This is a genomic window from Frankia sp. AgPm24, assembly GCF_023243055.1.
Classification (GTDB): domain Bacteria; phylum Actinomycetota; class Actinomycetes; order Frankiales; family Frankiaceae; genus Frankia; species Frankia umida.
Genome location: NZ_JALKFW010000206.1, coordinates 57,672 through 115,342 on the forward strand (window position 1 = coordinate 57,672; position 57,671 = coordinate 115,342).

A 57,671-nucleotide genomic window follows, 5' to 3' on the forward strand; every position below is an offset into this window, starting at 1 on the left:
ATACCGCGGACGCGCCGATCCTCCCAGGCCACCCCCGGCCCGGCCCGACGATCATCCGCCGGCGAACCACGGCCATGGTTCACGACGCCCCGGTGCGAGGCCGCGGATGTGCGGGATGTGCGGGATGTGCGGGGGTCGCCGTGGGGGCGAGGGTCAGAACAGGGTGGGGATGGAGGGTTCCAGGCCGCGCAGGTCGTCATAGTCAACGACGGCGCAGCCCAGGCCGCGGTCGGCGGCGAGCAGACGGGCCTGGGGGGTGATGGACTGGGCCGCGAGGATGCCCCGCACCGGGCGCGGCAGCGCCGGATCATCACGCAGCCGGGCCAGGTAGCGGGTGAGCTGCTCGACCCCGTCGATCTCACCCTTGCGCTTGATCTCGACGGCGACCGTGGAGCCGTCGAGATCGCGGCAGAGCAGGTCCACGGGACCGATGCCGGTCTCGTACTCCCGGCGGACCAGGGTGAGCCCGGGTGCGATCGCGTCCGGACGGTCGGCCAGCAGGACCTGCAGATGCGCCTCGACGCCATCCTTGCGCAGGCCGGGGTCGATCCCCAGCTCATGGCTGGAGTCGTGGAGCACGTCCTCGATGGTGATGATGAGCTGTTCGGACGCCTTGTTGGTCACCCGCCACACGCCGGGCTCCTCGGCGATGACACAGGGCGGGCTCATCCAGTTCAGCGGTTTGTACGCTCGGCCATCCGCGTGGATGGACACCGAACCGTCCGCCTTGACCAGCACGAGCCGTACCGCGCTTGGCAGATGGGCGGTGAGCCGCCCGACGTAGTCGACGCTGCACCGAGCGATCACCAACCGCATGCGGTCACGGTACCGCGCCCGATCCGGCCCCCCTGCCCGACCCCCGACCGCCAGCAGTCGTCCGGCGCCCGCCGAACGCCCACGACAGACGAGCGGCAGGACCGTCAGGAAGATCCCCCGGCGGACGGGTTCGCGGCGCCGCGGTGGTGTTGGAGGACCAGGTCATCGAGCAACGCCCGGCGCCCGGCGTAGCGCTGGCCCAGGGACTGGGCCTTCTCGGCGCCCAGCCGCGCCAGCCGGACGGGGTCGGAGTTGTCCTGCATGTCGGCGTGTTTGACGACGACGGCCAGCGGGTCGGCGGCGACCCGGGCCAGGTAGTCGCGCATGGACTCGTCCGGACGATGCGAGAGCGCGTCCACCGCGGCGACGACCGGGGTCGGATATCCGGCCGTGGTCAGGTACTCCAGCGTGATCTCGCTGTCCTCGACGACGTCATGCAGGATCGCGGCGAACTGGGCGGCCAGGGGGTCGACCCCGGCCGGTCCGGCGGTGCGGGACACCGTCTCCATGACCCGACGGGGATGGCCGATGTACTCGTCACCGGCCTTGTCCCGTTGCCCGGCGTGCATCCGGGTCGCCAGCGCCACCGCGTCCTCGAGCGAGGGCACCGCCGGAGCAGCCGCGGCGGGGCTGGCAGGGGTGGCAGAGCTGGCAGGGGTGGCAGGGGTGGCAGGGGTGGCGGAGGTGGCAGGGGTGCCGTCAGGAGGACTCGAGCCCATGAGCTGACCGTACGACCTCCAGGATGTTCAGGATGATGGCGTCCAGCTCGAAGTCACGGGGAGTGAAGACGCCGGCCACGCCGAGTCGGGTCAGGCGTTGTGCGTCGGCCGGCGGGATGATGCCCCCGACGATCACCGGCAGGTCGCCGGCACCGGCGGCCCGCAGCCCACCGATTACCTCCGTCGCCAGGTCCAGATGGGCACCGGAGAGGATGGACAGGCCCACCACGTGGACGTCCTCCTCGATCGCCGCGGCCACGATCTGCGCCGGCGTCAACCGGATGCCCTGGTAGATCACTTCGAATCCGGCGTCACGGGCCCGCACCGCGATCTGTTCGGCACCGTTGGAGTGCCCGTCCAGACCGGGCTTGCCGATCAGCAGCCGGACCGGCCGCCCCAGCTCGGCCCGGGTGCGCACGACCAGCTCACGCACCTCGTCCGCCCGCGAACGTCCCCCAGCGCCCACCTCACCCCCGCTGGACGGGACACCTGCCGTGGACGAGCCGCCGGCCGTGGACGAGGCGCCCGGGGCGGTGGTGCGGGTGGCGCCGGCGACGCCGGTCGGGGCGCGGTACTCGCCGAAGATCTCACGAAGAGTGTCGGTCCACTCGCCAGTGGTCACCCCGGCGCGGACGCAGGCCAGGGTGGCGGGCATCAGGTTCGCGGTGGTCGCGGCGGCGGCGCGCAGCTCGAGCAGGGCCGCGCGGACAGCGGCCGCGTCCCGTCCGGCCCGCCAGGCGGCGACGGCACGCTGCGCCGCCTTCTCGGCCTCGGGGTCGACCGGCTGGATCGCCGCGTCCAGCTCGGCGAGCAGTGGGTTCGGCTCGGTCTCGGTGAACCTGTTCACGCCGACGACGACCTGGGTACCGTCCTCGATCCGGGCCCGGCGGTCGGCCTGGGCGGACACCATCGCAGACTTCAGGTAGCCGCTTTCCACGGCGGCCACCGCGCCACCCATCGCCTGCACCCGGTCGATCTCCGCGCGGGCGCTGGCGACCAGCTCGTCCACCCGGGCCGCCACGACGACCGAGCCCTCGAAGAGATCCTCGTGCTCGAGCAGATCGGTCTCGTGCGCGAGGATCTGCTGGATGCGCAGCGACCACTGCTGGTCCCACGGCCGGGGCAGGCCCAGCGCCTCGTTCCAGGCCGGTAGCTGCAACGCGCGGCAGCGAGCGTTCTTCGACAGTGTCACCCCGAGGGTCTCCAGCACGATCCGGATGATGTTGTTCTCCGGCTGTGCCTCGGTCAGGCCGAGCGAGTTGACCTGCACGCCGTAGCGGAACCGGCGGGCGGCCGGGTCGGTCACCCCGTAGCGGGTGCGCAGCAGCTCGTCCCAGAGGGCGACGAACGCGCGCATCTTGCACAGTTCCTCGACGAACCGCTCGCCGGCGTTGACGAAGAAGGACACCCGCCGGCAGACCTCGCTCATCCGCTCCGGCGTGCCGATGCCCGCGGCGGCCACCGCGTCCAGCACGGCGATCGCCGAGCAGATCGAGAAGGCGAGCTCCTGCACCGGGGTGGCGCCGGCTTCCTGGAGGTGGTAGCTGCAGATGTTGATCGGGTTCCAGCGCGGCAGTTCCGCGACCGCGTAGGCGATGACGTCGGTGACCAGGCGCAGGGACGGCCCGGGTGGGAAGACATACGTCCCGCGGGAGAGGTACTCCTTGATGATGTCGTTCTGGGTGGTGCCGGCGAGCTGCGCCGGGTCGGCGCCCTGCTCCTGCGCGACGACCTGGTAGAGCGCCAGCAGCCACATCGCCGTGGCATTGATCGTCATGGACGTGTTCATCCGCGCCAGCGGGATCTCGTCGAACAGCTGGCGCAGGTCACCCAGATGCGCGATCGGCACGCCCACCCGGCCGACCTCACCGCGGGCCAGCGGATGGTCCGGGTCATAGCCTGTCTGGGTGGGTAGGTCGAAGGCGACCGACAGGCCGGTCTGCCCCTTGGCCAGGTTGCGCCGGTAGAGCGCGTTGCTGCGCGCCGCGCTCGAATGCCCCGCGTAGGTCCGAAAGATCCAGGGCCGGTCCCGAGCCGCTGCCGCCGGCTCCACTGGTGTCATCGCCGCGGCCTCATTTCCGAGCGGGCCGCGCCGGCGGCCGGGGACGGACGTGTTCCCGCCCCGGCCGAGCGGACGGCGGGCGAGGGCATGAGACTACGACCACACGCCCCGCCGGCGCTCACCGAACGTCCATACCCCGCTACCCGCTCAGGCGCCGATGCAGGGCTGCAGCGAACCCTTCCAGACGTCCACCAGGGCCTTGGGGATGCTGTCGCAGGCTCCGGCGCCGTGGCTCACGATCGTCCAGGGCCCGGACCCGATCCGGCGCCACACGTGCGGATCGGCCGGCGGGCTGGCGGCACCGGCGACGTTGATCCGGCCGATCGCCCAGTACTGGTCCTGCGCGGCGTCCACACCCTCGACCGCACCGAAGTACATGCCCTCCACCACCGTCACCTGCGCGGCGGTGACAGTGGTGGAGGGATCGGTCTCCTTGATCTCGGCCGCCACGGTGAACTGCAGGGCCAGGCGGAGCGCCGCCGGGTTCGGTTCGGAGTTGAGCACCATCTGGTGTGCCGCGCCCGGGCTGCGCGTGGCCGCCCAGGACGGCGTCCCCTGCACCGGGCTGAGTTCGGCCGCGGGCGTCTGACCGGTCGCGGTGTCGCCGGCGGAGTGGTCACGATCGGCGGTGGCGAACCCGATCCCCAGGCCGAGCACGATCGCGACGACGAACGCCACGATCACCACGACGGGTCGCAGCTCACGCGCCCCGAGCAGCCCCACGGGCCGCGCGCCGCGTTCGCTGGCGATATCCACCTGCGCGGGCACCTCCACGTCCTGCACGCCTCCGTCCAACCTCCACCGTGCCGTGACCGGCGAGCCGCCACCCGTAGGCCGAACCCGATCAGCACGTACCCGGCAAGCATGCCCCATCCGACGGGCGCGCGGCAGGCAGGCACACCCTGGATGACACACCGCTTTCCTTTGGGTTCGATCCGCTTACCAGACGATCGGATCGCACCATCGCCATCATCCTCCGCAGCCAGCGAAACACCGCACGATTCGCCGACCCGGCCGCGAGGCTGCGGCCACGTGCGTCCAGACGCGGTCCACCGACCACCAGATGTGGCCAGCCCGCGGGGACGGATCGGCCCGCATCGGTCGGGAACCCGCCGACCGATGCGAACGTCTGGGACGATGGACGGCGGGCCAGGCGAGCCACGCCAGGCCGGACGGGCCGCCTCGGAGCAGCGGGGCGTCGGGAGGTGTCGGGCGGCCGTGAACACGGCGGAGTTCCTCATCGGGCCGACGGTGCTGGTGGTGGTACTGGGGCTGCTGCTCATCGCGGCGCGGTGGGCGAGCACTCCGCTGCGGGCCCTGCCCCGCGGTATCCCGCTCGGTCACGACTTCGGGCTGCTCGTGCCCGTCGCCATCGTCGACACCCCGGCCGAGGTGACCCTCGCCCAGGCGGTCCTGTGCACCCAGGGCATCCGCTCCACGTGGGCGATGGCGATGACCCCGCTGCACATCGACGCGTCCGGCAACATCCTGTCCCGCCCGCGCCACCGCCGCCACGTGCTCGTCTTCGGCGTGGACGCCGCCCGCGCCACCCGCACCCTGCGCCCGCCCCGCGGCGGTCAGCTCCCCTACGCCTGACCCCGGGGCGCCGGCCCTCCCACCCGAGCGGCGGACGAGTGGATGGCCGGTGGCACCTTCAGGCGACCGCGCGGTCCCGGACGCGGGTGATGTCGGCGCCCAACGCCCGCAGATCCTCGACGAAATGGGCGTAGCCGCGGTCGATGTGGTGCACCTCGGTCACCTCGGTGACCCCGTCGGCGACCAGACCCGCGAGCACCAGGGCCGCCCCCGCCCGCACGTCCGAGGCCATCACCCGCGTACCGGTCAGCCGAGCGGCCTGGCGCACGACGACATGATGGCCGTCGGTACGCAGATCGGCGCCCAGGGTGTGCAGCTCCCGGCAGAACACGAACCGACTGTCGAACACGTTCTCGGTGATCAGCGACGTGCCGGAGCTGATCGCCTCCAGTGCGATCACCTGCGGCAGCAGATCCGTCGGGAACCCCGGGTACGGCAGGGTCACCACATCGATCGAACGCGGCCGCTGCGACCCTGTCACCCGAAACCCGTCCCCGCGCACGTCGACCTGCGCTCCGGCCTCGACCAGCTTCTCCAACACGATCGCGAGATGCTCCACCCGACCGCCACGGATCAGCACGTCCCCGCCGGTCATCAGCGCGCCGACCGCGTACGTCCCGGCGACGATCCGATCCGCCACCGTCTCGTGCTCCACGGCGGAGAGCCCGTCCACTCCGTCCACCACGAGCGTGGACGACCCCGCCCCACCGATCTGCGCCCCCATCGCCGTCAGCATCGCGCACAGGTCGGCGATCTCCGGCTCGCGCGCGGCGTTGTCGATGACGGTCGTGCCCTTCGCCAGCACCGCCGCCATCACCAGGTTCTCGGTGGCGCCGACGCTGGGAAAGTCCAGCCAGATCGACGCCCCCTGCAACCGCCCGTCGGTGCGCGCGACGAGCACCCCGTCCTCCACGTCCACCACCGCACCGAGCTGGGTCAGCCCGTTGACGTGGATGTCCAGCGCCCGCGACCCGATCGCGTCCCCGCCGGGCAGCGCCACCCGCGCCTCACCGCGGCGCGCCACCAACGGCCCGAGCACCGCCACGGACGCCCGGATGCGCCGCACCAGATCACCATCGGCGGCTCCCCCGGCGTCCTCGGGCATGTCGATGCACAACCGCCCGCCCGCCGCGCCGCCCCCCGAGGGTGTCTCCCACTCCCGGTGCCGGCTCACGGTGGCACCCAGCCCCGTGAGCACGTCCGCCATCACCGTCACGTCAAGGATGTCGGGGACGGCTGTCAGGACCGTCCGGCCGGGAGCCAACAGACTCGCGGCCATCAACTTCAGCACCGAGTTCTTCGCACCCGGAACGGCGACCTCACCGATCAACCGGGTGCCGCCAGTCACCACGAAGCGTTCCACGGATCTCGATGCTAGGTCCTGGCCGGAAGATCTTCACCGGCCCCCACCACTTTGACCACAAGCACACCTAGTAATCGCCTTGTCTCCCAGCGCCCTCCGCCAGGCTCGCAGCGCCCTCCGCAAGGACCGACACCCCGTCGTGCACCCGCACGAACGCCTCATCCCGGCCCGCCAGAGCGTCCGCCACCCGCACCGCGAACACCCCCTCGAACCGTGTCTGCACCTCGCCGATCGAAAGCCAGCCGACCTCCGACGCCTCCTCCGTGCTGGCGGCGACCGTCTCGCTCTCGGCCGCGCAAAGAAACACCATCGCCACCACCGCCCGCGGCAGATTCAGATACACACCGGTGAGCCGTAGGGGTCGGACGAGCAGACCGGTCTCCTCCGCGATCTCCCGCCGCACCCCGTCGTGGATCGACTCGTCCCGCTCGAGCACGCCACCCGGAATCTGCCATTCCCCGGTATCCCGCCGCCTGATCCCAAGAACTTCCCCGTTCGCACGGAGCACCACGCCCGCTACGCTCACCGAATGCATGCACGGAACGTACTCTTTGTCTCACAGAAGTCGACGTGACCGACACGCTGCCCGAACGGCTGGCACGACTTCCAGCCGAGACCCATCCCTCGTTCGGGACCGCGGCCCGCGCACTGCTGTCCGAGCCAGCGGCGGGCGATGACGCGTTGACCGCCACAGTCGACAACTCCGACCTTCCGGAGCAGACCCGGTTCAACGCCTTCTACTGCCTACAGGTGCGAGCCTGGCGGCGCCGGGATCATCGACGCCACCGAGCAAACACCGACCGCTACCAGTCCGCCTTCGGCGAGCACCCGATGTTCTACTTTCTCCAGGCCGAGTACTACGCCACGCTCGACGACGAGCCCGCCAACCTGGACGCCGCCCTCACCTTCGCGGTGGAGGCCGTCACGCGTCTGCCGGGAGTGCCCGGCGTCCTTCACCTTGCCGCACAGATCATTGCGGACCGCCACGAACGCGAGCCGGAACAGGATCGACGCCCGCTCCTTGACGCCGAGCGCTATATCCGTCAGGCGATCGCGCTCAGCGAGGGTGGCTACCCTCGCTATCACGCCACCCATGCGCGCATCGCGACATTACGCGGCTCCTTCGCCGCCGCCCGCGTGAGCATCGCTCGGGCCATTGAGGACGAGGACAGCGCAGGCGCCGAATACCCCCTGCGCATGGGCGATTATCAGATCATTCGCGCCCGCATCCAGTACGCCCAGGAGGCTGAGCGCCTCGCTGAACGGCAGGAGGCTGCCGTACGGGAACTCCGTCAGGTTCGCGGTCAGGTCCTTGAAATCATGGGCCTGCTGGCCGCCGTGATCGCCTTCATCACAACGGCGGCCACCATCGCAGCCGGGCAGCCCGCGAGGCCGGCCGCCGGGCTGCTGACCCTTGCCGGCGGGGTGACGCTGCTGGTCTTCTGGGGATTCCATGTGCTGATCAGCGGATCATCCGGCCATGCGTCGACGAGCCAACGCCTCGCCCCAGCGGTCATCGGTCTGATACTCCTGCTGGCGGGGTTCGTCATGACTGCATGGGGGCCGGCGGATGCGGGTGGTGCAGTGCGTCAGCAGGTCGGACAAGACGCACAATGAGGATGTGGCCGGTGCCCGGCGGGCCGCCGTCTGGGTGATCGACGGTGCGAGCCAGCTGGGCGATCACGCCCTGGTGGAGGGCCGTTCCCCAGCGGCCTGGCTCGCCGCGACAGCCAGCGCCTATCTGGCCCGGATGCCCTGGGCGGAGTCCGGGCGGCCCATACGTGACGTCGTACGTGAGCTCATCCTGTATGTCCGCGAAGCCGGTCGACGCGCGGGGCTGGCCGATGCCGCCGGCTTTCCCAGCGCGACCCTCAGCCTCGTGCGCCTGGTGCACGACCACCTCGAACTCTGCCTGCTCGGAGACAGTCCTGTTCTCGTGCGGCCACCGGGCAGCCCGGCGGCCGCCTTCGTCGACCCGCAGTTCGACGGCGCGGAGGAACGGCTGCTCGACGCGGTCCGCGCGGAGCTTGATCGTGGTGTCGCACCCGCGACCGTCTATGCCCGAGCCCAGGCCACCAACCGGGAACGCCGAATCCAGCGCAACACCCCGGCGGGACTCTGGGTACTGGCGGACATCCCCGAGGCCGCCGAGCACGCGTTCGTCACCACGGTGCCGATCACATCCGGGATGGAGCTGGTGGTGATGTCCGACGGCTTCGCCCGGGCACTGCATCCCTTCGGTCTGGTCACCAGTACCGACGCATTGCTGGACGAGATCGCCGCCGGACGGGCGGAGGCTCTGCTCGACCGACTCCGAACGGCGGAACGAGCCGACTCCGCCCGAGTGGCCTTCCCGCGATTCAGCATCAGCGACGACGCGACCATGCTGCACGCCCGGCTGTCCCGGACGGACTGACGGCCCCGCGCGTCGGGCCGGCCCGCTTCCTAGACTGGGGGCATGGCGGTACACCTGACCCGGATCTACACCCGTACCGGTGACGACGGGACGACGGCGCTCGGTGACATGTCCCGGGTGGCGAAGACGGATCCGCGGCTGGCCGCCTACGCCGACGTCGACGAGGCGAACGCGGCGATAGGCGTGGCACTGGCCCTCGGCGGGCTGGCGGACGAGGTGCGCACCGTGCTCGGGCAGGTCCAGAACGACCTGTTCGACGTCGGCGCCGACCTGTGCACCCCGGTCGTGGCGGACCCGCCGTATCCGCCGCTGCGGATCACCGAGGGCTATGTCGACCGGCTGGAGGAGGCCTGCGACCGGTTCAACGCCGATCTGCCGAAGCTCGCCTCGTTCATCCTCCCCGGTGGGACGCCGGGTGCCGCTCTGCTGCACACCGCCCGCACGGTCGCCCGGCGGGCCGAGCGGTCGGTCTGGGCGCTGCTCGAGGCCGACCCGGAGCACACCGGTCCCCTGCCGGCCCGTTACCTCAACCGGCTCTCGGACCTTCTGTTCATCCTCGCCCGCATCGCGAACCCCGGCGGCGACATCCTCTGGCGACCCGCGGCCCACGCCTGATCCCCGGGTGGACGTGCGACGGGCGCGTCCCCGTCGTGCGAGGAACGCGCCCGTGAGATACCCGACCGGCTGACGTGAGCCAGCCGGTCGGAACCGCCGGCCGCCCAGCTGACCGGGAGAACCCGGGTGACCGGGACGGCCAGCCGATCCAGGCGGTGGTCAGCTGTTCGGTGTGGTGGTCAGCTGCTCAGAGTGGCGGTTTCGGCCAGGATGCTGACGCCGGAGTGGGTGACGGAGATGAAGCCACCGTCGACCGCCGCGGAGATCTCCTGACCGCCGGTCTTCACCCGGACGGTGCCACCGGGGGCCAGGACCCCCAGCAGCGGCACGTGGCCGGGCAGTACACCGAGGTCACCGTCGGTGGTGCGGGCGATCACCATGTCGGCGTCGCCGGACCACACCTCCTGCTCGGGCGAGACGATCGCGACCCGGATGGGCATCAGAGGTTCTCGGCGTTCTTCTCGGCTTCCTCGATACCACCGCACATGAAGAACGCCTGCTCGGGCAGGTGGTCGAAGTCGCCCTGGGTGAGCCGCTTGAACGAGTCGATCGTCTCGTCCAGCGGGACGAACTTGCCGGGGATGTTGGTGAACTGCTCCGCGACGAAGAACGGCTGCGACAGGAACCGCTGGATACGACGGGCCCGGTTGACGAGGATCTTGTCCTCTTCGGAGAGCTCGTCGATGCCGAGGATGGCGATGATGTCCTGGAGGTCCTTGTAACGCTGCAGGATGCGCTGGACCTCGCGGGCGGTGTCGTAGTGCTCCTGCCCGATGTAGCGCGGGTCGAGGATGCGGGAGTTGGAGTCCAGCGGGCTGACCGCGGGGTAGATACCGAGGTCGGAGATCGACCGGTCGAGCACCGTCTGGGCGTCGAGGTGGGTGAACGTCGTCGCCGGCGCCGGGTCGGTCAGGTCGTCCGCGGGGACGTAGATCGCCTGCAGCGAGGTGATCGAGTGACCGCGGGTGGAGGTGATCCGCTCCTGCAGGACGCCCATCTCGTCGGCCAGGGTGGGCTGGTAGCCCACGGCCGACGGCATCCGGCCGAGCAGGGTCGACACCTCGGAACCGGCCTGGGTGAACCGGAAGATGTTGTCGATGAACAGCAGCACGTCCTGCTTCTGGACATCGCGGAAGTACTCGGCCATGGTGAGGGCGCCCAGCGCCACCCGCAGCCGGGTGCCGGGCGGCTCGTCCATCTGGCCGAACACCAGGGCGGTGTCCTCGATGACGCCGGCCTCGGTCATCTCCAGGAACAGGTCGTTGCCCTCGCGGGTGCGCTCGCCGACGCCGGCGAACACCGACACGCCACCGAACTCCTTGGCGACCCGGCGGATCATCTCCTGGATGATGACGGTCTTGCCGACGCCCGCACCGCCGAACAGGCCGATCTTGCCACCGCGCACGTACGGGGCGAGCAGGTCGATGACCTTGATACCGGTGGTGAACATCTCGGTCTTCGACTCGAGCTGGTCGAACGCCGGGGCCGAGCGGTGGATCGGCCAGCGGGTCTCCGCGTCGACCTTGTCGACGTCGAGCGGGGTGCCGAGCACGTTGAACACGTGCCCCTTGGTGGCATCGCCGACCGGAACGGAGATCGGGGCTCCGGTGTCGCGCACGGGTGCTCCGCGCACGAGGCCGTCGGTCTGCTGCATCGAGATGGCCCGCACGGTGTTGTCACCGATGTGCTGGGCGACCTCGAGGGTCAGCGTCAGGGTCTGGCCGCCGATTGTGCGGTCGACCTCGAGTGCCTGATAGATCTCGGGGAGCTCGTCTGGTGCGAACTCCACGTCGACGACCGGTCCGATGACTCGGGCGACCCGGCCGACTCCCGGGGCCCGGCCCTCCGCCGCAGCCGGCGAGCTGGTGGTGACGGTCATGGCGTCCTCAGTTTCCCATCGTTGCCCGTCGCCGCAGCCTCGGGCTAGCCGTTCTCTGGCACCTGGGGCACTGCGCCGGCGCGGCGGGCTCGTCCCAGCCCGCTACACCGGCGCCGTACCGTCTTACAACGTTGCGATCGTTCCGTTAGTGCCGGTTGCCGGCCCGAGGGTGATCAGCCGGCCGAGGCAAGGGCGTTCGCCCCACCGACGATCTCGGAGATCTCCTGGGTGATGGCGTCCTGCCGGGCCCGGTTGGCCAGGCGGCTGTAGATCCGGGCGAGGTCCTCGGCGTTGTCCGTGGCCGACTTCATCGCCCGCTGCCGCGCGGCGGACTCCGACGCGGCCGATTCCAGCAGCGCCGCGTAGAGCCGGCTTTCGACATACCGGGGCAGCAGCGCGTCGAGCACCGCCTCGGCCGACGGCTCGAACTCGTACTGGGGCAGCGGCGTGCCGGAGGACGCGGCGGGGGCCGCCCCGTCCGACTCGCCGATCGCCTTCGGCAGCAGCCGGTTCGCGACGGCCGTCTGGGTCAGCGCCGAGACGTACTCGGTGTGCACCAGGTGGATCTCGTCGACCCCGCCGTCCTCGCCGCCGGCGACGAACGACGAGATCAGCGCGTCGGCGACCGACTTGGCGTCGGCGTAGGACGGCTGCTCGGAGAACCCGGTGTACTCGCCGTTGATCGTGCGGCCGCGGAAGCGGTAGTACCCGACTCCCTTACGGCCGACGACGTGCAGCTCGATGTCCTTGCCCTCGGCGCGCAGCGTCTCGGTGAGCTCACCCGCCCGCTTGAGCGCGTTCGAGCTGTACCCGCCGGCCAGACCACGGTCGCTGGTGATCACGACGACCGCGACCCGGGTGGGGTTCTCCCGGCCGGTGGTCAGCGGGTGGCTGGTCGTCGACTGCGACGCCACCGCCTCGATCACCCGGGTGATCTCCTCGGCGTACGGGCGGGCCGCCGCGACCCGGGCTCGCGCCTTGGCGATCCGGGAGGCGGCGATCAGCTCCATCGCCTTGGTGATCTTCTTCGTCGACTGCACCGAGCGGATGCGCCGCCGGTACTCACGAAGCTGCCCCGCCACGGATCAGCCCTCGTTCCGGGCCAGCGGCTGCCCGTCGGCCAGCGTGAACTGGTTCTTGAAGGTGGCGATGGCCGTCTCGAGCGAGGAGACCGTGTCGTCCCCGAGCTTGCCGGTGGCGATGATCGAGTCGAAGATCGTGCCGTGCGAGCGGCCGACGTAGTCGAGGAACTCCCGCTCGAACCGGCGGATCTCGCCCACCGGCACGTCGTCGAGCTTGCCGGTGGTGCCGGCCCAGAGTGACACGACCTGCCGCTCGCTGGAGTACGGCTGGTTCTGCGGCTGCTTGAGCAGCTCGACCAGCCGCGCGCCCCGGGCCAGCTGGTCGCGGGAGGCCTTGTCCAGGTCGGAACCGAAGGCGGAGAACGCCTCCAGCTCACGGTACTGGGCGAGGTCCAGGCGCAGCCGGCCGGCGACGGACTTCATCGCCTTGGTCTGCGCGGACCCGCCGACCCGCGACACCGAGGTGCCGACGTTGATGGCCGGACGGACACCCTGGTTGAACAGGTCCGACTCCAGGAAGACCTGGCCGTCGGTGATCGAGATGACGTTCGTCGGGATGTAGGCCGAGATGTCGCTGGCCTTCGTCTCGATGATCGGCAGCCCGGTCAGCGATCCGCCGCCCAGCTCGTCGGACAGCTTCGCGCAGCGCTCCAGCAGACGGGAGTGCAGGTAGAACACGTCGCCGGGGTAGGCCTCACGGCCCGGCGGGCGGCGCAGCAGCAGCGAGATCGCCCGGTACGCCTCGGCCTGCTTGGACAGGTCGTCGAACACGATCAGCGCGTGCTGGCCGTTGTACATCCAGTGCTGGGCGATCGCCGAACCCGAGTAGGGGGCGATGTACTTGAAGCCGGCCGGCTCGTCCGCGGGGGCGGCGACGATGGTGGTGTAGGCCAGCGCGCCGGCCTCCTCCAGGGTGTTCACCACCTCGCGGATGGTCGACTTCTTCTGGCCGATGGCCACGTAGACGCACTTGACCTGGCGCTTCGGGTCGCCGGATTCCCAGTTGTCACGCTGGTTGATGATCGCGTCGATGGCCACCGTGGTCTTGCCGGTCTGCCGGTCACCGATGATCAGCTGGCGCTGGCCGCGGCCGATGGCGGTCATGGCGTCGATCGCCTTGATGCCGGTCTGCAGCGGCTCCTTGACCGGCTGGCGCTGGACGACCGTCGGCGCCTGCAGCTCGAGGGCACGGGTGCCCTCGGTCTGGATCTCGCCGAGGCCGTCGATCGGCCGCCCGAGCGGGTCGACCACGCGGCCGAGGAAGCCGTCGCCGACCGGGACCGCGAGGATCTCGCCGGTGCGGCGGACCTCCTGGCCCTCCTGGATGTGCTCGGCGTCGCCGAGGATGACGCTACCGATCTCGCCGACCTCGAGGTTCAGCGCGAGACCGAGCACGCCGCCTTCGAACTCGAGCAGCTCGTTGGTCATCGTGTGCGGCAGACCCTCGACCCGGGCGATTCCGTCGCCGGTGACGACGACCCGGCCGACCTCCTCCCGACCGGCGGAGGTGGCCTGGAAGGAGTCGACGTACTCCCGTAGGGCGTCGCGGATCTCCTCCGGCCGGATGGAGAGCTCAGTCATCGCTTACGTCCTTCGTCGTGCATCGCTGGCGGGGTTCGTCGCTGGCAGGGTTCGTCGCAGGCAGGTTCATGATCGCCATGGCGACTACCGGAGCATCGCCCGGCGCGCGGCGACCAGACGGCGCAACACGCTGCCGTCGACCACCTCGTCACCGACCTGTACCACGACCCCGCCGAGCAGCGTGGGATCGAGGTCTACCTGGAGTTGGATCTGGCGACCGAAGTACCGGCTGACGGCGGCGCCCAGGCGGGTGACCACCTCGTCGGACAGCGGCACCGCCGAACGGACGACCGCGACGACCCGGTCCCGGCGGGCCGCGGCGATCCGGCTGAAGTCAGCCAGGCGCCGTTCGACATCGCCGTGCACCCGGTCGGCCGCGGCCTGCTCGGCGAGCTTGAGGGTCACCGGATGGGCCCGCCCGGACAGCAGGCGGGCCAGCAGCCCGTTCTTGAGCTCCGTGGGCGCGGCCGGGTCGGTGAGGGCGAGCGCGAGCTGCGAGTTCTGACCGAGAATCCGACCGAACCGGAACAGCTCGTCCTCGACCTCCTCCAACGCCCCGTCCCGCTCGGCCTCGACCAGCAGCGCCTCGACGCTCAGCTCGAGCAGCGCGAAGCGCAGATCGGTCTGCCGCGACCAGCGGGCGCTGACCGCGGCCTGCACGATGGTCAGGCTCGCGGGGGCGAGCTGACCAGCGAACAGCCGGGCGGCCAGGTCGGTGCGGGCAGCGACCGGCGCGCCGGGGTCGGTGAACGCCCGGCGCACGGTCGGTTCACGGCCAAGCAGCGCGGCGACGGAACGCAGGTCCGCGGCGACCCGCGCGGCATCGGCGGCGCTGGCCCCGGTGACGCCGACCGGAGTCGCCATCACCTGGTCGAGGGTGGCCCGGGCGGCGGCGAGGCCATGCCTACTGGCTCCCTCCACCGTCAGCCCCCCGGCCCGACCGGCGCGGCGGTGCTACCCGCGGCCGAGTTGTCCAGCGCGGCGATGAAGTCGTCGATCAGCCGGCTCTGGGTGGTCGTGCTCTCCACCTGGTAGCCCACGATCTTCGACGCCAGTTCGACGGCGAGGTCCCCGACTTCCCGACGAACCTGGGCGACGATCTGTGCCCGGTCGGCCGCGAGCTGGGCATCGGCTCGCGCCCGCAGTTCGATGATCTCCCGCTGGGCCTCGTCCCGGAGACCCGCGGTGATCTGCAGACCTTCGCTGCGCGCTTCGTCCCGGATGCGCGCTGCTTCGGCCCTGGCCTCGGCGAGCTGGGCGCGGTACTCCTCCAGCAGCGCCTGTGCCTCACGCTGTGCCGCCTCGGCGCGGGCCAGCCCACCCTCGATGCGGTCGGTGCGCTCCTGATAGACCTTCGAGACCTGCGGGCGGATCTTCCAGAAGAAGAAGGCCACCAGCAGCCCGAACGCCAGCGTGCCGATGATCAGTTCACTCAGCGGCGGGATCAGGACGTTCTCGTCATGGCCACCACTCTCGGTGGCGGCAGACACAAGGGCAACTGTCAAAGACATGATCGCTCCCCCGGTTTACGGGAAGACGAAGGGAACGACGAAGCCGATGAGCGCGAGGGCCTCGGCCAGCGCGAATCCGATCAGCATGTACCGGAAGGCCACCTGCTCCGCCTCGGGCTGGCGCGCGATCGCCTGGACGCCGAGACCGAAGATGAGGCCGATGCCGATACCCGGGCCGATGGCGGCCAGACCATAGGCGACTGCGCCGAGGCTGCCGGTGACGGCATCCTTCGAGGCCAGGACGTTGGTGACTTCGAGCACGGACACGGTGCTTTCCTATTCAGTCAGGCACCGGGCTCGCCGGTGCAGGTAGAGAGAGAGGAGGGAAATCAGGCGTGTGCCGCCGCGGGCACGCCCACCGGGGCGTGCTCGGCGAGATCCTCGGACGGAGCGACCTCGTGCTCTCCGTGCGCCATCGCGCCACCGATGTAGGCGGCGGTGAGGATGGTGATGATGTAGGCCTGGAGAGCGTCGATGACAAGCTCGAACGCCGTGAGGACAATCGCCACGAGCAGCGACGCGACACCGAAGACAAAGGGAGGCTTGGGCAGCAGGTAGTCCGCGCCCAGGGAGAAGACCAGCAGCAGGAGGTGCCCCGCGAACATGTTCGCGAACAACCGGATGGCCAGCGTGAACGGCCGCACGATCAGGGTCGACAGGACCTCGATCGGAGCCAGCAGTACCCGGATGAACAGTGGCGCCGTCGGCGCCGGGTCGACCATCTCCTTGAAGTACGCACCCGCACCGTTGGCCTTGATGCCGGCGTAGTTGAACATCACGTAGGTGATGACCGCCAGGACCATCGGCACCGCGACCCGTGACGTCGCCGGGAACTGGGCCCCCGGGATCACCGCGAGCGAGTTCGCGACCAGCACGAAGCTGAACAGGACCAGCAGGTAGGGCGTGTACCGCGCGCCCTTCTCGCCGATCACACCGCGGGCGATCTGGGTGTCGACGAAGTCGTAGGCGGACTCGCACAGGTTCTGCAGACCGCGGGGTATGATCCTAGCTTGACGGAAACCCAGCCAGAAGATCACACCGACGAACAGCGCGGCGAAGATCGTGAGACCGGTCGCCTTGTTGAGGTACAGATGTACGGAACCGACCTCGATGTCAAACCAGTGCGGGGTCTGAAAGACCTCCTTCGTGGGTCCTTCGAAGCCCTCATCAGCGAGGACCGGCACGACTGACACCTCCATGATCGATTAGGTAAGGCACCCACGGCTCAGCGAGCTTGCCGTGCCGGCGGCAGATTGCCCCCACCCTACCGGGTTCGCACGACACGCCCACACCGAAGAACGACTCGTAGTCAACCGGCGATAGCGCGTCGAAGGACGCCCCGGCGCACCCGAACCCTGATGGGTGTCGACCGCCCGACGTCCTGTTGACCGCGATACTATCCACACCCACGCGCCGCAGGCACGAACTCGCTTCGAGGTTCATCCTGACTCATGCGCGCGTTGTCCGTGAGTTTCGCTCCGTTGATGACGATTCCACATTGCGTGACCACCTTATGACGTCGTGTTCGGGCGACTGCCCGAACACAGGTCGCTGGTCGACCTGGTGGCGGGGCGGACGCACGGTGCTGCCGGCTCACCCTCATCCTCACCTTCACCCCTCCCACCTGGTTGTGCCGCTTTGACGGCCCTGGCGGCACGTGCTGGCTGCCCCCACTCTCTCCGATCTCGACCCCGCCGTCGATGACCAGGGAGGTCATGACGAAGCGGGCGTACCGGTTCGCGCTGGTCGTTCGCCACGGAATTTCTCGTGACCGGCCGGACCGCGACAAATCGGACCGGCAGCACCCATCGAACAGCCGACAATGCCCAGCAACCAGGTCCCTCGGGCAGGAACGGCCGGGTCCATTCGGAACACCGCGGTCGGGACCATCGCAACGTTACGACAGGCCACGCGGCCGGCTGGCACCTCATTAGCGAACAAAAGGTGCATTGCACCCTTGACGTTCCGAGTTCCGCAGCCTCATGGTTCCGCAGCGTCAGGAATCCACCTGGTCACGGTCCCACAGCCCGATCACGATCCCACACCGCCCGCGCCGGGCAGCGCCTGGCCGTCGCTGTGTCAGCGCCTGGTCAGGCGGTAGATCACGAGGTACATGGCCGCACCGATGCCGATCGCGAGGCCGATCGGCAGAAACAGACCGTCGAATCCGAGCAGGCGATCAGCGCCGAAGCCGACCGCACCCCAGAAGCCCAGGCCCGCGGCCAACGTCCCGAAGATGTTCCAGGCCTCGCCCGGATGCCGCGTGCTCCCCCGCGGCGCCGCCGGCCCCGGTGGTCGCCGTGGCCCTCGAAGCGACCCACCCCGGCCCGCGGCCCCACCAGCATCACCTGAGGTGACACCGGATCGCGGTCGCGGTGGACTGGCACCTTCGGGCCGTCCGGGACCGTCGCCAGGGTTCTCGCCAACACCGGATCCGCCGGGCCGGGCGGCATCAGCACCGTTTCCGGTCCTGGCGTTCGGATCGAGGTCGGGATCGGGCTCGGGCGTCATCAGGTGGGTGGGCGACGGCTGGTATCCCAGGCACCCGGCCGCTGGGGATCGTAGAACGGCACCCGGGTGTGGGTGGCGACCCAGAGCTCCGCACCCATCCAGACGAACACGCCGACGAAGATCGACCAGGCGAACGCCAGCAGATCAAGCGTGTCGGTGTCCTGAATCGCGAGCAGCAGCCCCCCGAGCAGGCCGATTTTCAGCGCGTAGGTGCCAAGCGCCGCCGGCAGCAGATGGTGCGGGGCGCGGCGGGCGACCGCACCGACGGCAAGTTTCGAGATGCTGAAGAACGCCACCACGATGGCCAGACCCACCACGACGCTTACCACCCCGGTGCCCCCCCGCAGCGCCGCGGCGAGGACGATCGCGGGCACCGCGAGGGCGACGGTGAGCACAAGCCCCAGCCGGATCACCCGGGCGGCCGGCACGATCATGCCTTCGCCGATCTCTGCGTGCTGACCAGCAGGGCGAGCAGCGCCGCGAGCCCCACCCCGACCGTGGCCACGAGGATCGGCAGCGGCGAGGCGGAGAACGACGCCGCGACACCGCCGAATCCCACGAGAGCCGCCCAGAAATACATGAACAGAACCGCCCTCACGTGCGAGTTGCCGATTTCGAGCATCCGGTGATGAAGGTGCATCTTGTCGGCCGCGAACGGCGACCGCCCCGCCCGGGTCCGCCGGATCACCGCAAGCCCCAGGTCCAGGAACGGAACCGCGAGGACGGCCAGCGGGATCGCGAGCGGTATCAGGGACGGATACGACCGGGAGGGCCCAGCGTATCCCCCGTAGGCCACCTGGCCGGTCACGGAGATCATCGAGGCGGCCGAGAGCAGACCGATCAGCATCGAGCCCGAGTCGCCCATGAACAGCCGGGCGGGATTGAAGTTGTGTGGCAGGAAACCGACGCACACCCCCGCGGTGACGGCCGCCAGCAGCGCCGCCGGGGACGCCCGGTAAAATCCGTCGATCACCGCGATCTCGTAGGCGAAATAGAACGTCGCCAGCGACGCGATCGCCGCCACGCCGGCGGCCAGTCCGTCCAGACCGTCGATGAAGTTCATCGCGTTGATGAGCACCACCGTGGCCAGAATCGACAGTGGGACCGCCGTTTCCGGGCCAAGACTCAGCGTGATCTCACTGTCCCGGTTGATCGCGAACGACCACTGGACGCCGAGCAGCACCATGATGCCCGCCACGGTGAACTGGCCGGCGAGTTTGGTCAGCGAATCAAGGTCCCACCGGTCGTCGGCGACCCCGAGCAGGCAGATCAGCGTCCCGGCGACCAGCACGGCCCGGGTCTCGGACCAGTCCTGCGAGACGACGGACAGAAACGGCAGCCGGTCCGCCACCTCCAGGCCCGCGTACAGACCCGCGAGCATCGCGAGGCCACCGAGCCGGGGCGTCGGGGTGGAGTGCACGTCCCGGGCGCGCACCCCGGCGACGGCGCCGATCCGCAGGGCGAACGCCCGAGCCAGCGGCGTGGCCAGGAAGGTCACCGCCGCCGAGACCACGAAGACCAGGAGGTACTCGCGCACCGTTCGAAATCTCCTACTGTTCGTGGATCTACCAGGATCTCACCTGGATCTGACGGACCTTGTGTGCAGGGACGTGGCGTCGGTGGACCCGGGGTGGTCGCTGGACCTGGGGTAGGCGGGATGCTGGGTGACCAGCGCGGACACCGCTGCCCGTATCTCGCCTGCGGCGTCCGGCTCGCGCAGCGCCCGGCCGATCAGCGCGGCGATCTCCTTCATCTCACCGGAGCCCATACCCTGGGTCGTCACCGCTGGCGTGCCGACGCGGATCCCCGAGGAGATCGCGGGTGGCTGCGGGTCGAACGGGATCGCGTTCTTGTTCAACGTGATGCCCGCGGCGTCGCACCGGGTCTCCGCATCCCGCCCGCTGACATCGAGTTCGCGCAGGTCAAGCAGGGCAAGATGGGTGTCGGTGCCGCCGCCGACCGGACGGATGCCCTCCGCCCGCAACGCCTCGGTCAACGTCTGGGCGTTCGCGACGACCTGACGAGCGTACCGCCCGTAGTCCGGTGTCGCGGCCTCACGCAGTGCCACGGCCTTCGCCGCGACGGCGTGCATCAGCGGCCCGCCCTGGCTGAACGGGAACACCGCCTTGTCGATCCGGCCGGCGAGCTCCTCGCGGGCCAGGATCATGCCGCCCCGCGGGCCGCGCAGCACCTTGTGCGTGGTGAAACTGACGACGTCCGCGTAGGGCACCGGGCTCGGGATCGCCCCGCCGGCCACCAGGCCGATGAAGTGGGCCGCGTCGACCATCAGCCAGGCACCGACCTCGTCGGCGATCGACCGGAACGCGGCGAAGTCGATCAGGCGCGGGTACGCCGTCGCCCCACAAATGATCATCTTGGGACGGTGCCGCCGGGCCAGGTCGCGAACCTGGTCGTAGTCGATGAGCTCGGTGTCCTCCCGCACGCCGTAGGCCACGACATCGAACCACTTCCCCGAGAAACTGACCTTGCTGCCGTGGGTGAGGTGCCCGCCATGCGGCAGCGACATCGCCAGCACGGTGTCACCGGGGGTCAGTAGCGCCGCGTACACCGCGAAGTTCGCCGACGCGCCGGAATGCGGCTGCAGGTTCGCGTGCTCCGCGCCGAACAGCTCCTTCGCGCGCGCGATCCCGATCTCCTCGGCCCGGTCCACCACCTGACATCCGCCGTAGTACCGCCGGCCGGGGTAGCCCTCGGCGTACTTGTTCGACAGGGTCGATCCCAGCGCGGCGAGCACCGCCGGTGAGGTGAAGTTCTCGCTCGCGATCAGCTGTAGCCCACCTCGCAGGCGGGCCAGCTCGTCCAGCACCACCCCGGCGATCTCCGGATCGGTGCCGGCCAGCTCATCGAAGTCGGGCCCCCAGAACAACGCGCTCATGACGTGGCTACCTCCCGTATGACCGGCCTGTGCTCCCATGTCCTGCCTGTGCCCTGACGTCCGCCCGTACGTACGTGTACCTCGTCGTACACCCGCGGTCGGGAACCATGGTCCTCCCCACCCGAGGGCACCTCCACCCGCCCCCACCTCGCCGCCTCCACCGCCAGCCGGAGGCCGGAAGCCGGAAACACCACCGGAACACCCCAGCCGAAAGGCCCCCTACCGCGGGCCGAGGCGTTCTCAGGAGGTGGCGGGCTCGCGGATGAGGGGGAGAACCTCGCGCAGAGCGTCGAGGCCGATCGCGCCGGCGCGCAGGACGACGGGGACGTCTCCGGTGCAGTCGACGATGGTGGAGGGGGTGGCGGCGACGCAGCGGCCACCGTCCAGGTAGACCTCGGCGGCGCCGCCAAGCTGGGCGACGGCGTTGTCGGCGGTGGCGGCGGGCGGTTGGCCGCTGATGTTCGCGCTGGAGACGGCCATCGGGCCGGTTCGGCCCAGCAGTTCGATCGCGACGGGGTGCAGCGGCATGCGAATGGCGACGGTGCCGCGGGCATCGCCCAGATCCCAGCGCAGCGATGGGACATGGCGGACCACCACCGTGAGCCCACCTGGCCAGAAGGCCTGGATCAGGTCGCGGACCTGCGGGGTCACCCGGTCGATCAGGCCGTCGAGGGTTCGCCAGGCGCCGATCAGGACGGGCACGGGCATGTCCCGACCGCGGCCTTTGGCTGCGAGCAGGGCGGCCACGGCCGCCGAGTCGAACGCGTCGGCGCCCAGGCCGTACAGGGTGTCGGTGGGCAGCACGACCAGTTCGCCACGGCCGACGGCGGCGACGGCCGCGTCCAGGCCTGCGGCGCGCTCGGCCTCGTCGGAGCAGTCGAAACGCTGCATCACCTGTGCTCTCCCTCCCCCGGCCGGGCCATCCGGCCGGTGACGAACCGGTCCCGACCACCCAGGTCGGGATGGTCGGCCACATCCTGCCAGCGGCCGTCCGCACGCAGCAGTGCCGGCGCGCTCTCGCCATGGCCGTCGGCGTGTTCGATCACCAGCAGCCCGCCGGGGCGCAGCAGCCGCGCGGCCAGCCGCACGACGGCACGCACCACCCGCAGTCCGTCGGGGCCACCCCACAGCGCCGCCGCCGGATCGTGCACACCGACCTCGGGCTCCACGGTCGCACGGTCGGCGTCGGGCAGATACGGCGGGTTGCTCACGACCAGGTCCACCGTCGCGTCCAGCCGGGCCAGCGACGGCGGCGGTTCGTCGGCGACGTCAGCCTCGTGTATCTCGACCGCCAGCCCGGTGGACGCCACGTTGCGGCGCAGCCAGGCCAGCGCCGCCGGTTCACGTTCGACGGCATGCACCCGCGCCCCCGGCACCTCCCCCGCCAGCGCCAGCGCGATCGTCCCGCTCCCCGCGCACAGATCCACGCACACCGGCGCCGCCCCGGCACCGCCACTCCCACCGGCACCGCCACTCCCGGCGGCGCGCAGCGCGTCGATGGCCCAGCCGACGACGGATTCCGTCTCCGGACGGGGGATGAACACCCCGGGGCCGACCAACAGGTCCAGGTAGCGGAATCCGGCGATGCCGGTCAGGTGCTGCAGGGGTTCGCGGGCGGCCCGGCGGCGCACCAGCGCCTCGAAACGGGTGGCGGCGGGGGCTGGCAGGTCGTCCACGAGCAGGAGCTGGGCGCGGCCGATGCCCAGCACGAAGGCGGCGAGCTGCTCGGCGTCGGCCCGCGGGCTCGCCACACCGGCCGCGGCGAGCCGCGTGGTGGCGGCGTCGATCCGTTCGGCGGCCGGTGTCCGGGCCCGCCGCCCGGTGACCGGGGGGATCACGAGGCCTTGGCGGACAGCCGGGCCTCGAGGTCGGCGGCGGCGAGCGCGTCGAGTACCTCGTCGAGTTCGCCGTCGAGCACCTGATCGAGGTTGTGGGCCTTGTAGCCGACCCGATGGTCGCTGATCCGGTTCTCGGCGAAGTTGTAGGTGCGGATGCGCTCGGAGCGGTCGACGGTGCGCACCTGGCTGGCCCGCGCCGCGGACGCCTCGGACTCGGCCTGTTCGCGGGCAGCGCTGAGCAGTCGGGCCCGCAGAATACGCAGCGCCGATTCCTTGTTCTGCAGCTGGCTTTTCTCGTTCTGGCAGGAGACCACCAGACCGGTGGGCAGATGGGTGATGCGCACCGCCGAGTCGGTGGTGTTGACGCTCTGACCACCTGGACCGGACGAGCGGAACACGTCGATACGCAGGTCGTTCTGGTCGATATCGACGTCGACGTCCTCGGCTTCGGGCAGGACGAGCACACCGGCGGCAGAGGTGTGGATGCGCCCGGCGGATTCGGTGACCGGTACCCGTTGGACACGGTGCACCCCGCCCTCGAACCGCAGCCGGCCGTACACCCCGGGGCCGGTGTCCCCGCCGCGGGATTTCACCGCGACGCTCACATCCCGATATCCACCGAGATCGGACGCGTTGGCGTCGAGGATCTCCGTCTTCCACCCGCGGCGCTCGGCGTAGCGCAGGTACATCCGCAGCAGATCACCGGCGAACAGGGCTGATTCCTCCCCGCCGGCACCGGCCTTGACCTCGAGGATCGCGTCCCGGGCATCGTCGGGGTCGACCGGGACGAGATAGGCCCGCACCCGCTCGTTGAGGCCGCCGAGTTCGGCGTCGAGGTCCGTGACCTCGCTGCGGAAGGACGTGTCCTGCACGGCGAGCTCGCGGGCGGTCGCAAGGTCGCCGGACACCCGCTCGAGCTCCCGGGCGAGGTCCACCACCGGGGCGAGCTGGGCGTAGCGACGGCTGAGGGCACGGGCCCGGGCGGGATCGTTGTGCACCGCCGGATCGGCGAGCTGCCCCTCGATCTCGGCGTGCTCCGCGACGAGGCCGGCGAGTGGGGACGTCATGCTTTGGTACCTCTTCGCACGTCGCGGTCCCGACGCACGACATGGCGCCGGGGAAGTGGACAGGGCCGTACCGGCGTACCGATCCGACCGGGACGCAAACGGCGCCCGCCCGGGGAACCGGACGGGCGCCGAGGCGTCACTACTTCGCGCCGCCGACCTTTTCGCCGGGGCGACGCCGGCCGAACCGACGCTCGAACTTCTCGACCCGGCCACCGACGTCGAGAATCTTCTGCTTGCCGGTGTAGAACGGGTGGCACTGCGAGCAGACCTCGGCGTTGACGACGCCGTTCTCCTTGGTGCTGCGGGTGGTGAAGACACTCCCGCAGGTACAGGTCACGGTCGTCTCGTGGTAGGTCGGGTGAATGTCAGCCTTCATGGTCCCTCATCTTCGAATGTGGCCGCCGGGTCGCCATCCTCGGTGTTGGACGGCGTGAACCGGAGCCGGTCTGCTGCCAGTGTGCCAGAGCCGGTCGCGAAGGCCGTCACGATGCCCGCGCGTCCCACCGCTGGCAACGTCGCCCCCACCCCGCGTGTTCCCGCGGGCGACTCTCCCGTCTGCCGGCTCCCCCGCGAGCCGGCGTCCCCACGGGGCGGATCAGTCCTGCGGCGGAGCGGTCTTGGCGATCTGCATCAGGAACTCGTAGTTCGTCCGGGTCTGCTTGATCCGGTCGAGCAGAAGTTCCAGGGCCTGCTGGTTCTCCCGGGTGTGCAGGACACGCCGCAGCTTGTGCATGATCGCGAGCTCGTCGGGAGCCAGGAGGATGTCCTCCTTACGGGTGCTGGAGGCGTCCACGTCCACCGCGGGGAAGATGCGCTTGTCGGCGATCTTGCGGTCGAGCTTGAGCTCCGCGTTACCGGTGCCCTTGAACTCCTCGAAGATGACCGTGTCCATCGTGGAACCGGTCTCGACCAGCGCGGTCGCGATGATGGTGAGCGACCCACCGTCCTCGATGTTGCGGGCGGCGCCGAGGAAACGCTTCGGCGGGTAGAGCGCGGTCGAGTCGACACCACCGGACAGGATGCGGCCGGAGGCGGGGGCGGCCAGGTTGTAGGCGCGGCCCAGCCGGGTGATGGAGTCGAGCAGGACGACGACGTCGTGGCCGAGTTCGACCAGGCGCTTGGCCCGCTCGATGGACAGCTCCGCGACGTTGGTGTGGTCGGCCGGCGGACGGTCGAAGGTCGAGGCGATGACCTCACCCTTGACCGAGCGCTGCATGTCCGTGACCTCTTCTGGCCGCTCGTCCACGAGGACGACCATGAGGTGCACTTCCGGGTTGTTGGTGGCGATCGCGTTGGCGATCGACTGCAGCACCATCGTCTTACCGGCCTTGGGCGGGCTGACGATCAGCGCGCGCTGCCCCTTGCCGATCGGCATGACCAGGTCGATGACCCGGGTGGTCAGCAGGTGCGGCTCGGTCTCCAGACGCAGCCGGTCCTGCGGGTAGAGCGGGGTGAGCTTGGTGAACTCCGGGCGCCCGCGGGCCTCCTCGGGGTCCATCCCGTTGATGGTGTCGAGGCGGACCAGCGCGTTGTACTTGTCGCGACGCTGCTCGCCTTCCTGCGGGGCGCGCACCACACCGGTGATGGCATCGCCGCGGCGCAGACCGTTGCGGCGGACCTGGGCGAGACTGACGTAGACGTCGGTCGGCCCGGTCAGGTAACCACTGGTGCGCACGAAAGCGTAGTTGTCCAGGACGTCGAGAATGCCCGCGACCGGAACGAGGACGTCGTCCTCGCGCACCACCGGCTCGTTCTCCGCCGGCACCGGACCCCCGCGGCCACGGTTGCGGCCACGCTCGCGGAAGCGGCCCCGCCGGCTGCGGCCGGCCAGGTCGTCGTCGCTCTGGCCGCCCTGACCCGAGCGGTCGTTCTGGCTGGAACGGTCATTCTGACCCGAGCGGTCGTTCTGGCTGGAACGGTCGTTCTGACCCGAGCGGTCGTTCTGGCTGGAACGGTCGTTCTGGCTGGAACGGTCGCCACCCTGTGTGCGGTCGGAGCGGCTCCCACGGTCGCCACCCTGCCGGTCCGACCGGTCGCCACGATCGGCACGCTCACCACGGTCAGACCGGTCGGCACGCTCACCACGGTCGGCACGCTCACTGCGGTCAGCACGTTCGCCACGGCGCTCGTTGCCGGAGTCGCCGGATCGGCCGTTGTCCGCGGAGCGATCCCGCCGGTCCTCGCGGGTCCGGGGACCGGCGTCGCTCTGGCGACCGTTGGCGGGCGGGGTCTGCGCCGGGGCGGTGGTCGCCGCGGCGGCTGGCTGCGTGGCGGTGGCCGGGCCACCGGTCACCGCGCCGGTCACCGGTGGCCCGGCGGTCACGGCCGACGCCGGACGGGCCTCCGCGGTGTCCCCACCGGCTTCGGGCAGGGTCGGCTGCTCGGCTGCCGGGCTCGCGGCCGAGCGGGAGGCGCCTCGACGGGTACGCGTACGGGTCGGAGTGGCACTGCTGGCGGCCTCGCCACCGCGACGCGACGACTGGCCGGCCGAAGCGGTGTCACCCGCTGCCGGGGTGGCGGCGCTCGGCGCGTCGGCGACCGGCGCGTCGGTCGCCGCGGGCGCGGCCGAACCACCCGAGCTCTCGTTCTGGAGATTCTGAATTGCGGCGATGAGCTGGCCCTTACGCAGCCGGCCCACGCCCTGGATGCCCATGGACTGCGCCATGGCCTGCAGCTCGGGGAGCAGCATCGCGGACAGGCCGGTGCCCTGACGGCGCCGACGGGTCACGCTCGCCGCGGCGGCCGCGGCGGCAGCCGCGTCCCCGCGGGTGGCCCGCTCGCCGCCGTTGTCGGCGGTGAGGACGGACGCGGTGGTGAGGGTGTCTGCGGACGAGGTGGCGGCCGCCAGCCCGCTCTCGTGAAGCGATGCAGGCGTCGCCGACGCCGCAGACTCACGTGCGCTCGGTGGCAGCACGTTGGTGGTGTCGCTCAAGGTTTTCCTTCCCTGAAGGAACTGGCTCGACAGACGAGCCGGGCGTAGCGTGTGAACCTTCTCCGCCTGCACAAATGCCGGATGAAGGGGATGTACAGCACCGGATGGGCGAAAGACGCGCCCGTCTACGGCGCCAGCGGCCGTCTGCCGCGGGCGAACTCGCCGATCCCGCCCAGGTGTACCGGTGTGGAGCCGAGGCAACGACGACGAGGCCGAAACACCGGAGTCCCGAACCTTGGCCCAACGGACAGGGCCAGAGCGACCCGGACACCAGAGCGACCCAGCGCCAGAACGACACTGCGGGGGCGAGCACGCGCCGCGGTGGCAGCGGGTGCAGTCACCAGACTATCCAGCCGCGGACACCTGGGCAACAACCTTGCGCCCTCAGGACTTCCCGAGAGGACTCCGAACCGTGCCCACCGAGCCATCCGGCGATCCGGACGCTCGTACGAGCACCCCATCACGATATACGATCACCCGTTGCGGTCAACCGTGAGCACCTGCGCCCCACCTCGGTCGACGCTCAGCGGCAGGACGGTGAACTCACCGGTCACAGCACCGGCGGCCACCGTGGCCTGCTCCCCACCGACGGCCAGCGCCAGTACCGACGGCCCCGAACCGGACAGCGTCGCGGCGATTCCCATCGCCCGCAGCCGTCCGACAAGCTCCCCGGTGGCCGCGGTCGCGGGCAGCCGGTACGGCTGGTGCAGGAAGTCCTCGGTGGCCCGCAGCAGGGTCGTCGCCCGCGTGTCGGCCGCCGCGGGCTCGGCCGCCGACATGGCCAGCGCCAACAGCGCGGCCCGGCCCAGTGTGCGGGCCGCGTCGGCGAGGGGCACCCGCTGCGGCAGCGCGCCGCGGGACGCCTCGGTCGACTGCCGCAGCGTCGGGACGAACACCACCGGACGCACCTGCTCGAACGGCTCCACCCGCAGACAGTCCGCGCCGTGCGCGTCCGACCAGGCGACGGTGAACCCCCCGACCAGCGCCGCGGCGACGTTGTCCGGATGCCCCTCAAGCTCGTCCGCCAGCCGCAACATCCACCCAGCACCGCCAGCACCGCTGGCCGGGCCATCGGCTTCGGCCAGGGCCGCGGCGGCGACGATGCCGGCGACGATCGCCGAGGCCGACGAGCCGAGGCCACGGCCGTGCGGGATCCGGTTGACGCACCGCAGCGCGAGCCCCGGCTGCGGCCGACCGAGGACGTCGAAGGCCGCCCGGATCGCCCGCACGACGAGATGGGTCTCGTCCTGGGCGACGGCGTCGGCCCCGGTGACGTCCACGGTCAGACCGCTCGTGGTCAGTGCGACCTCGACCTCGTCGTACAGGCCGAGGGCGAGCCCGAAGGAGTCGAAGCCGGGACCCAGGTTCGCGCTGGTGGCCGGCACCCGCACCCGCACCCGACCGGCGACACCCGAACTCGCCCCACCCACCGTCACGCCCTCGCCCGTCGACGTCCCTGTCGTCGCACCCGCGCCTGTCGTCACACGTGTCGTCGCGCCTGTTGTCACGACAGGGTGAGGCCGAGCGCCTCGGCGGCACCGGCGACCGTCGGCCGAATGGTCTCCGGTCGGGCCGCCCCGCTGATGGCCCAGTCGGGGTCCTTCAGGCCGTTGCCGGTGACCGTGCACACGATCCGCGAGCCGGCCTCGATCCGCCCGTCCGCCCGGGCCATCAGCAGCCCCGCGACGCTGGCCGCGCTGGACGGCTCGACGAACACGCCCTCGCGGTGCGCCAGCATCCGGTAGGCGGCGAGGATCTGCCGGTCGTTGACGGCGTCGATGAGCCCGCCGGAGGTGTCACGAGCCTCGACGGCCTGCTCCCAGGACGCCGGATTGCCGATCCGGATCGCCGTGGCGATGGTCTGCGGGGCGGCCACCACCGCGCCACGCACGATCGGCGCGGCCCCGGCGGCCTGGAAACCGCACATCCGGGGTCGGCCCGAGCCGGTCAGCGCGTCCTGCTCGAGATAACCCCGCCAGTAGGCGGTGATGTTGCCGGCGTTGCCGACCGGCAGGCAGTGCACGTCCGGAGCCTGTCCGAGCGCGGCCACGATCTCGAACGAGGCGGTCTTCTGCCCCTCGATCCGAAACGGGTTGACCGAGTTCACCAGGGTGACCGGCGAGGTGTCGGCGAGCTCACGGGCGACCCGCAGGCAGTCGTCGAAGGAGCCCTCGAGCTGCAGCAGCCGCGCGCCGTGCACCAGCGCCTGGGCCATCTTGCCCAACGCGATCTTGCCACTGGGGACGAGCACCGCGCAGGTGATGCCGGCGCGGGCCGCGTAGGCCGCCGCCGACGCCGAGGTGTTGCCGGTGGACGCGCAGATGACCGCCTGCGAGCCGGCACCGACAGCGCGGCTGATCGCCACCGTCATCCCGCGGTCCTTGAAGGAACCCGTCGGGTTGGCCCCTTCGACCTTGAGATGAACCTCACATCCGGTCAGTTCGGACAGGTACCCGGCCGGCACCAACGGGGTACCGCCCTCCAGCAGGGTGATCACCGGAGTGTCGGCGTCGACCGGCAGCCGGTCGCGATACTCCTCGATGAGCCCCCGCCAGGGCCGGTAGCCCGACTGCCCGCCGGTGGACGGCTGGCCTCCGGTGGACGGCCTGGTACCCGTGGCCGTCCCGACCTGGGGCGCCTGCACTGTGGTGGACGACACATCAACCGTGGACGACGTGGTCACGACTCACCTCCCTCGACCCGCAGCACCCCGGACACCGCCCGCACCTCGGCGAGGCCGCGCAGCTCCTCGACCGTGGCGGACAGCGCCTCGTCCGGCGCCGCGTGCGTCACCAGGACCAGGCTCGCGTCGTCACCGCGGCCCTCCTGACGGACACTTCTGATGGACACATCGTGACGCGCGAAGGCACCGGCGACCGCCGCCAGTACGCCGGTCTTGTCGGTGACGTCGAGGTTCACGTGATACCTCGTCACGGTACGGCCCATCGGCAGCACGGGTAGCGCCGCGTAGGACGACTCACCCGGCCCCTGCCGTCCGGCGATGCGGTTACGGGCGACCGCGACCACATCACCGAGCACCGCGGACGCCGTCGGCGCGCCGCCGGCCCCCTGCCCGTAGAACATCAGCTGGCCGGCGGCCTCCGCCTCGACGAACACGGCGTTGAACGCCTCACGCACCCCGGCCAGCGGGTGGCTGCGCGGAATCATCGCCGGGTGGACCCGGACGCTGATCCCCTCGGACTGCGTCGAGCGCTCCGCGACGGCCAGTGCCTTCACGACGCAGCCGAGTTCCCGGGCGCTGGCGATGTCGGCCGCGGTGACGTCGCCGATGCCCTCGCGGTAGACGTCGTCGATCGTCACCCGGGTGTGGAAGGCCAGCTGGGCCATGATGGCGGCCTTGGCGGCGGCGTCGTACCCGTCGATGTCGGCGGACGGGTCGGCCTCGGCGTAGCCCAGCGCCCCGGCCTCGGCCAGCGCCTCGGCGAACGAGGCGCCCGTCTCGTCCATGCGGGTGAGAACGTAGTTGGTGGTGCCGTTGACGATGCCGAGCACCCGACGGACGCGGTCGCCGGCGAGGCTCTCCCGCAGCGGCCGGATCAGCGGGATCGCTCCGGCGACGGCCGCCTCGTAGTAGAGGTCGGTGCCGGCCGCGGCCGCCGCGTCGTGCAGCGTCGTGCCGTACGAGGCCAGCAGCGCCTTGTTCGCCGTGACCACCGGTTTCCCGGCGTTCAGGGCCGCCAGCAGCCACTGGCGCGCCGGCTCGATCCCGCCGACCACCTCGATGACCAGGTCGACGTCGTCGCGGGCGACGAGCGCCGCCGCGTCGGAGGTGAGCAGCGCCGGGTCGACCTCGGCGTCACGGACCCGTTCGGGCCGACGCACCGCGATGCCGACCAGCCGCAACGGCTCGCCGACCCGGGCGGCCAGGTCGTCGGCGCTGGTGCGCAGCAACCGCACGATCTCGGTGCCGACCACACCGCAGCCCAGCAGCGCCAGGTTCATCGCGCCACCCGCGCCGCGGGCGAGTCGGCCCGCTCGGCCGAGGTGACCGAGACAGCCGGGTCGGGCGGGTCGGCGTCCAGCCGGAGCAGGTCGTCCTCGGTCTCCCGTCGGACGATCACCCGCGCGGTGCCGTCGCGCACGGCGATGACCGGTGGCCGGGGCACATGGTTGTAGTTGCTGGCCATCGAGCGGTGGTAGGCACCGCTGGCCGGCACCGCGACCAGGTCACCGGGGCGCACGTCACCCGGCAGCGGCACGTCGTGCGCGACGACGTCGCCGGACTCGCAGTGCCGCCCGACCAGCGTGACGACCTGCGTGCTGGCCGCGCCGGGCCGGGAGACGAGCCGGGCGGTGTAGCGGGCGTCGTAGAGCGCGGTGCGGATGTTGTCGCTCATACCGCCGTCGACGCTGACATAGGTGCGCAGCCCGGGGAGTTCCTTGACGGTGCCGACCTCGTAGAGCGTCACCGTGGACGAACCGACGAGGGCCCGGCCGGGTTCGACACCCAGCCGCGGCACGGTCAGGCCCAGCGCCGCGCACTCCTTGCCCACCAGCGCGATCAGCCGCTCGGCCACCTCCTCGACGTCGAGCGGGGCGTCCTCGCTGGTGTAGGCGATGCCCAGGCCGCCGCCGAGGTCGAGTTCGGACAGTTCGACGCCGTGCTCGTCGCGGATGCGGGCGAGCAGCCCGACCATGCGGTGTGCGGCCAGGCCGAACCCGGCGGTGTCGAAGATCTGCGAACCGATGTGGGCGTGCAGCCCGACCAGTTCGAGGCCGCTCTCGGCGAGCACCGCGGCGACCGCCCGCGCCGCCGCGCCACCGGCGAGCGAGAACCCGAACTTCTGATCTTCCTGACCCGTCGAAATATAGCTGTGGGTGTGCGCCTCGACGCCAGGGGTGACTCGGACGAGCACCCGCTGGCGGATTCCCGCCGCGGCGGCGACCGCGGCCAGCCGCTCGATCTCGACGAAACTGTCGACGACGATCCGCCCGACCCGGTACTCCACCGCCGCCCGCAGTTCACCCAGCGACTTGTTGTTGCCGTGGAACAGCAGCCGCTCGGCCGGGAAACCGACCGAGCGCGCCACGGCCAGCTCGCCACCGGTGCACACGTCCAGGCGCAGGCCCTCCTCGTCCACCCAGCGCGCGAACGCCCGACACAGGAACGCCTTGCCGGCGTAATAAACATCACAGTCGGCGAAAGCCTGCCGCCAGGCCGTGGCACGGGCCCGGAAATCCGCCTCGTCCAGCACGAACGCCGGCGTGCCGAACTCGGCGGCCAGCGCGTCCACCCGCACACCGCCGACGGACATCACCCCGTCCGCCTCGAGCCGGGCCGTGACCGGCCAGAGGTTCTCCTCCAGCCCGGTCACCGCGCCGGGTTCGCTCTCACTCATCTCGTCTCCGCCTGCCACCCGCATGTCACGCACGCGTCTCACATCCGATCGGGGGCGCTCACGCCGAGCAGCGCGAGGCCGTTGGACAGCACCAGCTGGGTGGCCGCGGCCAGCAGCAGCCGGGCGTCGGTCAACGGGCCGGCCGGCTCGTCCCCCTGAGGGAGTACCCGGCAGACGTCGTAGAACCGGTGGTAGACCCCGGCGAGTTCCTCGAGGTAGCGCGCGACCCGGTGGGGCCCGCGCAGGCTCGCCGCCGACTCGATGACCCGCGGGAACTCGCCCAGCGCCCGCAGCAGGTCCCCCTCCCGCGGATGGGTCAGCAGCGCCACGTCCGCCCCCTCCGGGGACAGCGTGAGACCCAGCGCCTCGGCGCCACGCAGCAGCGAGCTGATCCGGGCGTGCGCGTACTGCACGTAGAACACCGGGTTCTCGCTGGTCTGCCGGGCGATCAGATCGAGGTTGAGTTCGAGGGACGAGTCGTGCGACTGACGTACCAGCGAGTACCGGGCGGCGTCGACCCCGACCGCGTCCACCAGGTCGTGCAGGGTGAGGAAGGTGCCGGCACGCTTGGACATCTTCACCGGCTCGCCGCCACGGGTCAGCGTGACCATCTGGCCGATGATGACCTCGAGGTTGACGTCCGGATCGTCCCCGAAGCAGGCGCTGATCGCCCGCAGCCGGCCGATGTAGCCGTGGTGGTCGGCCCCCAGCAGGTAGATCACCCTGTCGAAGCCGCGCCCCCGCTTGTCGCGGTAGTAGGCGGCGTCGGCGCAGAAGTACGTCCCCTGACCGTCGCTCTTGATCAGGACCCGGTCCTTGTCGTCACCGAAGTCGGTCGTGCGCAGCCAGACGGCGCCGTCCGCGTCGAAGACGTGGCCCTGCGCCCGCAGATCCTCGACGGCCCGCTCCAGACCACCCGCGTCATGCAAGGCCTTCTCGGACGCCCACGTGTCGAAGTGGACGCCGAAGCTCTCCAGCGTCGACCGGATCTCGCCCAGCATCAGCGTGAGCCCACGCTGGGCCGCGACGGCCAGCGCCTCGTCACCCGGCAGTTCGAGCAGGTCGGGCCGCTCGGCGAGAACCGTCGTCGCGATCTCGGCCACATACGCCCCGTGGTAGCCCTCAGCCGGGATCTCCCGCCCCGCGGCCGCCGCCAGCACCGACGCGCCGAACCGGCTGATCTGCACGCCGGCATCGTTGACGTAGTACTCCCCACCGACCGAATACCCGGCCGCGGTCAGGATGCGCACCAGCGCGTCGCCCACCGCCGCCCAGCGAGCCGAGGCGAGCGTGACCGGCCCGGTCGGGTTCGCGCTGACGAACTCCAGGTTGATCCGCACGTCACGCGGCTTCTCCGCATGCCCGTACGACGCGCCCGCCCGCACCACCCGGCGAGCCACCTCGCCCAGCGCCGCCCCGACCAGCGTGATGTTCAGGAACCCCGGGCCGGCGATGTCGACGCGCGCGATGCCCTCCGCCGCCGCCAGCCGAGCCGCCAGCAGCTCGGCGACCGCCCGCGGGGGCCGTCGCGCGGCCTTCGCCAGCTGCAGGGCCACCGGGGAGGCGTAATCCCCGTGCTCGGGGTTCTTCGGTCGCTCCACCGTGACAGTGGTCGGCACCGGCACGTCCAGGTCACCGTCGGCGACCGCGCGGCCAACGGCCGCCACGATGGCATCGGCGAGATCGGCGGGGCTCATGTCGCGATGCTATCGGCGCGCCCCGACAAGACGACCGCCCCGACGCCCACGGTCACCATCGACCCACCCGGCGCCGACTCCGCCCACCCGGGTCAGGAACCCACGCGGGTCAGACCGGCTGGCCCTCCGCGAGCTTCTGCACGACGGTGATCAGCTCATCCGGGTCGAACGGCTTGGTCAGGTAGTAGTCGACCCCGAGCCTCGACCCACGCCTGACATCGGCCTCCTGCGCCCGTGCCGTCAGCATGATCAGTTTGATCCCGGCCGTGGCCGGGTCCTCCCGCAGGGCGGCGGCCACGTCCCAGCCGTCCATCCGGGGCATCATGATGTCCAAAGTGATCACATGTGGGGCCACCTCGCGCACCATCTGCAACGCGTCGACACCGTCGACGGCCGTATGGACCTCGAAACCTTCCAGCTCGAGGTTGACGACCACAAGCTGACGGATCACCGCGTCGTCATCGACAACAAGGACCCTGGGGGCGGCGGCGTACACACTCGGCAGCTTACGACCACCCGGGCGCACGATCCGAGGTTCCCACCTGGTAGCGTTAGCCCCGTCAGCCCCGAGCCCCCGTAGCTCAGGGGATAGAGCACCGCCCTCCGGAGGCGGGGGCGCAGGTTCGAATCCTGCCGGGGGCACGTACAGCGTTTTCGCGGAAAAAGCGCCGCATGGTCGTTGTACGTAGTGCGGGGGTGTGCACAGCCGCTTCCGCCAGATCGGTAGCCGCCAGCTCGGCGACCTTTGTCGAGGTCACTGGCCGAAATTTTGATCATGATGCCTGCCTCCTGCTTTTCGTGGTCGAGGTGGACGGTGAGTCGCGCGATCTCGTAGAGGCGTCGCTATAACGCCTCAGGTGCCTGGTGGAGCTTCACGTGGAGTTCCGGTAGAGCGTCCAGTGGCATGGCGCGCTGTCGGGGCTGGGCCGTCAGGCTTGGTGTCGTCAACCTCGTCCAATTCCTGGATCCCGGCGAGGATGTCCCCGGCCTGCCTCGACGGGATCATCGTCGCGGTCAGGAACCGAAAGAACCCCAGCGCCAGCAGCACCCGCTCCTGCCCCGCCGCGACCGCCACCGGCGGCGCCGGCATCCGACCAGCAACGCCCGGATCCGCGCCTTGAACGGATCGACCACCGAACTCCGCGCCGGCCGCGAATACCTCGGGGGACCATCCGACGCCAACGCCTTACGCATCGTGTTCCACGCGGCCCCAAGCCGCCGGGCGATCTCTCTGGTCGGAACCTACTCGGCCCGAGCAACCTACGAACCTGCGGGACAGCGGGAAGGTGCGGTCCGGGAGGCGCTGGGATCTGCGAGGTCGACGGGTAGCCGGCCGCTGTGGCATGGGCCGCCAGTCTCGCCGGTATCCGCGCGGGGTCGATGGGGGTCAGGGTTGGATCGAAATCCGGGGGCGCGGGTGGACGGTCGGACCTGCCCGCGAATCGGTCGTCGACGGGGGTCGAACCGCCGATGTCCCGCTGACGGGCGCGGACTCCCAGATTGGCGGGAAAACCGTATCTCCTGTCCGGATATTGGTAGCACGCACGGAGCCTCACCCGCATCGTTAGGGATACCTAACCTTCGTAGGTCACCTCACCTTCGTAGGTCACCTTGCCCGGTTGCGGGCCTCGCTAGGAGAACCGCTATGTCCACTGCGTCGATCAGAGCGCGTTCGCGCACTGGCCCCGAAGACGGCGAGAAGATCAGCGTCGGCCTGATCCTGACTCCGTTGCTTCTGGGCGCCCTCGCCTATGGTGTGCTCGGAACAGTGATCGTTCCAGCGTTGCCGCTGTTCCAACGTGAGCTGCACACCAGTGAGAACGGCGCGACATGGCTGCTGACCGCCTATTTCCTTTCGGCAGCCGCGTCGACGGCCGTGCTGGGCCGGCTCGGAGACATGTTCGGCAAACGGCGGATGCTGCTGGTGACGCTGGGAATCCTCATCTGCGGCACACTGGTGTCAGCGATGTCGGACTCGCTGACCGGCCAGATCACAGGCCGGACGCTGCAGGGCGTCGCGGGCGGACTGTTTCCGCTCGCCTTCGGGATCATCCGTGACGAGTTCCCACCCGAGCGGGTCGCGTCCGGGATCGCAGCGGTGTCCGCGACGCTGGGGCTGGGCTCGGTCGGGGTCATTCTGCCCGGCCTGATCGTGCCGCACCTGGACTGGCACTGGCTGTACTGGATCCCCATGATCCTGACCGTCATCGCCTTCGTGGGGACGTGGGTTCTCGTGCGCGAGTCCCCAGTACGGCCAGGCGGTCGGGTGAACTGGCTCAACACGGCGCTGATGATTGTCGGGATCACGGCTGTGGTGCTGGGTGTCAGCGAGGGAGGCACGTGGGGGTTCTCCTCGGTTCGCACGCTGGCCCTGCTGGTGGGCGGCCTGGTGGTCTGCGGTATCTGGGTCGCGGCCGAGGTGTCCAGCGAGAACCCGTTGATCGACATGCGCCTGATGCGGCAGCGGGCTGTGTGGGCGACCAGCCTGGTCTCCTTCGCCCTCGGCGCGGGTATGTATGCGGCGTTCGCCGTCTATCCGGTTCTCGCGCAGCTGCCCAAGGGCACCGGTTATGGCGCTTCCATGCTCCGGTGCGGGCTCTATCTGCTCCCGATGTCAGTGGGGTCGGCCATATCCACCCCGTTCGCCGAGCGGCTGGCCAACCGCATCGGCGCGGCGCGGACGCTGATTACCGGTGCCCTGATCGAGGGGGCCGGGTTCGGCTATATGGCGGTCTGGAGCTCGCACCCGTACGACATGATCATCAGTCTTGGAGTCATGGGTTTCGGGCTGGGTTTCGCCTTCCCGACGCTGATGACGCTGACCGTGCAGTCCGTACCCGCCGAGCAGGTGGGCGAGACGGCCGGCATGAGCACGGTGGTGCGCATGATCGGCGGCGCGATCGCCACCCAGATCGTTGCCACCCTGATCTCCAGGAACCAGGACAACGGCCTTCCCAACCAGACCGGCTTCGACGCCTCCTACATCACACTGGCGGCTTTCATGGTTGTCGCCGCGCTCGCCGCGCTCGCCGTCAGGGTCCGACGGCCCGACTCCCACGGTGCGGGCCGGGTAACGTCGGAGCCCGTCCCCGTCCCCGAACGGTCCGCGTAACAGCTTGTCGCGTCCTGGTCGGGGGCCCTGGACCCCGACCAGGACGCGGGAGGGCGAGGGCGGCGGCGAACCACACGCTCACGGCCTGCCGTGGCCCGGCCGGTCCTGGTGGAGACGGTTGGATGCGATGTCCGAACTTTCCCAGTTCGTGTCCCTGGAGGACGGCGGCAGGGTCCGCTGGACCCTGATCCACCGTGAGGACGTCGCCCCGCATTCACACGTCGAGGGTCAGCTTGTGTACGCGGCGAGCGGGGTGTTGACCACCACCTCCGAGCGGGGGACGTGGGTGGCGCCCGCGAACCGCATCTCCTGGACGCCGCCGCGCTTCGCGCATCACCACCACGCCTACGGCGCCACCGAGATCCGGCTCATCGAGATTCCGCGAAAATGGTGTGGCCCGATGCCCGATCACCCGACGGTTTTCGGCGTGTCCGGGCTGCTGCGCGAGGCGGTCCTGAAACTCACCAGCGGGGACATGGCGCTACCGGCCCAGGATCGGCTTCTTGGCGTGGTCGTCGACGAGTTGGTCGACCTTCCGGAGGAGTCGCTGCATCTGCCCGCACCGCTCGACGATCGACTCCGGGCGGTGATCGCAATGCTGCAGGGCGATCCGGCCGACTCGGCCACGCTGAGCATGCTGGGCCATGCCGTCGGCGCCAGCGAGCGGACCCTCAGCCGCCTGTTCCAGGCGGAGCTGGGCATGAGCTTCTATCAGTGGCGCACGCTGTTGCGGGTGCAGTACGCGCTCGTCCACCTCGTCGACGGCCGCTCCGTCACCGACACGGCGTTGTTGTGTGGCTGGGCGAACCCCACCAGCTTCATCGAAGCCTTCACCACCGTCGTCGGCCAGACCCCGGGACGCTATCTCAGATCAGCGTCCCGGGCTGGCCACGACAGCTCGCGCTGACCCGACGCGCGCCCTGGCCGTCGGCGAGCCCGGCGATAGATCGGACACTGTTGCACAAACGTCCGAACTCGCGCATGATCTCGTCGGGTAACAGGACGCTCGCAGGCAGGGGGCGCAGCCCTTTCCCGATCAGGGGTTGTCTCCGGCCGTATCAGCAGGAGGACCGTGATGACCACCGTCGAGAACTCGCCGCCGCTACACCTGCCCGCACGGGACATTCCCGTCCCGGTGTCGGTCAGTCCCGAGGCACGGGCGGTGCTCGCCATGCCGCGGCCGGAGCCCACGCCGTTCCCGGCGCTTGAGGATGTGGCCGGCTGGAAGGCGCTGATCGCCGCCGGGAACGAGGGCCTCGCCGCGATGGCGGCGAGCTGGCCGGTCGACCCGGCGCTGACGGTCGAGCAGACCGACGTGGACGGCGTCACCGTCTACGTGGCCACGCCGCCCGGCGCTCGCGACGACCATGTCTACCTCGACTTTCACGGCGGCGGCATGACCGTCGGTGGCGGTCCGGTCTGCGGGCCGATGTCCGCGCGCACCGCGACCCGGGTCGCCGCGCGCGTCTGGGCCGTCGACTACCGGATGCCCCCCGACCACCCGTACCCCGCGGCCCTGGACGACGGCCTCACCGCCTACCGGGCGCTGCTCAAGGAGCATCGCCCCGAGCAGATCATCGTCGGCGGCGGTTCCGCCGGCGCCAACCTCGCGGCGGCCGTCCTGCTGCGGGCCCGTGACGAAGGACTGCCGCTGCCAGCCGCCGTCGTCCTCAACACCCCCGAGCTCGACCTCACCGAGTCCGGCGACACCTTCCAGACCAACGCCGGCCTGTGCGCCGTCCTTCCGGGCAGCCTCATGGCCGCCAACCTGCTGTACGCCCGGGGCCACGACCTCGCCGACCCGTACCTCTCCCCGCTGTTCGGCGACTTCAGCAAGGGTTTCCCGCCCACCCTGCTGACCTCCGGCACCCGCGACCTGTTCCTGTCGAACGCCGTCCGCATGCACCGGGCGCTGCGCAACGCGGGCATCACCGCCGAGCTGCACGTCATGGAGGCCGCGGGCCACGGAGGCTTCCTCGGCTACGCGCCCGAGGACGCCGAGATCGACCGCGATGTCCGCCGCTTCCTCGACACCTACTGGGCGGCCTGACCGGTGGACAGGATCGCTGGGGGCGGAGGGGCGTCGAGGTGGAACAGACCGGCCAGCGCCTTCCCGGCGAACGCCATGATGGCGAGGAATGCCAGGTAGAACGACGACGAACACGGCGGCCATCAGCGTCGATGAAAGTTGCCTCCGAATATGGGCGGTGTCACACTTCGGTCCCCAGATGGGATGTCATCTGGGCTGGTCCGACGCATGCCGCCTGCCACAGGGGCCGGCCTGTGCGTCAGCGTGCCGCTGTCGACGGTGTCAAGCTATGAGTGAATGAGATCAGGAGACATATGTTCACAGGTGGGATTCGGTTCAGCGCGCTCGGCTACCAAACGAATCCGGGGTCGACTCGACCCAGGCGGCTGAGGCCTCGCGCCACTGCGGCCGTGGCGGCCTTGTCCGCGGGAGTGTTGTTGGCGGTGGGTGCCGGCTGCGGGAGCGGGGGCAGCGGGGGCAGCGGCGGCGGGGGATCCACCGCGGATGCCTCGAGCAGCGCGGCATTACTGGGTCCGGTGGCACGGGCTTCCGGTACTCCGGTGAAGATCGGTCTGATCTCGGACGGCAAGGGCCCGTCGGCTGACACGTCGATCGAGCTGCGGGCGGCGGCTGCGACGGTCAGGTTCCTCAACGAGCACCGATCTGGTATCGGTGGTCGGCCGATCCAGCTGCTCACGTGTGAGACGGCGAACGATCCGAACAAGGGCACCGACTGCGCGAACCAGGTGATCGAGCAGAAGGCCGTGGCAGTGGTCGTGGGTGCCTCCGCGGTCTCGCAGCAGATCTGGACGCCGCTGCACGCGGCGAAGATCCCGGTGCTGCTCTTCTCCACGGCCCTCCCGGAGCAGCTCGAGGATGCCCAGTCGACCTTCGCCCTGAGCGACCCGACCGGGGTCACGATCAGTGGGGTCCTGCCGCTGGCCGCCAAGGCGAAGACCAGGAACCTGACCGGGGTCATCATCGACGTGCCACCGGCGCTGGCCCAGTTCAAGGGCACGGGCGCGGCGGCGCTGACGAAGGCCGGGATCAGTTTCAAGGTCATTCCTGTCCCGCTGGGAACGGCCGACATGACCCCTCAGTTGCAGAGCCTGTCCGGCAGCGCACCGGGTGTCATCGAGATCGTCGGGAACGACGGATTCTGCATCAGTGCGTTCAACGCGCTGCGGACGGCCGGTTTCACCGGCCCGTTCTTCGTGAACTCCCAGTGCATCACGGACGCGACCCGCAAGGCGGTTCCGGCGGAGACGCTGGAACGGGTCACCATGAACGCGTCCGCGCCGGTGGGCATCGACAGCCCGTCGACCCTGCTCTACAAGGCCGTCGTGGCGGCCTACGGCAACAACATCAAAGTCGACGACTCCAGTGGCATGAACATGTTCGCGGAGCTGAACGCCTTCCAGGTCGCGCTGGCGGACATCAGGGGCGAGATCACCCCGGCCACGGTCATCTCGACGTTCAAGTCGATGCCGGAGAAGGAGATCCCCGGTAGCGGTGGTCTGAGGTTCCGCTGCAACGGCAAGGCCTACCCGGCCACACCGGCGGTGTGCAGCCGCGGTGGCCTGACCACACAGCTGGACGGCAAGGGCCAGCCGGCCTCCTACCAGATCGTCGGCTACAGCCCGATCCCGTAGGCCGGTGGACGCGCAGGCCCGGTAGGGGTGCGGTCGTATGCGCGGGGATGCGGACCTTCACACCCGTACGCTCGCCACCATGAGTGTGGGTGATGAGGCCGCCGGGAGCGGGGCGCGGACAGCCGCGGCGCCGGAGCGGCTGGTCGTGGCCGACGGCGTCGCGTGGCGGGCCTGGCTCGACGTGAACGAGGACGTCTCCGACGGCGTCTGGCTGGTCCTGGCCAAGAAGGGCACCACGTCGCCGACGTCCTTGCGCTATGACCGCGCGCTGGAGGAGGCGCTGTGCAGTGGCTGGATCGACGGGCAGAAGAAGAGCCTGGACGCTGCCACCTTCCAGCAGCGCTTCACCCCACGCCGGAAGGCCTCGATGTGGTCGCAGCGCAACACCGTCCTGGTGGCGCGGCTGGTCGAGCAGGGTCGGATGCGTTCCCGGGGGCAGGCCGAGATCGAACGCGCGAAGGCGGACGGACGGTGGGACCGCGCCTACCCGGGAGCGGCGACGGCCCAGGTTCCCGACGACCTGGCGGCCGCGCTGGCGGCGTCGCCCACGGCCAGCTCGGGGTTCGCCGCGCTGAACGGCGCCGGGCGCTACTCCGCTCTGCACCGCCTGCTGACCGCGTCGAACCCGGCGACCCGCGCCACCCGGCTGGCGGCCCTGCTCGCGACCCTGGAAGACGGCCGGCCCTGACCTGATCGGAGCGCCGGTCAGGTTGGGGCGTTCCGGCGGAGGCCATGACCGACCTCATTATTGTGGCGGCATGGGATTGCTGGCCGACCTTTTCAAGATCGTGTCCGACGTGCTGACGGGTGGCCGTCACCAGGGTGACGCACCCCCGCGGGAGTCGGGGCGCGAAGGTCGGCGGCGCTCCACGGCGACGCCGAAGGCCCGTCCCTCCGGCACGACTCCATCCCCGGCCTCGGTGGCCGCGCGCAGCCGCCCGGCCGAGGAGCGGACCAGGACGCGGGCGGGGGCAGCAGCAGCCGGTTCGGAGACGGGAGCAGAGGTGTCACCGGGCCAGTCCGGGCCGGATGCCACCACCGAGGTCGATCCCCAGCGCATCGGGTCGGTGCGGATGAGCTACGCGCCGCAACGGGACGCAGCCCCGGACCCCGGCGAGATCGTCTGGACGTGGGTGCCCTTCGAGGAGAACGACGGACGAGGCAAGGACCGACCCGTCCTCGTGGTGGCCGCCGAGCCCGCCGGCTCCTTCCTGGCCGTGCAGCTGACCAGCAAGGAGCACGACGGCGAAGGTGATTTCGTGCCGGTCGGCGCGGGCGAGTGGGATCGCGAGCACCGACCGTCCTGGGTCAACCTGGACCGGGTCCTTCGGGTGCACGAGGGCGGAATGCGCCGGGAGTCGGCGGCCCTGCCACGTGAACCGTTCGAACGGGTCACCGACCGGCTGCGGCAGCGCTACGGCTGGAACTAGAACATGACCGGCTGGTTCCGCGGCCGGATTCTGCATGATGTCCTGGCCTCGCGGGCGAACCACGTTCGCTGGTCTACCAGCTGGACAAGCAGATCGGCGGCTCGTTCGGCGACGTGGAGTTCTACCGGGAGCGGCTGGCCGGCACCACCGGATCGTGGACGTCGATGACCGCTGCCAGACCAGCTGGTGCCGCTACGAACTGTGGCGCGACGGCATTCTGACCGGCTCCCGCCGCGCCCGCCGTCCATGCCTTCCCGCAGTCGTCACCGATCGTGCACACGGGCGTCATCGATCAACCTGATCGTCAGGGAAAAGGGTGGCAGGTCTTCGCCACAAAACTTACCCAGCTAAATGTCACCTATTGTCACCCACTACTCTTCGCGTCCGATTTTCGGCCCGAAATATCACCCACCGCACACGCTCGCCCGTTGTAGACATCGGACGGTAACGCCCGCCGATAAACCGCCGAAATACCCTATCGCGAACGTACGACAGAATGCGCCGCGCGACGACCTTACCATTCACATCGGACGCCCCACTGGGACCCATCCGCGTCCGATGTCAAGACCCTGAAAAGCAGGCCACGTGACGCTGCGCAAGGGTGTCGGACCGATCCGATACGCTTGTTTGTTCACCCACCGGACCAGCAGTCCTTCGATATCGGACGACGTTTCGCACCTGAGCATCCGACCCACGCCCTCTTTTTCACACACCGTTGCCGAAGGGCGCAGCGAGTGGCGACATCTCCGTTGACCGCGGATACCCGCGACGATCAGCGTTTATACAGGCACGGTGTGCGGCGGGCCACCCCGGGTCGGAAAACTGGCGAGACAACTCAGCGTCAAAGGCGGCCAATTGGTGACACTTGGCCGGATAAGCTGTTTGACGGAGACTCTCTCCTCTTTTCACGGCTACCGTCGGTAGTAGCTCACGACCCCGGACACGCGGCGAATGGCGGATGTTCGCCCTGACCGGCGACGGAGCCAGGCGGCGTGGCAAAGCCAGGCGGCGTGGAGAGCCGGACGTCGCGGCGGAACCGGCCCGCATGCGGGGGGCAGGATGGGTCGCGTCGTGGACGAGAGCGGGAGGCAACGGATGGTGATCGTCTCGGGGCGGTTGGTGGTGGCGCCGGAGCAGCGGGAGGCGTACCTGGACGGCTGCGTCAGCGTGGTGGAGCAGGCTCGGCGTGCGCCCGGATGCCTGGATTTCTCGATCACCGCCGACCTGGTCGATCCGGGTCGCATCAACATCTTCGAACGGTGGGAGGCGCAGACCGACGTCGAGGCGTTCCGGGGCGGCGGGCCGAGTGACGACCAGAGCGCCGCGGTGGTGTCCGCCTCGGTGTCGGAGTACGACGTCGCGGGCAGCCGCAGCCTCACCTGACCAGTCAGCCGGGGAGGTCCAGGTCCAGCCAGACGCGGTCACGCAACGCGATGCCGTCGAGGAGGATGCCCGGCGGATACCCGGCGGCCTCGGTGAAGGCGTCGCGTTCGATGGACCGGAGGCGGAATCCGCACCGCTGGTAGAAGCGCAGGTTGCCGATGCCCGCCGCCGCGGTCGCGACCAGCAGGACCCGCGGTGACTCGGCCGCGATCAGGTCAATAAGCGCCTTGATCAGGGCCTGGCCGATGCCCTGGCCCTGGTAGGCGGTCAGCACCGCCATGTTCCTGATCTCCGGTGTGCCGACCGGTGTGCCGACCGGTGTGCCGACCGCGGGGTGATCGGGGCCGTGGCTGTCGTGGTGTTCGGTCGGGACGACCTGGAGGTGACCCACGATGTCCGGACCGATCCGCGCGACCAGCACCCGGCCGAGGGGGAGGTAGGCGTCGAGCAGCGCGGCGGAGTCCTCGGCCAGTTCGAACAGACTACGCAGCGCGCAGCGGTCACCGTCGTACAGCTCGATGGTCGGTGTGCCGCGCTGGCCGGTCATGCGGGCTCCCGGACGAGGATGGCGCGGGTGTACAGCAGGTCGAACCCGCTGCGCTGGGCGTTGTGCTGGGATTTCGAACCCGGCTGGGTGGTGATCACGGCGACCTCGCAGCCGGCCGCGGTGGCATCGGCGAGGCGGGCGGCCAGCAGCGCCGACTGGATGCCGCGGCGGCGATGCGCCGGGACGGTCGCCGCACCGCCGAACTGGGCGATGTCGCCCGAGATCCGCAGGCTGGCGCCACCGGCGAACACCCCGTCGCGCCAGGCGCCGTAGCGCCGAACCCCGACCGCCGCGGCGAGGTCCCGCATGGCGCCGAGGAGGACCTCCCGGGTGAACTCCTCGTGTGCGGCGACCCCTTCGGTGTCCGAGACCGCGACACCGTCCGCCATGACCTCGAGCCACTGGTCGAACGCGTCCTGGCCGCTGGTTCGGATCTCGATTCCCGGCGGGGTGACCGTCCGGTGGGCGCCGTCCAACGCCCGTCCGAGCACGTTCTCGAAGGAGACCAGGCGGTAGCCCCGTCCGGTCAGCAGGTCGGCGACCGCGGGATCGGCGAGCGTGGCGACCTCGGCCTGCACCGGTGCGCCGCGGCTGGCGAAGGCCCGTTCGACCTCCGCCAGGTCGTTCGCCGTCGGCACCACATCGAAGCCGAGCCCGGCGACCTTGTTGAGCGGCGACCCGTCCTCGGCGTAACTGGCCACCCCACCCGCGAGGGGCAGCACGAACCCCACCGCATCACCCGGTGGACGGCGGCGGCTGGCCGCGGCGTTGCCCTGCGCGATCAGCTCCACCTCGGCCCGCTCGATGCGGGCGGCCAGCTCCGGGCCGCAGAACAGCGGCGATCTCCCGGTACCCGCGGGCGTACCGCGGCTGATGGTTGTCATACCGGTAAGTGCGTCCGGCGCTCCCACCGTTACAGGCCGCCGCCGTTGCTTTCTCCCCCGCCCTGTCGGGTGCATGACACCCGCGCCGCCGCCGCCGCCGCCCGCGCCGCGGTGCCGTGGCGGGAGTTCCCACCCGACGACCGGCCCGGTCAGTAGCCGAAGGCGGAGGGACGGCCCTGGGCGCCGTCGACGGTGATGTCGGCGCCGTTGATCCAGGTGGCGCGGTCGGAGAGCAGGAAGGCGACGACGTCGGCGACCTCCTCGGCGTGACCGAGCCGGCCGGCCGGGAAATCCCGGCGGACGAACTCGGCGAAACCGTCCGGGTCCTGCTGGGCGTAGGTCTCCCAGGAACCACCGGGAAAGATGGTGGAGCCGGGGCTGACGGTGTTGAGTTCGAAGGTCCGCGCCCAGTCCTGCGCGGTGGAGTCGAGCAGTCCGCCACCGACGATGCCGCCGACGTTCGCGACCAGCAGGTCCACCCGGCCGAACCCGTCCGCGGCTTCGTCGACGAACCGCTCGACCTCGCCGGGACTCGTCACATCGGCCACGCACGTGAACACGTCGCCACCGACACCGTCGGTCTCTGTGCCACCCACGCCGGTGCCGCTGGTACCGCCCACACTGGCGGTCTTCGGTGCGAGGCTTCGACGGTAAACAGTTACAGAGTGGACACCTTGAGCGTTCGCTCATGTACACCGGGAAACATCTAGCTATTTCGGGGTCAATCCGGCGAACAACACGCGGCGGACGGCGGGCATAGGTTGCCGCCATGGCATCGGGAACGCGTGACCAGGAGCTGGAGTCGGCACTGGCGGCCGTCGGGCCACGGTTGCGGCGGCTACGAGGTGCCGCTGGACGAGCTCGTGGGCTCCCCGCCCACCGGCGACCCGCGTGTGCACGGCACGCCGATCTCCTTCGGTGGCATCACGGCGATACCGCTGTCGCGCCGGCCCGGCGGGATTCAGACGTTCAAAATGATTCTTCCCGCCGGCAGCCAGTGACGGGAGCCGGACCAGAAAAGCCATGACGGATACGAATGGCTGTTCGTGCTCGGTGGCCGGCTGCGGATCGTCCTCGCCGAACACGACTTCGTGCTCGGTCCCGGTGAGGCGGCCGAGTTCGACACCCGGGTGCCGCACTGGTTCGGCGGCGCCGACGAGAATCCCGTCGAGATTCTCAGCATCTTCGGTCCGCAGGGCGAGCGGGTCCACCTCCGCGCCCGCTCCCGCCCGACGTCCACCGCCGGCCACCGCGGCTGACGCCGGGATCAGCCGGTGCGCCGCAGCCGCACGACACTGTCGGTGCGGGTGCCGGGCACCCCCTCGGGCGACGGGACGCTGGGGACCACGACGGCACGGGCCGCGACGACGGTCCAGCCGGTCAGGTCGAGGGAGGCGACGGTCTCCTCGGGGCTCGGCGGGTCGAAGTGCGGCGGCGGCTCGGTCATCCAGGACGGAGCGCCCAGGTGACCGATGATGATCAGGGTGCCGCCCACGGCCACCGCCGTGGCCGCCCGGCGCAGGATCCGCTCACGGTCCAGCGCGACCGGGGAATGCAGGTAGGCCGTGGTGACCAGATCCCAGGCGCCGGTGGGAAAATCGGTGTCGAGATTGTGGGCGGACCAGCGGATCCGTCCGTCGAGGCCGAGCGCCCGCGCCGCGGCGGCCCCGCGCGCCAGCGCGGTCGGGGAGATGTCGACGGCATCGACCTGCCAGCCCTGACCCGCCAGCCAGATCGCGTCGCCCCCCGTGCCACAACCAAGATCGAGTGCGGTGCCGGACGCGCCGGAGCCGCCGGAGCCGCCGATGGGGCGCTCGGCCAGCTCGTCGACCAGGGCCGGATTGGCCCGGCCGCTCCACGGCTGACCCTCGGAGTAGAACCGCTCCCACAGCTCGGTGGGGTCGGTCGCGGGATCGACGTCGTGAATCCAGTGCCGGCCGGAACTCCCCCCCTGACCACCGTGGTCATGGCCGTCGTGACCGGCATGGCTCTCGTGACCGGCGTGACCGGCCACCGTGTCGCCATCAGCTACTGCTTCGTTCATGGTTGACCACCTCCACCGGTAGCGTGCCGACCGTGCGACCAGGACGGCAAGAAAGTTTGCCGAAATGGCAAGGGAATGCCTGCGCGGCGCCGCCTCACCGGGGGCGAGCGGTGCGCAGGTTCTCCTTCTTGGCCTTGTTGCCGCAGGTGTTCATCGAGCACCAGCGGCGCTGCCCTGGCCGGGAGCCGTCCAGGAACAGGGCGCGACAGTCGGGGCCGGCGCATTCGTGCACGCGGGCGAGCGCGGGCGAGGCGACCAGGTCGAGGGCGTCCCGGGCGATCAGGGCCAGGGTCGCGGCCACCGGGTCGTCCGCGTGCCAGGACAGGCCGAGGGCGTCGTCGAGCCGGGGCGCCGGCACCGGCCAGGCCGCCACCGCGTTGACGATCTCCCGCGCGGACGAGGAGCGCTCGACGGTCCCGGGCGGTTGCGGGTGACCGTCCGAACCGCGGGCGGCCGCGATCAGCTGGTGGACGGCCTCGCGCAGCTCGCGGGCCTGGGCCGCCCGTTCGTGCGACACCGGCCGGGGGTCGGGCGACGCCGGCCACGGGCCGAACCGGTCGAGCCAGGCCGCCACGGCGGCGGCGTCGGGCAGCTCCTCGACCTGGGCGGAGGTCCCGCGGTGGCGCAGCGTGCGGATGAGGTCCAGGCACAGGCGGCCCGACCCGGACCGGAAGACGTGCCCGACGGATGCGGAGGCCATTGCCCGACGGTACGCCTCGACGAACTGGTCTAACTGGTACCTTCAGAACCGCTATAACCGGTTCATAATCCACGGGAGGCCGCATGGCGGACAGGCCGGACGGCACACTGTCACCCAGAACGATCTTCCTGTTGGCGCTGTCCTGCGGCGTGTCGGTGGCGAACATCTACTTCCCGCAGGCGATCAGCCCGCTCATCGCCGACGGGCTGCACGTCTCGGACGCCCAGGCGGCCCGGGTGGTGACCGCGAACCAGGCCGGCTACGCTGTCGGGATCTTCCTGCTGGTCCCGCTCGGCGACCGGATCGCCACCCGCCGGCTCGTCGGCACCCTGCTGGGCCTCGTCTCGGCGGGGCTGCTGGTGGCCGGCACCGCACCGAGCCTGCCGGTGCTGGTCGCGGCGAGTGCGCTGGTCGGGGTGACCACGGTCGTCCCGCAGATCATCATTGCCACGTCGGTCGGGCTCGTACCCGAGGCGCGTCGGGGGGCGGTCACCGGGACGCTGCTCTCCGGCCTGCTCGGCGGAATCCTGCTGGCCCGGACGTTCGGTGGCGCGCTCGGGACGTGGCTGGGGTGGCGGGCGCCGTATCTGGTGGCGGCGGCGCTGATGCTGGCGCTCGCCGCCGCGCTGACCGGCGTCCTGCCGACGGCGCGGCCGGCGTCCCGGCAGCGTTACCCGGCGCTGGTCGCCGCCGCGCCCCGGCTGCTGCGCGCGGAGCCGGCGCTGCGCCGATCCTGCCTGTTCCAGAGCGCCGCGCTGGCCGGGTTCAGCGCGGCGTGGACCAGCCTCACGCTGTATCTCACCAGCTCCGCCTACGGCCTCGGGACGGTGTCGGTCGGGGTGATCGCGCTGGTCGGGGCGGCGAGCATGCTGGTCACCCCGCGGGTGGGGCGACTCGTCGACCGGCGTGGGCCGGGTGTCGTCAGCGTCGCCGCGATGGGTGGCAGTCTCGCCGCGGCCGCCCTGCTGCTGACCGGCTGCCTGGGCGGTGCGCTCGGGCTGATCGGGCTGACCGCCGGGATGCTCCTGCTCGACGTCGCCGTCCAGTCCGGGCAGGTGGCCAACCAGTCCCGGGTGTTCGCGCTCGCGCCGGCGATGCGCTCCCGCCTCAACACCGCGTACATGAGCTGCGTCTTCCTCGGCGGCAGCGCCGGTTCGTGGCTCGGCGTCACGGCCTACGACCAGCTCGGCTGGCCCGGCGTCTGTCTGCTGCTCGCCGGGTCCGCGACGCTCGCCCTGCTCGCCGCCGCCACCCTCGGCACCACCGCCGGACCGCGGGCGTCGAAACATCCGCGGGTGTCGGATGGGTGCCACCCGACACCCGCCGAACCGGCGTGGCTGCCAGACTCGGTGCCCGCCGCCGACGTCGACGACCGGCTGGACGGCCAGGTACACCGGTTGGACGGCCAGGTACACCGGTTGGCGCCCACGGGTCGCGAACGGCCGGGGTGAAGGGGATACGGGTGGACTGGGAGCTGCGGACCTGTGCGCGCAGGGGGCACGTCACCTACCGGCCGGACGGGCGCTGCGGGACGCGACCGTCCCGCGGCTGCTCGCGGCGGAACGGTTCGTCCGGGCACTGCTGATGGTGCTGATCGGAGATGCCATCCTGCGGTTTCGCCGGTCCGAGGGGCAGGTGCAGCAGCCGAACATCTGCGCCATCTGATCCACACGAAGCCGAACACTCTGCTGCTGGTGGCGTGCCTGCTGTTCGGTTATGCGGCGGTGCAGATCGTCGAGGCGGTCGGGTTGTGGCTGCTCAAACGGTGGGGTGAGTACTTCGCGGTCGTGGCGACCTCGGCCTTTCTGCCGTTGGAGGTCTACGAGCTGACCGAGCGCATCACGGTGCTGCGGATCGGGACGCTGGTCGTCAACATCGCCGCCGTCGCCTATCCGGTCGCGAGCAAGCGGTTGTTCGGGGTGCGGGGTGGGGCGGCGGCGTTCGAGGCCGAGCGACACGCCGCGTCGCTGCTCGAGGTGGAGGACGCCGCGCAGGTGGCGCACGTTAGGACCGAGGAACCAGGCGCATTTCCGCCGGATGTACGCGTACAGCACTAGCCGGGACGATACAGTGCGCCATCTGGCCGACGGAGCGAGATCTTCCCTGGTAGACAGGGAACATCGAGTGTCAGAAGTCGTCCGAGACAGTGCCGCACCGCCCAGGAGGGCCGATCCGCGCGATACGCGAACATGTTCCGACGTTCATGGATCCGACATACCGCAACCGTGTACTGATGAACATGTCCTCCACCTGTCTGGCCGATGCGCACCGGCACCTCGGTGTGCTTCCGGCCCACCCGTTCTACGGGGGTCCGGCGGTGCACCCCGACATCGGCGCCCGGGCGACGATCGACGAACTCATCGCCGATCTCGACCGGGAGGGCACCACCCGCGCCCTGGTCATCCCGAACTACGGCGTGCCCGACGTCAGCCACACCTTCGCGCTCAACGACCTGGTACTGGAAGCCGCCGCGCGCGACGACCGCGTCCGGGCCGGCCTCTACGTCTCGCCCCTGCCCCGGGACGCCGCACTCACCGCCCGCGCCCTCGCGCTGGCCGGTGAACACGGTGTGCGCGCGTTGAAGACCACCTTCCTGCTCGGCGGCAGCGTCGAGGACGCCGGCTGCCTCGCCCAGCTCGACCAGATCTTCGCCACCGCGGTCACCCACGACCTGACCGTGCACGTGCACACCTCGCCCGGCGCGGCCAGTGACATCGACCGGGTCGGCCAGCTCGTCGAACGATACGGAGACGAGGCGAAGATCCATCTGGTGCATTTCGGCGGTGGGATGAGTGGTCACATCAAGCTCGCCGGCGGCCGGTTCTTCGACTGGATCGCGGCCGGGAAACGGGTCTACACGGATCTGAGCTGGGCGATCGGATTCGCGCCGCGCTGGCTGGCCGCGGAGATAGACCGCCGCGGACTCGGGCACGACCGGTTGTTGTTCGCCTCCGACGAACCGTGGGGTGACCAGGCCGGTGAACATGCCCGGATGACGGCCGCCGTCGGCGACGGCGAACTGGCCCGGCACGTCTTCACCGAGAACTTCGCCACTCTCTACGACTGATCCCCGGGCACCAACACCCGGCCACCAGCACCCAGCCGACCGGACCCGCACGCAGCAGCATGTTCCGCCGTACCCGGAGCATCCCGGACAAGGACCCCGACACCGTCATCCGCGCGCACGTCAGGCGCCGAACAATCCGCCGTCCCACCAGCGAGGAGCAGCAAGGATGTCCCTGGACGACACGATTGCCGAGAACATCGCCCGCAGCCTGGCCGAGATCCCGCACCCGTCGCTGCCCAAGGGCAGCAACATCTACGGCTCGACCAAGATTTTCCCCGATTACCAGGCCGAGAACGGCGAGTCGTACTTCACGCTCGTCCACGGTATCGCGCACGAGTCGTCGGTGAGCTTCGTCGCCGTTCTCCAGGCCACCCGCGCGCTGCGCAAGGGATTCGAGTCTGCGATCTACTTCTACGGGCCCGGGGCGATCAACTGCGTCGCGAACCGGGGTTTCCCGACCACCGGCGACGCGGCCTTCCCCGGCGAGACGAACATCAACCTGGCGCTGGAGACGTTCATCAAGGAGGGCGGCACGGTCTACTGCTGCCGTTTCGGCCTGGCGCTGCACGGTGCCCGCGAGGAGGACCTCATCGCGGGGGTCGTTCCCGCGCATCCGCTCGACGTCCAGGACGCGGTCATCCACTACGCCCGCAAGGGTGCCATCATCAACTCCACCTACATGGTGTGATCGATGACGAGCACCGCGCTGAGAAGTGAGCTCGCGGTCCGCGGGGTGGCGCTGGACGCACCCGTGCGGCGCCGCGGCGGTGCCGGTCCCTCCGACGACGGCCATGTTCTGCTGGACGGGGTCGGCACGGCACTACCGATCGTGGCGACCAGCCGTTACCGGGTGAGCGAGGGCCGGCTGCTGCTGGACGGGGCCGATCTCGGGCTCGACGTCGAACCGGTGCGTCGGCCGGCGTTCTACGACCTGCGCACCGCCGACGGCCTCCCCTACCACCAGATCGCCCGGCTGCACGGCGCGGACGTGCTGGCCACCACGGTCGTGCAGACCTGTGTCCGCTACGCGCCGGAGCAACGATGCCGGTTCTGCGCGATCGAGGAGTCGCTGCGTTCGGGGGCGACCACCGCGGTGAAGACCCCGGCGCAGCTCGCCGAGGTCGCCGAGGCGGCGGTGCGCCTGGACGGCGTCCGCCAGCTGGTGCTGACCACCGGGACGTCCGCCGGGCGTGACCGCGGCGCCCGCCACCTGGCCCGCTGCGTGCGGGCGGTGGTCGAGGCGGTGCCGGACCTGGCGATCCAGGTGCAGTGCGAACCGCCGGAGGATCTGGCCGTCCTCGGTGACCTGCGCGACGCCGGCGCCGTGAGCATCGGCATTCACGTCGAGTCCCTGGACGACCAGGTCCGGCGGCGGTGGATGCCGGGCAAGGGGTCGGTGCCGCTGAGCGAGTACCGGGCGGCCTGGCGGGAGGCCGTGCGGGTGTTCGGCCGCAACCAGGTCTCCACCTATCTGATCGTCGGTCTCGGCGAGGACCCGGACGAACTGGTCGCCGGTGCGGCCGAACTCGTCGAACTCGGCGTCTACCCGTTCGTCGTGCCGCTGCGGCCGATCGCCGGCACACTCGCCGTCGACGTGGACGGGGCGGTCACTCCCCCGGCCGCCGTCGTCGCGGATGTGACCAGCCGGGTCGCCGCCCTGCTGCGGGCGGCCGACATGACCGGCGCCGACCAGCGGGCGGGCTGCGCGGCCTGCGGGGCGTGCAGCGCCCTGCGCTCGGCAGGTGCGTGATGTCCCTGGGTGATGTTCTGCTCGGCGTCCCGGCGCCGGACACGCTGCGTCGGGCGTGGACGATCGACGTGGCCGACGACCCGCGGGCGCTGTCGGCCTACCGGCGGCTGCGCCACGACGTGTTCGTCACCGAGCAGGGCCTGTTCACCGGCAACGACCACGACGACGCCGATGATGATCCGCGCACCGTCGTCCTGCTCGCCCATGATCCGGACGGCTTCCTGCTCGGCGGCGTCCGGTTGCACTGCGTCACCAGTGCGGAGCTGGGGTGGTGGCGCGGCAGCCGGCTGGTCGTCGAACGGGCGGCGCGGCGGCGGGCCGCCGGGGTGGGGGCGGCGCTGGTGCGGGCGGCCTGCGCCCACGCCGAACAGGCCGGGGTGCTGCGTTTCGAGGCGACGGTGCAGCCCGCGCCGGCGCGGATGTTCGCCCGGCTCGGCTGGCAGGCGGTGCGACCGCACCTGGTGGCCGGCCGGCCGCACATGCTGATGCGCTGGCCGGTGGACCGGTTCGCCCGGCAGGCCGCGGCGGTGAAGGCCCCGTTGGGCGGGCTGCTCGCCGACCTGCGCCCCGGCGGGTACGGGTTCGTCGGCGATGACGGCGCGCCCGTACCCGGCAGCGATCTGATCGCCGCCTGCGACGCGATCGTGCCGTCGCTGGTCGAACGGGACCCGGAGTGGGCCGGCTGGTGCGGGGTGCTGGTCAACGCCGGCGACCTCGCGGCGATGGGCGCCGAACCCGTGGGGCTGCTCGACGCGCTCGGCGCCCGGGACGCCTCCTTCGCCGCCCGGGTGCTGTCCGGGTTGCGGGCCGCCTCCGCCGCCTACCGGCTGCCCGTCCTCGGTGGGCACACCCAGCTCGGCGTCCCGGCGGCACTGTCGGTGACGGCGCTGGGACGGGCGTCCCGTCCGGTACCGGCCGGCGGTGGACGCCCGGGACACGCCGTGACCCTGACCGCCGATCTCGGTGGGGGCTGGCGGCGCGGGCACACCGGCCGGCAGTGGGATTCGAGCACCCTCCGCGGCGCCCTCGAACTCGCCGCGATGACCAGCGTCGTCGCCCGCACCGCCCCCGCCGCGGCGAAGGACGTCAGCATGGCCGGCACCGTCGGCACCCTCGGCATGCTCGCCGAGGCCAGCGGCTGCGCCGCCGTGCTGGACGTGGCCGCCGTGCCCAGGCCCACCGGTGTGCGCCTGGCCGACTGGCTGTCGTGCTTTCCCGGTTTCGCCATGCTCACCGCCGACGAGCCAGGCCGTGGCGTCGCCGACGCGGGCCCCGCGACCAGCGCCGTCTGCGGCGCCCTGGTCGCCGGGACCGGGGTGGCGCTGCGCTGGCCCGACGGCGACATCACCACGGGCGTGCCCGGTGCCGTCACCGGGCTCGGCCCCGCTGGAGGAATCTCATGATCACGGTCGCCGCGGTGGCCGCCGAGTTCGGACGGGACCTGTCCGCGGCGTTCGCCCGCATCGAAACCCTGCTCGAGGCCGCGCGGGACCGCGGCGCGAGCCTGGTCGTCCTGCCCGAGGCCGCCCTCGGCGGCTACCTGACCGCCCTCGGCTCCCCCGCTCCCGCCGCGTCGGACGACCTCGTCGACGGGGCGTCGGTGCTGCCGCCCGCCCTGGACATCGACGGGCCGGAACTGCGCCGGCTGGCCGCGCTCGCCGGGGACCTGGTCGTCGCCGTCGGGCTGTGCGAGTCCGACGGGGCGGCCCGGTACAACACCGCGGTGGCCCTCCACGGTGGCGGGGTGCTCGGCGTCCACCGCAAGGTGCACCAGCCACTCGGGGAGGGCGCGTCCTACCGGGCCGGGGACAGCTTCGCCGCGTTCGACACGCCGGTGGGACGCCTCGGCATGCTGATCTGCTACGACAAGGCCTTCCCGGAGGCGGCCCGAGCCCTGGCCGTCGACGGGGCCCAGATCGTCGCGTGCCTGTCGGCGTGGCCCGCCGCCCGCACGTTCGCCGCCCCGGACCTCACCCAGGACCGGTGGACCCGCCGCTTCGACCTGTTCGACCGGGCCCGGGCGCTGGAGAACCAGGTGCTGTGGGTGTCGTCCAACCAGGCGGGGACGTTCGGTTCGCTGCGCTTCGTCGCCAGCGCCAAGGTCGTGGACGCCGGCGGCGACATCCTGGCCACCACCGGAACCGCGCCCGGCGTCGCCTACGCCACCGTCGACCTCGACGACATGCTCTCGGCCGCCCGGGCCAGCATGTTCCACCTACGTGACCGGCGCCCCGACGCCTACCCGGCCGGCGCCACGGGACGGATCGAGCCGTGAGTGAACACCTTCCGGTCGCCATCATCGGTGGCGGCCAGGCCGGCCTTGCCCTGAGCTGGCATCTGGTCGCCGCCGGCGTCGAACACGCCGTCCTCGAACGTGACACCGCCACGCACACCTGGCGCGACGCCCGCTGGGACAGTTTCTGCCTGGTCACCCCGAACTGGCAGTGCCAGCTCCCCGGCTACACCTACACCGGCCCCGACCCGGACGGCTTCATGGTCCGCGCCCAGATCATCGACTGGCTGGACGGCTACCGCGCGAGCTTCGCCCCGCCCCTGCGCGAGCACACCGCCGTCACCTCGCTGCGCCCCCGCGGCGACGGCCCCGGCGCCGAGGATCCCGCCGGCGGCTTCGTCCTGCGCACCACGACCGCCGCCACCTCCAGCGGCGGGGACGAGCACGAGCTCCTGGTCGATCAGGCGGTCGTGGCCACCGGGGGTTACCACGTGCCGGCGATCCCCCGGCTGGCCGAACGGCTCCCGGCCGGGCTCGTCGGGGTGCACTCCTCCGCCTACACCAACCCGGACGCGCTGCCCGCCGGGCCGGTGCTGGTCGTCGGCACCGGCCAGTCCGGGGCGCAGATCGCCGAGGATCTGCACCTGGCCGGCCGCGAGGTGCATCTGGCCGTCGGCAACGCGCCGCGCTTCGCCCGCACCTACCGCGGCCGCGACGTCATCGCCTGGATGCACGACACCGGCCACTACGCCAGGCCCGTCACCGACCGGCCGCTGGCGGAACGCACCCAGGACCGCACCAACCACTACGTCACCGGACGCGACGGCGGCCGCGACATCGATCTGCGGGCCTTCGCCCGCGACGGCATGATCCTGCACGGCCGGCTCCTCGACCTCGTCGACGGCCAGTTCCACTTCGCCGGCGATCTCGGTGCCAACCTGGACACCGCCGACGAGGTCTACAACGGCATCAACGCCCTGATCGACACGCACATCGCCACCCACGGTCCGGCGGTGGAGATCGGCCCCAGCCGCTACGTCCCGGTGTGGCATCCACCGTCGTCCACCGGACCGGACCTCGCCGTCGACGACATCGCCGCCGTCGTGTGGGCCACCGGTTTCACCCGGGACCACCGCTGGCTGCACGCCGGTGTCTTCGACGGAGCCGGCCACCCCCAGCACCTACGCGGCGTCACCGCCGTGCCCGGCCTGTACTTCCTCGGCCTGCCCTGGCTGCACACCTGGGGTTCGGGCCGTTTCGCCGGCCTCGCCCCGGACGCGGCCCACCTCGCCGAACGCATCACCGAACGCATCGCCGACCAGCACCGCTCCCGGACGCGAACCCAGCCGCCGACCGTCGCCGAGCAGCCGGGCGGGCCGGCGCGGACAGGCGGAGCGGGGCAGACAGGCGGGGTGATCCGCCGGTGACAGTGCTGCGTCTCGCCGCGGCGGGCGCCCATTTCGGCCGGGACCTCGACCGATCACTGGAACGGATCAGTTCGATCATCGACGCGGCGCGCCGGGCCGAGGCGTCGATGGTCGTCCTGCCCGGCGGTGCCCTCGGCGGTTACCTCGCCGATCTGCGCTCCCCCGATCCGCACGCCCTGCCGCCCGCGGTGGACGTCACCGGCCCGCACCTGCGTCGGGTCGCGGCGCTGGCCGGTGACCTGCTGGTCTGCCTGGGGTTCACCGAGCTCGCCGACGGACGCCGCTGGAACTCTGCGGTGTGCGTCCACGGGGACGGGGTGCTCGGCCACTACCGCAAGGTCCACCAGCCGCCGGGTGAGGCGCTGGTGTACGCCGCCGGCGAGCGGATCGCCGCCTTCGACACCCCGCTCGGCCGGGTCGGGATGCTCGTCGACTACGACAAGACGTTCCCCGAGGCCGCCCGCACCCTGGCGTTGGACGACGCCCGCATCGTCGCCTGCCTGTCCGCCTGGCCCGCGAGCCTGACCCGACGCGCCGAACGGCTCACCCAGGACCGGCAGGCCCGCCTGTTCGACCTGTACGACTGCGCCCGCGCCGCCGAGAACCAGATCGTCTGGCTGTCGTCGAACCAGACCGGCACGATGGGCGGCCTGAACTTCTTCGGCCAGGCCAAGGTGGTCGGCCCCGGCGGGGACATCCTCGCCCGCACCTGGGCCAAGGGCGGCCTCGCCGTCGCCGAACTGGACGTCGACGCCGAGATCGAGCGGGCCCGGCTCGTCCTGCACCACCTCGCCGAACGCCGTCCCCACCTGTACACCCCCACGGACAGCCGCCCGCTGACAGCGGCACGGGCACCCGGCGGGCGCTCGGACGGCCGATCGGATCGGCGAGCCAGCGACGGTACGCCCGGATGACGGGCCCGCTGCGCATCGCGCTGCTGACCTACTCGACCCGTCCACGCGGCGGCGTGGTGCACACCCTGGCGTTGGCCGAGGCGCTCGTCGCCCTCGGGGCCAGCGTCGACGTGTGGACGCTGGCCCGCGGCGGGGACGGCGCCTTCTTCCGCCCCCTCGACCCGCGGGTCGTCGTGCGGGCCGTCCCCTTCCCCGACCTCCCGGACGAACCGGTCGGCGCCCGCATCGTCCGCTCCATCGCCGTGCTCGCAGACGCCTTCACCCCGCACGCCACCCATGACCACGACCGCGGGTACGACGTGGTGCACGCCCAGGACTGCATCAGCGCCAACGCCGTCCTCAACGCCAACGCCGTCCTCAACGCCAACGCCGGGCTCCGCCCCACCGGTTCGGATGGTTCGGGTGGTTCGGGGCATCTCGCCCGCTGCGTGCGCACCATCCACCATCTCGACACGTTCACCACCCCGCAGCTGGCCGCCTGCCACGAACGTGCGGTTGTCGCCCCCTCGGCGCACGTGTGTGTCTCCGCCGCCGTGGCCGCCGAGGTGACGCGCGGAT

At 70.9% G+C, this 57,671-nt stretch carries 54 protein-coding genes, 1 tRNA gene and 2 pseudogenes (1 of these 57 only partly in view); 23 read left to right on the forward strand and 34 right to left on the reverse strand.

What is annotated here, in order from left to right; all coding sequences use genetic code 11:
- Positions 1-153: 153 nt before the first annotated feature.
- From nucS to MXD61_RS20090, 4 genes are all read right to left on the reverse strand, one after another.
- Positions 154-816 carry an endonuclease NucS gene (nucS, locus tag MXD61_RS20075; RefSeq protein WP_248815008.1) on the reverse strand — a complete coding sequence of 221 codons (663 nt, stop codon included), beginning with the start codon at positions 814-816 and terminating at the stop codon, positions 154-156.
- Positions 817-920: 104 nt separating this feature from the next.
- Complete coding sequence (locus MXD61_RS20080; RefSeq protein ID WP_374629257.1) at positions 921-1,535, reverse strand: HD domain-containing protein; 615 nt, start codon at positions 1,533-1,535, stop codon at positions 921-923.
- The gene (locus tag MXD61_RS20085) at positions 1,516-3,597 is read right to left on the reverse strand and encodes a protein meaA (protein ID WP_248815009.1); all 2,082 of its coding nucleotides are present in this window, start codon (positions 3,595-3,597) and stop codon (positions 1,516-1,518) included. Before MXD61_RS20085 ends, MXD61_RS20080 begins: the two co-directional genes overlap by 20 nt.
- Positions 3,598-3,744: 147 nt before the next feature.
- Positions 3,745-4,380: a hypothetical protein gene (locus tag MXD61_RS20090; RefSeq protein ID WP_248815010.1), complete on the reverse strand. Its 636-nt coding sequence runs from the start codon at positions 4,378-4,380 to the stop codon at positions 3,745-3,747.
- Between the two features lie 435 nt (positions 4,381-4,815).
- On the opposite strand from MXD61_RS20090, the gene MXD61_RS20095 reads away from it, so the two are divergent.
- Positions 4,816-5,193, forward strand: a complete 378-nt coding sequence (locus MXD61_RS20095) for a hypothetical protein (protein ID WP_248815011.1) — start codon at positions 4,816-4,818, stop codon at positions 5,191-5,193.
- Positions 5,194-5,251: 58 nt separating this feature from the next.
- Here the strand turns inward: MXD61_RS20095 and murA are convergent, their stop codons facing one another.
- Positions 5,252-6,556: a UDP-N-acetylglucosamine 1-carboxyvinyltransferase gene (gene murA, locus MXD61_RS20100; protein WP_248815012.1), complete on the reverse strand. Its 1,305-nt coding sequence runs from the start codon at positions 6,554-6,556 to the stop codon at positions 5,252-5,254.
- Positions 6,557-6,623: 67 nt separating this feature from the next.
- Positions 6,624-7,091 (reverse strand): NUDIX hydrolase, encoded by a 468-nt coding sequence (locus tag MXD61_RS20105; protein WP_248815013.1) that lies wholly within the window; start codon positions 7,089-7,091, stop codon positions 6,624-6,626.
- Between the two features lie 35 nt (positions 7,092-7,126).
- Between MXD61_RS20105 and MXD61_RS20110 the strand changes: the two genes are divergently transcribed.
- Genes MXD61_RS20110 through MXD61_RS20120 form a run of 3 tightly spaced genes read left to right on the forward strand, consistent with a single transcriptional unit; the run spans position 7,127 to position 9,587 of the window.
- Entirely contained in the window at positions 7,127-8,173 is a 1,047-nt protein-coding gene (locus MXD61_RS20110) for a hypothetical protein (protein ID WP_248815014.1), read from the forward strand.
- Between the two features lie 4 nt (positions 8,174-8,177).
- Positions 8,178-8,972 carry a protein phosphatase 2C domain-containing protein gene (locus MXD61_RS20115; RefSeq protein ID WP_248815015.1) on the forward strand — a complete coding sequence of 265 codons (795 nt, stop codon included), beginning with the start codon at positions 8,178-8,180 and terminating at the stop codon, positions 8,970-8,972.
- Between the two features lie 42 nt (positions 8,973-9,014).
- Positions 9,015-9,587 carry a cob(I)yrinic acid a,c-diamide adenosyltransferase gene (locus tag MXD61_RS20120; RefSeq protein ID WP_163547704.1) on the forward strand — a complete coding sequence of 191 codons (573 nt, stop codon included), beginning with the start codon at positions 9,015-9,017 and terminating at the stop codon, positions 9,585-9,587.
- Positions 9,588-9,766: 179 nt separating this feature from the next.
- Here the strand turns inward: MXD61_RS20120 and MXD61_RS20125 are convergent, their stop codons facing one another.
- The 23 genes and pseudogenes from MXD61_RS20125 to MXD61_RS20235 all read right to left on the reverse strand — a co-directional run bounded on the left by MXD61_RS20125 (position 9,767) and on the right by MXD61_RS20235 (position 34,437).
- Entirely contained in the window at positions 9,767-10,027 is a 261-nt protein-coding gene (locus tag MXD61_RS20125) for a F0F1 ATP synthase subunit epsilon (RefSeq protein ID WP_163547705.1), read from the reverse strand.
- Positions 10,027-11,466: a F0F1 ATP synthase subunit beta gene (atpD, locus tag MXD61_RS20130; RefSeq protein WP_163547706.1), complete on the reverse strand. Its 1,440-nt coding sequence runs from the start codon at positions 11,464-11,466 to the stop codon at positions 10,027-10,029. The genes MXD61_RS20125 and atpD overlap by 1 nt, the downstream gene beginning before the upstream one ends.
- Before the next feature lie 173 nt (positions 11,467-11,639).
- Entirely contained in the window at positions 11,640-12,548 is a 909-nt protein-coding gene (locus tag MXD61_RS20135) for a F0F1 ATP synthase subunit gamma (RefSeq protein WP_248815016.1), read from the reverse strand.
- Positions 12,549-12,569: 21 nt separating this feature from the next.
- Positions 12,570-14,129: pseudogene (gene atpA, locus MXD61_RS20140) on the reverse strand (F0F1 ATP synthase subunit alpha); the annotation flags it as partial.
- Positions 14,130-14,213: 84 nt separating this feature from the next.
- Positions 14,214-15,050 (reverse strand): F0F1 ATP synthase subunit delta, encoded by an 837-nt coding sequence (locus MXD61_RS20145; RefSeq protein ID WP_248815017.1) that lies wholly within the window; start codon positions 15,048-15,050, stop codon positions 14,214-14,216.
- A 2-nt stretch (positions 15,051-15,052) separates the two neighbouring features.
- Positions 15,053-15,640 carry a F0F1 ATP synthase subunit B gene (locus MXD61_RS20150; RefSeq protein WP_163547709.1) on the reverse strand — a complete coding sequence of 196 codons (588 nt, stop codon included), beginning with the start codon at positions 15,638-15,640 and terminating at the stop codon, positions 15,053-15,055.
- Positions 15,641-15,655: 15 nt separating this feature from the next.
- The gene (locus MXD61_RS20155) at positions 15,656-15,901 is read right to left on the reverse strand and encodes a F0F1 ATP synthase subunit C (RefSeq protein WP_163547724.1); all 246 of its coding nucleotides are present in this window, start codon (positions 15,899-15,901) and stop codon (positions 15,656-15,658) included.
- A gap of 68 nt (positions 15,902-15,969) precedes the next feature.
- Entirely contained in the window at positions 15,970-16,839 is an 870-nt protein-coding gene (atpB, locus tag MXD61_RS20160) for a F0F1 ATP synthase subunit A (RefSeq protein WP_163547710.1), read from the reverse strand.
- 880 nt (positions 16,840-17,719) lie between these two features.
- The gene (locus MXD61_RS20165; RefSeq protein ID WP_248815018.1) at positions 17,720-17,866 is read right to left on the reverse strand and encodes a F0F1-ATPase subunit family protein; all 147 of its coding nucleotides are present in this window, start codon (positions 17,864-17,866) and stop codon (positions 17,720-17,722) included.
- A 284-nt stretch (positions 17,867-18,150) separates the two neighbouring features.
- Positions 18,151-18,585, reverse strand: a complete 435-nt coding sequence (locus MXD61_RS20170) for a hypothetical protein (RefSeq protein ID WP_248815019.1) — start codon at positions 18,583-18,585, stop codon at positions 18,151-18,153.
- Positions 18,582-19,688 carry an MraY family glycosyltransferase gene (locus MXD61_RS20175; RefSeq protein WP_248815020.1) on the reverse strand — a complete coding sequence of 369 codons (1,107 nt, stop codon included), beginning with the start codon at positions 19,686-19,688 and terminating at the stop codon, positions 18,582-18,584. The genes MXD61_RS20170 and MXD61_RS20175 overlap by 4 nt, the downstream gene beginning before the upstream one ends.
- A 39-nt stretch (positions 19,689-19,727) precedes the next feature.
- Entirely contained in the window at positions 19,728-21,047 is a 1,320-nt protein-coding gene (glyA, locus tag MXD61_RS20180; protein WP_248815021.1) for a serine hydroxymethyltransferase, read from the reverse strand.
- Between the two features lie 240 nt (positions 21,048-21,287).
- A complete protein-coding gene (locus MXD61_RS20185) occupies positions 21,288-21,938 on the reverse strand; it encodes an L-threonylcarbamoyladenylate synthase (protein WP_248815071.1) in 651 nt (216 codons plus the stop codon).
- Positions 21,938-22,882: a peptide chain release factor N(5)-glutamine methyltransferase gene (prmC, locus tag MXD61_RS20190; RefSeq protein WP_374629276.1), complete on the reverse strand. Its 945-nt coding sequence runs from the start codon at positions 22,880-22,882 to the stop codon at positions 21,938-21,940. Before prmC ends, MXD61_RS20185 begins: the two co-directional genes overlap by 1 nt.
- Positions 22,882-23,952, reverse strand: a complete 1,071-nt coding sequence (gene prfA, locus MXD61_RS20195; RefSeq protein WP_163547714.1) for a peptide chain release factor 1 — start codon at positions 23,950-23,952, stop codon at positions 22,882-22,884. Before prfA ends, prmC begins: the two co-directional genes overlap by 1 nt.
- A gap of 139 nt (positions 23,953-24,091) precedes the next feature.
- Positions 24,092-24,328 (reverse strand): 50S ribosomal protein L31, encoded by a 237-nt coding sequence (gene rpmE, locus MXD61_RS20200; RefSeq protein WP_136446497.1) that lies wholly within the window; start codon positions 24,326-24,328, stop codon positions 24,092-24,094.
- A gap of 219 nt (positions 24,329-24,547) precedes the next feature.
- A complete protein-coding gene (gene rho, locus MXD61_RS20205) occupies positions 24,548-26,884 on the reverse strand; it encodes a transcription termination factor Rho (protein ID WP_248815023.1) in 2,337 nt (778 codons plus the stop codon).
- Positions 26,885-27,357: 473 nt separating this feature from the next.
- Positions 27,358-28,320 (reverse strand): homoserine kinase, encoded by a 963-nt coding sequence (gene thrB / locus MXD61_RS20210; RefSeq protein WP_248815024.1) that lies wholly within the window; start codon positions 28,318-28,320, stop codon positions 27,358-27,360.
- A gap of 68 nt (positions 28,321-28,388) precedes the next feature.
- Positions 28,389-29,567 carry a threonine synthase gene (gene thrC / locus MXD61_RS20215; RefSeq protein ID WP_248815025.1) on the reverse strand — a complete coding sequence of 393 codons (1,179 nt, stop codon included), beginning with the start codon at positions 29,565-29,567 and terminating at the stop codon, positions 28,389-28,391.
- Complete coding sequence (locus tag MXD61_RS20220) at positions 29,564-30,847, reverse strand: homoserine dehydrogenase (RefSeq protein WP_248815026.1); 1,284 nt, start codon at positions 30,845-30,847, stop codon at positions 29,564-29,566. The genes thrC and MXD61_RS20220 overlap by 4 nt, the downstream gene beginning before the upstream one ends.
- A complete protein-coding gene (gene lysA / locus MXD61_RS20225) occupies positions 30,844-32,268 on the reverse strand; it encodes a diaminopimelate decarboxylase (RefSeq protein WP_374629278.1) in 1,425 nt (474 codons plus the stop codon). The genes MXD61_RS20220 and lysA overlap by 4 nt, the downstream gene beginning before the upstream one ends.
- A 14-nt stretch (positions 32,269-32,282) precedes the next feature.
- On the reverse strand, positions 32,283-33,941 hold the full coding sequence (gene argS / locus MXD61_RS20230; RefSeq protein WP_248815028.1) for an arginine--tRNA ligase: 1,659 nt from the start codon (positions 33,939-33,941) through the stop codon (positions 32,283-32,285).
- Between the two features lie 109 nt (positions 33,942-34,050).
- Complete coding sequence (locus tag MXD61_RS20235; protein WP_163547719.1) at positions 34,051-34,437, reverse strand: response regulator transcription factor; 387 nt, start codon at positions 34,435-34,437, stop codon at positions 34,051-34,053.
- A 74-nt stretch (positions 34,438-34,511) separates the two neighbouring features.
- On the opposite strand from MXD61_RS20235, the gene MXD61_RS20240 reads away from it, so the two are divergent.
- From MXD61_RS20240 to MXD61_RS20275, 8 genes are all read left to right on the forward strand, one after another.
- Positions 34,512-34,583: transfer RNA gene (locus MXD61_RS20240), tRNA-Arg, on the forward strand.
- Positions 34,584-35,586: 1,003 nt separating this feature from the next.
- Positions 35,587-37,053 (forward strand): MFS transporter, encoded by a 1,467-nt coding sequence (locus tag MXD61_RS20245; protein ID WP_248815030.1) that lies wholly within the window; start codon positions 35,587-35,589, stop codon positions 37,051-37,053.
- Between the two features lie 127 nt (positions 37,054-37,180).
- Positions 37,181-37,960 carry a helix-turn-helix domain-containing protein gene (locus tag MXD61_RS20250; RefSeq protein WP_248815031.1) on the forward strand — a complete coding sequence of 260 codons (780 nt, stop codon included), beginning with the start codon at positions 37,181-37,183 and terminating at the stop codon, positions 37,958-37,960.
- Positions 37,961-38,128: 168 nt separating this feature from the next.
- The gene (locus MXD61_RS20255; protein WP_248815032.1) at positions 38,129-39,103 is read left to right on the forward strand and encodes an alpha/beta hydrolase; all 975 of its coding nucleotides are present in this window, start codon (positions 38,129-38,131) and stop codon (positions 39,101-39,103) included.
- Between the two features lie 539 nt (positions 39,104-39,642).
- The gene (locus tag MXD61_RS20260; protein ID WP_248815033.1) at positions 39,643-40,734 is read left to right on the forward strand and encodes an ABC transporter substrate-binding protein; all 1,092 of its coding nucleotides are present in this window, start codon (positions 39,643-39,645) and stop codon (positions 40,732-40,734) included.
- 79 nt (positions 40,735-40,813) lie between these two features.
- The gene (locus tag MXD61_RS20265) at positions 40,814-41,422 is read left to right on the forward strand and encodes a YdeI family protein (protein WP_248815034.1); all 609 of its coding nucleotides are present in this window, start codon (positions 40,814-40,816) and stop codon (positions 41,420-41,422) included.
- 316 nt (positions 41,423-41,738) lie between these two features.
- On the forward strand, positions 41,739-42,164 hold the full coding sequence (locus MXD61_RS28980) for a type II toxin-antitoxin system PemK/MazF family toxin (RefSeq protein ID WP_374629281.1): 426 nt from the start codon (positions 41,739-41,741) through the stop codon (positions 42,162-42,164).
- A gap of 1,095 nt (positions 42,165-43,259) precedes the next feature.
- Positions 43,260-43,547 carry an antibiotic biosynthesis monooxygenase family protein gene (locus tag MXD61_RS20275; RefSeq protein ID WP_251080306.1) on the forward strand — a complete coding sequence of 96 codons (288 nt, stop codon included), beginning with the start codon at positions 43,260-43,262 and terminating at the stop codon, positions 43,545-43,547.
- Between the two features lie 4 nt (positions 43,548-43,551).
- Here the strand turns inward: MXD61_RS20275 and MXD61_RS20280 are convergent, their stop codons facing one another.
- From MXD61_RS20280 to MXD61_RS27740, 3 genes are all read right to left on the reverse strand, one after another.
- Positions 43,552-44,094, reverse strand: a complete 543-nt coding sequence (locus MXD61_RS20280) for a GNAT family N-acetyltransferase (protein WP_248815037.1) — start codon at positions 44,092-44,094, stop codon at positions 43,552-43,554.
- Complete coding sequence (locus MXD61_RS20285; RefSeq protein WP_374629283.1) at positions 44,091-44,930, reverse strand: GNAT family N-acetyltransferase; 840 nt, start codon at positions 44,928-44,930, stop codon at positions 44,091-44,093. Before MXD61_RS20285 ends, MXD61_RS20280 begins: the two co-directional genes overlap by 4 nt.
- A 197-nt stretch (positions 44,931-45,127) precedes the next feature.
- On the reverse strand, positions 45,128-45,574 hold the full coding sequence (locus MXD61_RS27740) for an SDR family NAD(P)-dependent oxidoreductase (RefSeq protein WP_248815039.1): 447 nt from the start codon (positions 45,572-45,574) through the stop codon (positions 45,128-45,130).
- A gap of 164 nt (positions 45,575-45,738) precedes the next feature.
- Here MXD61_RS27740 and MXD61_RS28985 point away from each other — a divergent pair.
- Positions 45,739-46,237, forward strand: a pseudogene (locus MXD61_RS28985) (cupin domain-containing protein); the annotation flags it as partial.
- Between the two features lie 8 nt (positions 46,238-46,245).
- Here the strand turns inward: MXD61_RS28985 and MXD61_RS20305 are convergent.
- Positions 46,246-47,022, reverse strand: coding sequence for a class I SAM-dependent methyltransferase (locus tag MXD61_RS20305; protein WP_248815042.1), 777 nt, complete (start codon positions 47,020-47,022; stop codon positions 46,246-46,248).
- 94 nt (positions 47,023-47,116) lie between these two features.
- Positions 47,117-47,722, reverse strand: coding sequence for an ABATE domain-containing protein (locus MXD61_RS20310; RefSeq protein ID WP_248815043.1), 606 nt, complete (start codon positions 47,720-47,722; stop codon positions 47,117-47,119).
- Between the two features lie 83 nt (positions 47,723-47,805).
- Here MXD61_RS20310 and MXD61_RS20315 point away from each other — a divergent pair, with 83 nt between their 5' ends.
- The 10 genes from MXD61_RS20315 to MXD61_RS20360 form a co-directional block, all read left to right on the forward strand.
- The gene (locus tag MXD61_RS20315) at positions 47,806-49,173 is read left to right on the forward strand and encodes an MFS transporter (RefSeq protein ID WP_248815044.1); all 1,368 of its coding nucleotides are present in this window, start codon (positions 47,806-47,808) and stop codon (positions 49,171-49,173) included.
- 243 nt (positions 49,174-49,416) lie between these two features.
- A complete protein-coding gene (locus tag MXD61_RS20320) occupies positions 49,417-49,779 on the forward strand; it encodes a DUF2127 domain-containing protein (RefSeq protein ID WP_248815045.1) in 363 nt (120 codons plus the stop codon).
- 176 nt (positions 49,780-49,955) lie between these two features.
- On the forward strand, positions 49,956-50,789 hold the full coding sequence (locus MXD61_RS20325; RefSeq protein ID WP_248815046.1) for an amidohydrolase family protein: 834 nt from the start codon (positions 49,956-49,958) through the stop codon (positions 50,787-50,789).
- A gap of 166 nt (positions 50,790-50,955) precedes the next feature.
- A complete protein-coding gene (locus tag MXD61_RS20330) occupies positions 50,956-51,477 on the forward strand; it encodes an MSMEG_0572/Sll0783 family nitrogen starvation response protein (protein WP_248815047.1) in 522 nt (173 codons plus the stop codon).
- A 3-nt stretch (positions 51,478-51,480) separates the two neighbouring features.
- A complete protein-coding gene (locus MXD61_RS20335; protein ID WP_248815048.1) occupies positions 51,481-52,539 on the forward strand; it encodes an MSMEG_0568 family radical SAM protein in 1,059 nt (352 codons plus the stop codon).
- Positions 52,539-53,942 (forward strand): MSMEG_0567/sll0787 family protein, encoded by a 1,404-nt coding sequence (locus MXD61_RS20340; RefSeq protein WP_248815049.1) that lies wholly within the window; start codon positions 52,539-52,541, stop codon positions 53,940-53,942. Before MXD61_RS20335 ends, MXD61_RS20340 begins: the two co-directional genes overlap by 1 nt.
- Complete coding sequence (locus tag MXD61_RS20345; protein ID WP_248815050.1) at positions 53,939-54,814, forward strand: carbon-nitrogen hydrolase family protein; 876 nt, start codon at positions 53,939-53,941, stop codon at positions 54,812-54,814. The genes MXD61_RS20340 and MXD61_RS20345 overlap by 4 nt, the downstream gene beginning before the upstream one ends.
- Positions 54,811-56,199 (forward strand): MSMEG_0569 family flavin-dependent oxidoreductase, encoded by a 1,389-nt coding sequence (locus tag MXD61_RS20350; RefSeq protein WP_248815051.1) that lies wholly within the window; start codon positions 54,811-54,813, stop codon positions 56,197-56,199. The genes MXD61_RS20345 and MXD61_RS20350 overlap by 4 nt, the downstream gene beginning before the upstream one ends.
- Positions 56,196-57,113 carry a carbon-nitrogen hydrolase family protein gene (locus MXD61_RS20355; protein WP_248815052.1) on the forward strand — a complete coding sequence of 306 codons (918 nt, stop codon included), beginning with the start codon at positions 56,196-56,198 and terminating at the stop codon, positions 57,111-57,113. Before MXD61_RS20350 ends, MXD61_RS20355 begins: the two co-directional genes overlap by 4 nt.
- Positions 57,110-57,671: the 5' portion of an MSMEG_0565 family glycosyltransferase gene (locus MXD61_RS20360; protein WP_248815053.1), read on the forward strand. The gene runs 653 nt beyond the window's last position; only the first 562 of its 1,215 coding nucleotides appear in the window; it begins with the start codon at positions 57,110-57,112; its stop codon lies off the right edge, out of view. The genes MXD61_RS20355 and MXD61_RS20360 overlap by 4 nt, the downstream gene beginning before the upstream one ends.

Coding starts and splice junctions, on each gene's coding strand:
- nucS (WP_248815008.1), bottom strand. CDS start 816: ATGCGGTTGGTGATCGCTCGGTGCAGCGTCGACTACGTCGGGCGGCTC.
- MXD61_RS20080 (WP_374629257.1), bottom strand. CDS start 1,535: ATGGGCTCGAGTCCTCCTGACGGCACCCCTGCCACCTCCGCCACCCCT.
- MXD61_RS20085 (WP_248815009.1), bottom strand. CDS start 3,597: ATGACACCAGTGGAGCCGGCGGCAGCGGCTCGGGACCGGCCCTGGATC.
- MXD61_RS20105 (WP_248815013.1), bottom strand. CDS start 7,091: ATGCATTCGGTGAGCGTAGCGGGCGTGGTGCTCCGTGCGAACGGGGAA.
- MXD61_RS20120 (WP_163547704.1), top strand. CDS start 9,015: ATGGCGGTACACCTGACCCGGATCTACACCCGTACCGGTGACGACGGG.
- MXD61_RS20125 (WP_163547705.1), bottom strand. CDS start 10,027: ATGCCCATCCGGGTCGCGATCGTCTCGCCCGAGCAGGAGGTGTGGTCC.
- atpD (WP_163547706.1), bottom strand. CDS start 11,466: ATGACCGTCACCACCAGCTCGCCGGCTGCGGCGGAGGGCCGGGCCCCG.
- MXD61_RS20150 (WP_163547709.1), bottom strand. CDS start 15,640: ATGTCTTTGACAGTTGCCCTTGTGTCTGCCGCCACCGAGAGTGGTGGC.
- atpB (WP_163547710.1), bottom strand. CDS start 16,839: ATGGAGGTGTCAGTCGTGCCGGTCCTCGCTGATGAGGGCTTCGAAGGA.
- MXD61_RS20170 (WP_248815019.1), bottom strand. CDS start 18,585: ATGATCGTGCCGGCCGCCCGGGTGATCCGGCTGGGGCTTGTGCTCACC.
- glyA (WP_248815021.1), bottom strand. CDS start 21,047: ATGAGCGCGTTGTTCTGGGGGCCCGACTTCGATGAGCTGGCCGGCACC.
- MXD61_RS20185 (WP_248815071.1), bottom strand. CDS start 21,938: ATGCAGCGTTTCGACTGCTCCGACGAGGCCGAGCGCGCCGCAGGCCTG.
- prfA (WP_163547714.1), bottom strand. CDS start 23,952: ATGACGTCCCCACTCGCCGGCCTCGTCGCGGAGCACGCCGAGATCGAG.
- rpmE (WP_136446497.1), bottom strand. CDS start 24,328: ATGAAGGCTGACATTCACCCGACCTACCACGAGACGACCGTGACCTGT.
- MXD61_RS20220 (WP_248815026.1), bottom strand. CDS start 30,847: ATGAACCTGGCGCTGCTGGGCTGCGGTGTGGTCGGCACCGAGATCGTG.
- lysA (WP_374629278.1), bottom strand. CDS start 32,268: ATGCGGGTGGCAGGCGGAGACGAGATGAGTGAGAGCGAACCCGGCGCG.
- argS (WP_248815028.1), bottom strand. CDS start 33,941: ATGAGCCCCGCCGATCTCGCCGATGCCATCGTGGCGGCCGTTGGCCGC.
- MXD61_RS20245 (WP_248815030.1), top strand. CDS start 35,587: ATGTCCACTGCGTCGATCAGAGCGCGTTCGCGCACTGGCCCCGAAGAC.
- MXD61_RS20250 (WP_248815031.1), top strand. CDS start 37,181: ATGTCCGAACTTTCCCAGTTCGTGTCCCTGGAGGACGGCGGCAGGGTC.
- MXD61_RS20255 (WP_248815032.1), top strand. CDS start 38,129: ATGACCACCGTCGAGAACTCGCCGCCGCTACACCTGCCCGCACGGGAC.
- MXD61_RS20265 (WP_248815034.1), top strand. CDS start 40,814: ATGAGTGTGGGTGATGAGGCCGCCGGGAGCGGGGCGCGGACAGCCGCG.
- MXD61_RS20275 (WP_251080306.1), top strand. CDS start 43,260: ATGGTGATCGTCTCGGGGCGGTTGGTGGTGGCGCCGGAGCAGCGGGAG.
- MXD61_RS20280 (WP_248815037.1), bottom strand. CDS start 44,094: ATGACCGGCCAGCGCGGCACACCGACCATCGAGCTGTACGACGGTGAC.
- MXD61_RS20305 (WP_248815042.1), bottom strand. CDS start 47,022: ATGAACGAAGCAGTAGCTGATGGCGACACGGTGGCCGGTCACGCCGGT.
- MXD61_RS20310 (WP_248815043.1), bottom strand. CDS start 47,722: ATGGCCTCCGCATCCGTCGGGCACGTCTTCCGGTCCGGGTCGGGCCGC.
- MXD61_RS20315 (WP_248815044.1), top strand. CDS start 47,806: ATGGCGGACAGGCCGGACGGCACACTGTCACCCAGAACGATCTTCCTG.
- MXD61_RS20325 (WP_248815046.1), top strand. CDS start 49,956: ATGAACATGTCCTCCACCTGTCTGGCCGATGCGCACCGGCACCTCGGT.
- MXD61_RS20330 (WP_248815047.1), top strand. CDS start 50,956: ATGTCCCTGGACGACACGATTGCCGAGAACATCGCCCGCAGCCTGGCC.
- MXD61_RS20335 (WP_248815048.1), top strand. CDS start 51,481: ATGACGAGCACCGCGCTGAGAAGTGAGCTCGCGGTCCGCGGGGTGGCG.
- MXD61_RS20340 (WP_248815049.1), top strand. CDS start 52,539: ATGTCCCTGGGTGATGTTCTGCTCGGCGTCCCGGCGCCGGACACGCTG.
- MXD61_RS20345 (WP_248815050.1), top strand. CDS start 53,939: ATGATCACGGTCGCCGCGGTGGCCGCCGAGTTCGGACGGGACCTGTCC.